The organism is Ensifer aridi, from assembly GCF_002078505.1.
GTDB lineage: Bacteria > Pseudomonadota > Alphaproteobacteria > Rhizobiales > Rhizobiaceae > Sinorhizobium > Sinorhizobium aridi.
Map to the genome: position 1 here is coordinate 1 of NZ_LUAV01000021.1, position 57,671 is coordinate 57,671.

At 57.9% G+C, this 57,671-nt stretch carries 42 protein-coding genes and 4 pseudogenes (1 of these 46 running past the window's edge); 24 read left to right on the forward strand and 22 right to left on the reverse strand.

Annotation, left to right across the window (positions count from 1 at the left end; all coding sequences use genetic code 11):
- The first annotated feature begins 1,305 nt into the window (after positions 1 to 1,305).
- Positions 1,306 to 2,532, forward strand: coding sequence for an ATP-grasp domain-containing protein (locus AYK65_RS18430; RefSeq protein ID WP_081159382.1), 1,227 nt, complete (start codon positions 1,306 to 1,308; stop codon positions 2,530 to 2,532).
- On the opposite strand, the pseudogene AYK65_RS33880 reads toward AYK65_RS18430, so the two are convergent.
- Positions 2,522 to 2,829, reverse strand: a pseudogene (locus tag AYK65_RS33880) (ISNCY family transposase); the annotation flags it as partial. The gene AYK65_RS18430 and the pseudogene AYK65_RS33880 overlap by 11 nt on opposite strands.
- Between AYK65_RS33880 and AYK65_RS33065 the strand changes: the two are divergent.
- Positions 2,808 to 3,105 (forward strand): annotated as a pseudogene (locus AYK65_RS33065) (IS5/IS1182 family transposase); the annotation flags it as partial. The pseudogenes AYK65_RS33880 and AYK65_RS33065 sit on opposite strands and share 22 nt — an antisense overlap.
- A 1,418-nt stretch (positions 3,106 to 4,523) precedes the next feature.
- Entirely contained in the window at positions 4,524 to 6,041 is a 1,518-nt protein-coding gene (locus AYK65_RS18435; protein ID WP_081159383.1) for a bifunctional aminoglycoside phosphotransferase/ATP-binding protein, read from the forward strand.
- Between the two features lie 197 nt (positions 6,042 to 6,238).
- Here the strand turns inward: AYK65_RS18435 and AYK65_RS18440 are convergent.
- Positions 6,239 to 7,676 (reverse strand): annotated as a pseudogene (locus AYK65_RS18440) (IS1182 family transposase).
- Between the two features lie 192 nt (positions 7,677 to 7,868).
- Between AYK65_RS18440 and AYK65_RS18445 the strand changes: the two are divergent.
- Positions 7,869 to 8,893: pseudogene (locus tag AYK65_RS18445) on the forward strand (IS110 family RNA-guided transposase).
- Positions 8,894 to 11,076: 2,183 nt separating this feature from the next.
- Positions 11,077 to 12,216, forward strand: coding sequence for an MFS transporter (locus tag AYK65_RS18450; RefSeq protein WP_081159385.1), 1,140 nt, complete (start codon positions 11,077 to 11,079; stop codon positions 12,214 to 12,216).
- Positions 12,217 to 12,808: 592 nt separating this feature from the next.
- Here the strand turns inward: AYK65_RS18450 and AYK65_RS18455 are convergent.
- Together AYK65_RS18455 and AYK65_RS18460 are read right to left on the reverse strand one after the other, a co-directional pair.
- Positions 12,809 to 13,603 (reverse strand): calcium-binding protein, encoded by a 795-nt coding sequence (locus tag AYK65_RS18455; RefSeq protein ID WP_081159386.1) that lies wholly within the window; start codon positions 13,601 to 13,603, stop codon positions 12,809 to 12,811.
- Between the two features lie 732 nt (positions 13,604 to 14,335).
- Positions 14,336 to 14,626, reverse strand: a complete 291-nt coding sequence (locus AYK65_RS18460; protein WP_081159388.1) for a hypothetical protein — start codon at positions 14,624 to 14,626, stop codon at positions 14,336 to 14,338.
- 708 nt (positions 14,627 to 15,334) lie between these two features.
- On the opposite strand from AYK65_RS18460, the gene AYK65_RS31840 reads away from it, so the two are divergent.
- Entirely contained in the window at positions 15,335 to 15,619 is a 285-nt protein-coding gene (locus AYK65_RS31840) for a hypothetical protein (RefSeq protein ID WP_139793231.1), read from the forward strand.
- A gap of 19 nt (positions 15,620 to 15,638) precedes the next feature.
- Positions 15,639 to 16,829, forward strand: coding sequence for a Gfo/Idh/MocA family protein (locus AYK65_RS18465; RefSeq protein ID WP_081159389.1), 1,191 nt, complete (start codon positions 15,639 to 15,641; stop codon positions 16,827 to 16,829).
- 238 nt (positions 16,830 to 17,067) lie between these two features.
- On the opposite strand, the gene AYK65_RS18470 is transcribed toward AYK65_RS18465, so the two are convergent.
- Entirely contained in the window at positions 17,068 to 17,517 is a 450-nt protein-coding gene (locus AYK65_RS18470; protein WP_081159535.1) for a DUF3846 domain-containing protein, read from the reverse strand.
- Positions 17,518 to 17,985: 468 nt separating this feature from the next.
- Between AYK65_RS18470 and AYK65_RS18475 the strand changes: the two genes are divergently transcribed.
- Positions 17,986 to 18,459 (forward strand): DUF2867 domain-containing protein, encoded by a 474-nt coding sequence (locus AYK65_RS18475; protein ID WP_081159391.1) that lies wholly within the window; start codon positions 17,986 to 17,988, stop codon positions 18,457 to 18,459.
- An 80-nt stretch (positions 18,460 to 18,539) separates the two neighbouring features.
- Here AYK65_RS18475 and AYK65_RS31845 read toward each other — a convergent pair whose 3' ends face one another.
- Entirely contained in the window at positions 18,540 to 18,725 is a 186-nt protein-coding gene (locus tag AYK65_RS31845; protein WP_139793232.1) for a hypothetical protein, read from the reverse strand.
- A gap of 433 nt (positions 18,726 to 19,158) precedes the next feature.
- On the opposite strand from AYK65_RS31845, the gene hisC reads away from it, so the two are divergent.
- From hisC to AYK65_RS18490, 3 genes are all read left to right on the forward strand, one after another.
- Positions 19,159 to 20,265, forward strand: a complete 1,107-nt coding sequence (gene hisC / locus AYK65_RS18480) for a histidinol-phosphate transaminase (protein ID WP_081159392.1) — start codon at positions 19,159 to 19,161, stop codon at positions 20,263 to 20,265.
- A 425-nt stretch (positions 20,266 to 20,690) separates the two neighbouring features.
- A complete protein-coding gene (locus tag AYK65_RS18485; protein WP_081159394.1) occupies positions 20,691 to 21,713 on the forward strand; it encodes an LLM class flavin-dependent oxidoreductase in 1,023 nt (340 codons plus the stop codon).
- A gap of 397 nt (positions 21,714 to 22,110) precedes the next feature.
- A complete protein-coding gene (locus AYK65_RS18490; protein ID WP_081159395.1) occupies positions 22,111 to 22,575 on the forward strand; it encodes a Ros/MucR family transcriptional regulator in 465 nt (154 codons plus the stop codon).
- Between the two features lie 38 nt (positions 22,576 to 22,613).
- Here the strand turns inward: AYK65_RS18490 and AYK65_RS18495 are convergent, their stop codons facing one another.
- The 14 genes from AYK65_RS18495 to AYK65_RS18560 all read right to left on the reverse strand — a co-directional run bounded on the left by AYK65_RS18495 (position 22,614) and on the right by AYK65_RS18560 (position 34,574).
- Positions 22,614 to 23,663: an AbrB family transcriptional regulator gene (locus tag AYK65_RS18495; protein ID WP_081159397.1), complete on the reverse strand. Its 1,050-nt coding sequence runs from the start codon at positions 23,661 to 23,663 to the stop codon at positions 22,614 to 22,616.
- On the reverse strand, positions 23,653 to 23,988 hold the full coding sequence (locus AYK65_RS18500) for a hypothetical protein (protein WP_081159398.1): 336 nt from the start codon (positions 23,986 to 23,988) through the stop codon (positions 23,653 to 23,655). The genes AYK65_RS18495 and AYK65_RS18500 overlap by 11 nt, the downstream gene beginning before the upstream one ends.
- A gap of 290 nt (positions 23,989 to 24,278) precedes the next feature.
- Positions 24,279 to 24,509, reverse strand: a complete 231-nt coding sequence (gene nifT, locus AYK65_RS18505; protein WP_081159400.1) for a putative nitrogen fixation protein NifT — start codon at positions 24,507 to 24,509, stop codon at positions 24,279 to 24,281.
- Entirely contained in the window at positions 24,506 to 24,832 is a 327-nt protein-coding gene (locus AYK65_RS18510; protein WP_081159401.1) for a nitrogen fixation protein NifZ, read from the reverse strand. The genes nifT and AYK65_RS18510 overlap by 4 nt, the downstream gene beginning before the upstream one ends.
- 76 nt (positions 24,833 to 24,908) lie before the next feature.
- Positions 24,909 to 25,103, reverse strand: coding sequence for a 4Fe-4S binding protein (locus AYK65_RS18515; RefSeq protein WP_028002421.1), 195 nt, complete (start codon positions 25,101 to 25,103; stop codon positions 24,909 to 24,911).
- 34 nt (positions 25,104 to 25,137) lie between these two features.
- The gene (gene nifB / locus AYK65_RS18520; protein WP_081159403.1) at positions 25,138 to 26,619 is read right to left on the reverse strand and encodes a nitrogenase cofactor biosynthesis protein NifB; all 1,482 of its coding nucleotides are present in this window, start codon (positions 26,617 to 26,619) and stop codon (positions 25,138 to 25,140) included.
- Positions 26,620 to 26,843: 224 nt separating this feature from the next.
- Entirely contained in the window at positions 26,844 to 28,481 is a 1,638-nt protein-coding gene (gene nifA, locus AYK65_RS18525) for a nif-specific transcriptional activator NifA (RefSeq protein WP_172402017.1), read from the reverse strand.
- A 185-nt stretch (positions 28,482 to 28,666) separates the two neighbouring features.
- Complete coding sequence (locus AYK65_RS18530; RefSeq protein ID WP_071020096.1) at positions 28,667 to 28,960, reverse strand: ferredoxin family protein; 294 nt, start codon at positions 28,958 to 28,960, stop codon at positions 28,667 to 28,669.
- 13 nt (positions 28,961 to 28,973) lie between these two features.
- Positions 28,974 to 30,281 carry an FAD-binding protein gene (locus tag AYK65_RS18535; protein ID WP_028002417.1) on the reverse strand — a complete coding sequence of 436 codons (1,308 nt, stop codon included), beginning with the start codon at positions 30,279 to 30,281 and terminating at the stop codon, positions 28,974 to 28,976.
- A gap of 9 nt (positions 30,282 to 30,290) precedes the next feature.
- Positions 30,291 to 31,400 (reverse strand): electron transfer flavoprotein subunit alpha/FixB family protein, encoded by a 1,110-nt coding sequence (locus AYK65_RS18540; RefSeq protein ID WP_081159406.1) that lies wholly within the window; start codon positions 31,398 to 31,400, stop codon positions 30,291 to 30,293.
- A gap of 17 nt (positions 31,401 to 31,417) precedes the next feature.
- The gene (locus AYK65_RS18545) at positions 31,418 to 32,269 is read right to left on the reverse strand and encodes an electron transfer flavoprotein subunit beta/FixA family protein (protein WP_081159537.1); all 852 of its coding nucleotides are present in this window, start codon (positions 32,267 to 32,269) and stop codon (positions 31,418 to 31,420) included.
- Between the two features lie 182 nt (positions 32,270 to 32,451).
- Complete coding sequence (nifW, locus tag AYK65_RS18550; RefSeq protein ID WP_081159407.1) at positions 32,452 to 32,835, reverse strand: nitrogenase stabilizing/protective protein NifW; 384 nt, start codon at positions 32,833 to 32,835, stop codon at positions 32,452 to 32,454.
- 126 nt (positions 32,836 to 32,961) lie between these two features.
- Complete coding sequence (gene nifS / locus AYK65_RS18555; RefSeq protein WP_081159409.1) at positions 32,962 to 34,137, reverse strand: cysteine desulfurase NifS; 1,176 nt, start codon at positions 34,135 to 34,137, stop codon at positions 32,962 to 32,964.
- A 116-nt stretch (positions 34,138 to 34,253) separates the two neighbouring features.
- Complete coding sequence (locus AYK65_RS18560; protein ID WP_071020083.1) at positions 34,254 to 34,574, reverse strand: iron-sulfur cluster assembly accessory protein; 321 nt, start codon at positions 34,572 to 34,574, stop codon at positions 34,254 to 34,256.
- Between the two features lie 771 nt (positions 34,575 to 35,345).
- Here AYK65_RS18560 and AYK65_RS18565 point away from each other — a divergent pair.
- From AYK65_RS18565 to AYK65_RS31850, 3 genes are all read left to right on the forward strand, one after another.
- Positions 35,346 to 36,284 carry a DMT family transporter gene (locus tag AYK65_RS18565; RefSeq protein WP_081159410.1) on the forward strand — a complete coding sequence of 313 codons (939 nt, stop codon included), beginning with the start codon at positions 35,346 to 35,348 and terminating at the stop codon, positions 36,282 to 36,284.
- Positions 36,284 to 38,080, forward strand: coding sequence for an IlvD/Edd family dehydratase (locus tag AYK65_RS18570; protein ID WP_081159412.1), 1,797 nt, complete (start codon positions 36,284 to 36,286; stop codon positions 38,078 to 38,080). Before AYK65_RS18565 ends, AYK65_RS18570 begins: the two co-directional genes overlap by 1 nt.
- Before the next feature lie 102 nt (positions 38,081 to 38,182).
- Positions 38,183 to 39,556 (forward strand): glutathionylspermidine synthase family protein, encoded by a 1,374-nt coding sequence (locus tag AYK65_RS31850; RefSeq protein WP_139793233.1) that lies wholly within the window; start codon positions 38,183 to 38,185, stop codon positions 39,554 to 39,556.
- 970 nt (positions 39,557 to 40,526) lie between these two features.
- Here AYK65_RS31850 and AYK65_RS18585 read toward each other — a convergent pair.
- Both AYK65_RS18585 and AYK65_RS18590 read right to left on the reverse strand, forming a co-directional pair.
- Positions 40,527 to 42,869, reverse strand: a complete 2,343-nt coding sequence (locus tag AYK65_RS18585) for a S9 family peptidase (protein ID WP_081159416.1) — start codon at positions 42,867 to 42,869, stop codon at positions 40,527 to 40,529.
- 305 nt (positions 42,870 to 43,174) lie between these two features.
- Positions 43,175 to 43,756, reverse strand: a complete 582-nt coding sequence (locus tag AYK65_RS18590; protein ID WP_081159539.1) for a peroxiredoxin — start codon at positions 43,754 to 43,756, stop codon at positions 43,175 to 43,177.
- Positions 43,757 to 44,372: 616 nt separating this feature from the next.
- Between AYK65_RS18590 and AYK65_RS18595 the strand changes: the two genes are divergently transcribed.
- From AYK65_RS18595 to nifE, 10 genes are all read left to right on the forward strand, one after another.
- Positions 44,373 to 45,050, forward strand: a complete 678-nt coding sequence (locus AYK65_RS18595; protein ID WP_081159418.1) for a nitrogen fixation protein NifQ — start codon at positions 44,373 to 44,375, stop codon at positions 45,048 to 45,050.
- 109 nt (positions 45,051 to 45,159) lie between these two features.
- Positions 45,160 to 46,488, forward strand: coding sequence for a dicarboxylate/amino acid:cation symporter (locus AYK65_RS18600; RefSeq protein ID WP_172402018.1), 1,329 nt, complete (start codon positions 45,160 to 45,162; stop codon positions 46,486 to 46,488).
- Between the two features lie 251 nt (positions 46,489 to 46,739).
- Positions 46,740 to 47,957 carry a cytochrome P450 gene (locus tag AYK65_RS18605; RefSeq protein WP_172402019.1) on the forward strand — a complete coding sequence of 406 codons (1,218 nt, stop codon included), beginning with the start codon at positions 46,740 to 46,742 and terminating at the stop codon, positions 47,955 to 47,957.
- Positions 47,958 to 48,442: 485 nt separating this feature from the next.
- On the forward strand, positions 48,443 to 49,021 hold the full coding sequence (locus AYK65_RS18610) for a nuclear transport factor 2 family protein (protein WP_081159544.1): 579 nt from the start codon (positions 48,443 to 48,445) through the stop codon (positions 49,019 to 49,021).
- Positions 49,018 to 50,730: an SDR family oxidoreductase gene (locus AYK65_RS18615; RefSeq protein WP_081159420.1), complete on the forward strand. Its 1,713-nt coding sequence runs from the start codon at positions 49,018 to 49,020 to the stop codon at positions 50,728 to 50,730. The genes AYK65_RS18610 and AYK65_RS18615 overlap by 4 nt, the downstream gene beginning before the upstream one ends.
- A 174-nt stretch (positions 50,731 to 50,904) precedes the next feature.
- Positions 50,905 to 51,960, forward strand: a complete 1,056-nt coding sequence (locus AYK65_RS18620; RefSeq protein WP_081159421.1) for an LLM class flavin-dependent oxidoreductase — start codon at positions 50,905 to 50,907, stop codon at positions 51,958 to 51,960.
- Between the two features lie 591 nt (positions 51,961 to 52,551).
- Positions 52,552 to 53,445: a nitrogenase iron protein gene (nifH, locus tag AYK65_RS18625; RefSeq protein ID WP_028002403.1), complete on the forward strand. Its 894-nt coding sequence runs from the start codon at positions 52,552 to 52,554 to the stop codon at positions 53,443 to 53,445.
- 101 nt (positions 53,446 to 53,546) lie between these two features.
- Positions 53,547 to 55,046: a nitrogenase molybdenum-iron protein alpha chain gene (gene nifD / locus AYK65_RS18630; RefSeq protein ID WP_081159423.1), complete on the forward strand. Its 1,500-nt coding sequence runs from the start codon at positions 53,547 to 53,549 to the stop codon at positions 55,044 to 55,046.
- Positions 55,047 to 55,146: 100 nt separating this feature from the next.
- Positions 55,147 to 56,688, forward strand: coding sequence for a nitrogenase molybdenum-iron protein subunit beta (gene nifK, locus AYK65_RS18635; RefSeq protein WP_081159425.1), 1,542 nt, complete (start codon positions 55,147 to 55,149; stop codon positions 56,686 to 56,688).
- A gap of 52 nt (positions 56,689 to 56,740) precedes the next feature.
- A protein-coding gene (nifE, locus tag AYK65_RS18640; protein WP_081159546.1) for a nitrogenase iron-molybdenum cofactor biosynthesis protein NifE crosses the window boundary here: on the forward strand, positions 56,741 to 57,671 show its 5' portion. It continues 563 nt past the right edge of the window; 931 of the gene's 1,494 nt are visible here — the first part of the coding sequence; the start codon lies at positions 56,741 to 56,743; the stop codon falls past the right edge of the window.

Consider the following 57,671-nt stretch of genomic DNA (forward strand, 5'->3'; position numbering starts at 1 on the left):
CGGTGACAACCGGTCGGTTACGATGTTTCAGCCATTGGATGCTATGAGGCCGCGCCGTGGTTTTGGCGGCCTTCGCCAATTCACAAGCCTTCGGCCTTCGCTGATGTGGTGGCAGCGTGCTGATGCGGTGGCGATCAGGTGAAGACGAACCGTCGGGACGACGCCATGTTTGCCCGGCGGTGTCTCGAAGCGAACCTCAAAGCCTTGCTTGCTCGGTGGCCTAATGTTGCGCAGGAAGTCGTCAGCGCCGCGTAGCTGCCGGAATGGTTGAGATCCTTGATCTCTCGGAAAAGCCGCCCGTCAGCGGTCGTCAACCTCGCCCTCGCACGCAGGACGGCGGGCTTCATTTGGTCGATCGCCTGCACCGTTCAATCCGAGCCGCTATTTGACAGCAGCTAGCAGAAGAGCCAACACCCAAGATAAGTCTCAGCGCGAGACGCGGCATCGGAGCCGGAACAATGCCGGGGAGCCCCCGTCCACCACTGCAACCCTTGACGCTCGCCACTAGACCGAGGCAGCCCAAACGAAACAAGATCAAGGGGGCCCCGCCCCGCGGATGAGGGATTGTTGACCGATGTTCAAGTCCCGCCTCTCGACCTCACATCCGTCGGTCAAACGCCTCAACCGCTGATCGGATCCAGCGGGCTGCATCTTATCCCAATGGCAATGGTCGGCAATCATCAGAGTGGGGGCTCGAATGCCTTTTGCTTTCAGCGTGTCTGCCGTTGGGCTTCGCTGTTGACGAATCACCATCTACCGAAAGTACCTGTCGCGGTCGGCAGGGGCTGAACCCGCCAGTTTCGAGGTCTGGACGCTCGATCCAAACAGTCGCTCCAACGACGTTTACGTCAACCGCGGCCACGGTTTCGGGCGCAGACAACTCCGATGGTCGAAATTTGCCGACCCGGACCTGTTGGATTCGCCGGCAAAATGCGGAAGGCGAGAGCTGAGTGTGGCCGGACGTGTTCGCTTCCCAAAGAGTTGGTCTGGTGCTGGCCGCCCACCACCCGCTCGACATAGCGATGGACAGGACGATGATGCTGGCTTACGCCCAGGAACTAGATTCCGCGGCCGGCGAAGCGGAATTCACGCGTAAACCGCGTCCGCGGTGTCCATGTCTGACAATGTCGGGGATGCGACATAGCGGTATCAGCGCCGTAGCGTTGTTTCGACACGACTTTCACCGTTGGCACGGCGCATGCAGGCAACGTATCACGGACCGAGAACCGAGTCGGAGCTCAGAAAACACCTGACGCCGATTTAAGCCTCGGACCGCCGCACAGCACGCAACGGAGGTCAACGCCAATGACAAAAAGGGCTCTCATCCTGCTTGAAGGCCACAGGGGTATTGGTTCGCTATACGTGAAAGCGGCCCAGCGTCTTGGTCTGCATCCAGTTACCCTGTCGGCTGATCCAACTCAGTACGACTATCTTGTGGCCGAAAACCTTGAGGCGATCCGTGTAGATACGAGTAATGTGGATGCGCTAATCCGCGAATGTTGCCGGCTGCAGCGGACCTATAGCATAGCTGGAATTACCGGATTTTCAGGCCTCGGGGATTCGTTCTATGCGACCGTCGGCAAGCTCTGCCGGCATTTTAAGCTCCGGGGGCCGGACCCCTCATCGATTGAACGATGCCGCGATAAGTTCACCCAACGTCAACTCCTCGCGCAGACCGGCGTACCACAACCTGCTTATCGCCTGGCAACGAAGGCTACGGACGTACAACGAGCTGCGGCGGAAATCGGCCTGCCGGTGATTGTCAAACCAGCCGTAGGCAGCGGCAGCAGAGGGGTCAGGTTGTGTCGCAACGTCGAGGAGTTAGCCGAACATACGGGCTATCTGTTGGACGGGGAACATATATGCCGGTCTTCGCCGAGGATACTGGTCGAAGAGTTTGCAGAAGGTCGCTACTGTTGTGCTGACATAATGGGAAATGATGTCATTGGGATTTCCGCCGCTGACTTCGGTCCGTCCCCGCACTTCGTCTTTCGTGAGTGGACCTATCCGGCCCTGCTGACTGATGATGAGCATAGGCGTATCGCCGATGTTTCGCTGAGCTGTTTGCGAGCTCTCGGACTTGGTTGGGGGCCAACATGCATTGAATTCCGGTGGTCCAAGCGCGGCCCCGTCGTCATTGAAGTCAATCCGCGTCTTGGTGGGGCGCCCACACCTCAACTGGTTCAGCTGGCTTACGGTATAGATCTCATCACCGAGCACATTAAGCTTGTGATCGGCGACGAATGGAATTTGCGCAGAAAGCATTCACATGTTGCGGCGGCACGAATGCTGGTTGCTGATCGCGATGGCACGCTCGATTGGATCAATGGCGAAAGTCAAGCGGCTGCTGTACCTGGTGTCTCCGAGGTCAAATTGTATGTTGGACCCAAGGCGTCGATCATCAGGAAAGGCGACATCCGAGACTGGATGGGATACGTCGCCGCCGCCTCACCCAGCCTCGCTGAGACCGAGACTATACTTGAGCGTGCGGTGGAGTTCATCGGTTGGTCGATTACACCGGATACACGGTAGCTCGGTCACCTTTAACGATGATTTCGGCATGCGGTTCGAACAGGCGTACCAATCTCTCGCGGCTGGCACCGGCTCGCCGACCAACAACCGCAGCTCGCTCTGTCTGGCGACACGTTCGACCACGGCCAATAGTGAGCTGCCGCCGCGCGATGACGAGTGCTCGCCACGGCCAATCGTTTGGTGCTTGCTTCAGAGGGCGCCAGGGTTGTGCAGGCAATTGCGATCAGTTCTCAGTTGGAAGCGGTTGGGCCGACCGCGCGTGAACTGGATGTTGCGGGCGCGCTTTTTGGCTGCGCGCGTGCGCCGGTTGCGATCTTGCCTCCCTGTCTCTTTCCCATGGGGTGTCAACAAGGCCGTTGTTGTGGGGGGCACTGCTGAGAGGGCGCAGGCGTCGAGAGCGATGGTCGGCGAAGGACCAATGTCTCTATCATCGCCATGGGTGGCGCTCGGAAAGCTGCCATGGCGAGGCGAAGAAATGGCCTGGCCTCGCCGGAGCAATCCGGCGGGGCCTCGGTAACATGAAAATCAGGCCTATCTCACAGCGGCGTAAACCTGAAGCGGCTGGCGGCCGCTTGGTCTACCCCACTATTCGAAGTGCTAGTACCGAAACGGCCTCTGTGGCTCCTTGAGGTATTCTGACGGGCCTGTCAAGCGAAGCGAAGAATTGACCCCCTGGGCGAATTGAAGAACTGACCCCCTCATTCCTCGGTTCACTTGACGTCTGCAGCAGGGCGAGTCAACTCGGACTCGGCGGTGTCGACCTTAGTAAATGTCGACTTCCGCCTGTGCCGCGGCGCTCAAGCCGGCCCATTGATGCATGGCCACGCAATGAGATCCCGATTGCTTGGCTTGCAAGCTTCCATGCGGCGACAACTACCACTGCCGGCTGATTTGTGGGGATCCGCGACTTGCCCCGCTTCCTGCTGTACTCCATGAAAGCGATTTGAATAACGCGTAACAGCTAGCTTGGGCCACACGGCAATAGAGTTGTAACAGCTGGCTGCGCTTAAAGAAAGCTCTTGCATCAGTCACCGGCCATTTCTCGCTAGCAATGCTCACCTGCATGCAGCAGGGGACTGTCATGCACCGGATCTTGACGTGTGGACTTGTTGGTTCCACAAGCTGACTTGAACTCAGTATCCTTAAGTCAACTACCTGACCTGACAGTGGATCGGGTCTGCAATACCAGTTAGTTTGATGTTGTTTTCGCTCGGGGCCATCAGAAATCCGCGGAGTTCAGAGCTCGGCTCTCGTTGTGACCAAACCCACGAAAGATGATTGAGAGCCAAAACGCTGCCCATCGTCCTTGGGCTTGCTTGACAGCACATTAGTGCGGGGTCGTTTGTTAGATCAACTGGCGCATGTCCGCGTGGAAAGGACGGTTATCTTTGCTCTAAAGAGTGTGGGGGAACTCACCATGGGATGGAGCTATGCCGCGGCTTCCTTGTCACGCCGACGCGAGCCGGCACATTGATGCAGTAGCGTAAAGGAAATTGACAACCGGTTCGCGAACGTTCTTGTATTCACGGAGAATCTAGCCATGGTGTCCTCGGCTATCAGCCGCCTGTTGCAGCCTCAGACGGCAATGCCGTCGTAGGCGACGAAGCTGAAGGTCCTGCGTCGCTGCACACATTAAAGAACAAAACCTTGCGCCTTACAGCAACGGGTACCAAGGACTCTGCCGCCGGGAAAAACACTTCTGCGGCTTTGAGCCTTGTGGGGCTTATAAGTTCCAACCTTCCCTTCGTCGAAGCATTGCTCGAAACCGACCGCATCGAACGGATGATGAGGTTTTCGAAACGTCAGTCGGCTATGCGCTTTCCGAGTAGGCGAGTTTTACGGGCGGCAGCCGCTGGGGAGAGGGGGGCCCTATCCGATCTCATCGTCTGCCACAGCAACGCTGCCCTGAGGCATGAAAGGTCGATAGAGCGCGACCGCAACGACGGGCGACAATCGGAGTTGCCCCGCCGGAAACGACAAGGCGATAAATCATGGTTGCCGAAGATCAATCGAACGTTATCTCGTTTCTGCAGGAGCTTGGCGGCACCAACGGAATCAAGAAGATCGAAACGCACATCTCCTATGTTTTCCTGATCGGCAATGGTGCCTTCAAGGTCAAGCGCGCGGTAAAACTACCTTATGTTGATTTCTCGACGCCGGAGCTGAGGCTCAAAGCCTGCTGGAAGGAGCTCGTGCTGAACGTAGTCACTGCACCCGGGCTGTATCTCGGAGTGCGGAAAATCATGCGCGGCCAAGATGGCCGCCTCCAATTCGATGAGGGAGACGAGCTTGTTGATGCCGTTGTGGAAATGGTTCGTTTAGACCCCGAGGCATTGTTTGACCGTATGGCTGTCACCGGTCGGCTTACTGCCGAACTCATGACTCGAACAGCCCGCATGATCGCCCGTTTTCATCGTGGTGCGCGTCCGATTCATCAGAGCTCTGGTTCCGCGAATATCGCGGGCGTACTTCAAACTAATGCCGCCGGCTTCGCAACCAGCGGGGTCTTCGCAGCCGACGAACTTGAGACTTTCGAACGGGAGTTCGAGGAGAAGCTCTCGGTTCATGCCGCTCTGCTCGATGCGCGTGAGGCAGCTGGCAAGGTCATGCGATGCCACGGCGATCTGCATTTGCGCAACATTTGTGTCATGAACGGTGAACCGCGACTATTCGACTGCATCGAGTTCAACGATCAGATCGCCACCGTCGATAAGCTGTATGACGTTGCCTTTCTGCTCATGGACCTATGGCATCGCGGTTTCCCCGAGTTCGCAAACCTCGTTGCAAACCGGTACCTTGATGAAGTGGATGACGAGGATGGCTTCGTGTTGTTGCCATACTTCATGGCGATCCGCGCGGCGGTAAGGGCGCACGTTGTCGCGACGCAAATTGCGGACAGCAGCGCCGAACTTACGGGCAAACTTGCCACCGAGGCACGCTCCTATTTCGACCTCGCTCGTTCTCTGATTGTGATGCAGCCTCCGCGTTTGATTGCGATCGGCGGCCTCAGCGGCGCAGGCAAAACGACGATTGCGGAGGTCTTGGCCCCGCAATTTGGCGCCCCACCGGGGGCTCGGATCGTCGAAAGCGATCGTATCCGAAAGGCGATGCACGGCGTTGAGGCCGAGGAAAGGCTTGGGCCGGCGGCCTACCGTCCCGAAGTGTCGGACAAGGTCTATGGTGAGATGGCTCGCCGCACCCTCACGATAGTGCGCGCTGGCGGATCGGCCGTCGCCGCGGCTGTGTTCGACAGGGCGCCCAACCGATCGCGCATAGAGGCCGTGGCGCGCGAAGCTGGGGTACCATGTACGGCCGTTTGGCTCGACGCGAAGACGTCATCGCTGCGCCGGCGCGTGACCTCAAGGACTGCCAGTCCGTCTGATGCAGACGTGGAGGTACTCGCACGTCAGCTTGTCGCAGGCACGAGTGGGGTTACATGGGAACGGGTCGATGCCGAACGGGACGCGAACGACATCGCGCGGATGATACTCGATCTTCAGTATGTTTGATGGAGTGCAGCGTTCAGCGCCTTCAGGGAAGATTGGCGGTTTGTCTGGTTTGGGAAATGTCGACTGATTTGAAGGTGGGAGCGTTAGGGCGAAGATGGCAAAGAATGACCGAGGACGTGTGAAAAGCGGGTGCGTGACTGTCGATGACTGCTACTTTTTGCGCGTGCGTGCCGGCGCGCGCTGTCGGCCGCGCGTGGTCAGGCGGCGATCGCCTCCATCAGCGGCTTGACGCCGAAGATATTGATCATCCGCTTCATATTGTAGGCGAGCACCTGCAGGCTCATCTCGGTTTTGACCTGGTTGAGGGTTCTGGTCAGGAAATGGGTACTGCCCATCCATGCCTTGAGCGTCGCGAAGGGATGCTCGACAGTCTGCCGACGGATGGTCATCGCCTGCAGCATGCGGTCGAGCCTGGCCTGCATCTTGTCGAGGACACCCTCGTGTTGCCAACGCTTCAGGCGCTTGATCTTGTCGGGCGTGCATCGGGACTTGAGGGTGCAGGTTAGGCAGGCGGTGAGGTTGCGATATTGATCGATGTTGTCCCGGCGGTCCGAGCGCACCTTTCCCCGCGTCAGGTGTTCGCCCGCCGGGCAGGTGTAGCGGTCGTTCTCGGCGTCATCAATGAAGTCGGCCACGGTGAAGAGGCCGCGCTTGGCGTTGCCGGAGGTCCGCGTCTTAGGGATTATCGGCAGAATGCCGGTGCCTTCGCAGGCCAGCACCTCGTCACCGTTGTAATAACCCCGGTCTGCCAGCGCCGTGACCTCCTCGCATCCGGTCGCATCGCGGGCCTTGTCGGCCATCGCGCTCAGTTGCGCCCGATCGCTACCGAGATTGGTCACCTCATGCGCAACGATCAGGTGGTGGTCGGCGTCGACGGCGATCTGGACATTGTAGCCGACTATGCCGGTGCCTTTGCCGCTGGTTGCCATCGATCGGGCATCGGGATCGGTCAGAGAGACTTGTTTGTCCGGTGCGGCCTCGACTTGCTTGCCGATCTCCTTAAGCGACTGCATCTGCCGGCGCAGGCCTTCGATCTTCGCCTTGAGGCGCACCGCCTTGGCCCCGGCGACATCGCCGTCCTCCCGGTCGGCTCGGTCCAAGTCCGTCAGATAGCGCGCGATGCTGGCCTCCACCTGCTCGATGCGCTTGGCGACCTTGGCGACAGTGAAGTTCTTGTCGCGGTTGTTGACCGCCTTGAACTTGCTGCCGTCGATGGCGACGACGGCTCGGGTGAACAGGTTGAGTTGGCGGCACAGCACCACAAACCGCGCGCAGGCGGCGCGGATCGCTGCCCCGTTGTCGCGTCGGAAGTCGGCAATCGTCTTGAAGTCCGGCATCAAGCGGCCGGTCAGCCACATCAGTCCGATGTTGCGCTGGGTCTCCCGTTCGAGCCGCCGGCTCGACTGGATGCGGTTGAGAGCCGTAGAGATAAATCTTCAGCAGCGTTGCGGGGTGGTAGGAGGGCCGCCCCGTCGCTTCTGGCACAGCGCCGGCAAAGCCCAATACCTCCAGATCCAGCTCGTCAATAAAGACATCGATGACGCGAACCGGGTTGTCCTGCGTGACATAGTCTTCCAACGTGTCGGGGAGCAGTGTCGCTTGCCGCCGATCATCCCCCTCAATGAAAAGCTTCATCCCGACCCCCCCGCTCAACGGGAATCACCCTGTCATATCAACATGTTTCCACACATGGGGTAATCGCGGGAGCGAATCGCCCTGAGGGCCAGAAGTGGTCACGCTGTTGAGAGCAGGTGGTTGTTCCCCGATAGGATGGAAGTACGGGCTCACGACTGGACGCCGGGCCCAAGCATCGAAGGGAGAACAACCATGAGCGAATATATCGGTCTCGACGTATCGTTGAAAGAGACGGCGATTTCTGTGCGGCGTGACGGCAAGCGGATCAGGCGCGGCAAATGTCCCTCTGATCCGAGCCTGGTCGCGGAAGTCGTCCGCAAGCGGGCGCCGGCGGCCAAGCGGGTGGTGTTCGAGACCGGTCCTTTGTCGGTGTGGTTCTATCATGCCTTGCACGCGGAAGGGCTTCCGGCGATCTGCATCGACGCCCGCCATGCCAAGGCCGCGCTCGACATGGCGCCGAACAAAACGGACGCCAACGATGCGACGGCTTGGCGCATCTGGCCGAGGTCGGCTTTTACCGCGAGGTGCGGGTAAAGGGCTATGACAGCATGCTGATCCGCACGCTGGTGGCCGCGCGCACCAGGCTGGTCAGGATCACGACCGAACTGTCCAACCAGATCCGCGGACTCATGAAGACGTTCGGCCTGGTCGTTCCGCGCAGCAAAGGCGGCACGTTCGAAGCCGAGGTCCAGCGCCTGCTGGCCGGTCAGGAAGCGCTTGCCCGGATCATCCTGCCGGTTCTTGAAGCCTGGCGCAGCGTGCGCGCCCGCGCCGCGGAGCTTGGGCGGCAGCTTATCGCCAGCGCACGGCAGAGCGAGGCCTGCCAGCTGCTCATGTCCATCCCCGGGGTTGGTGCGGTCACCGCAACCGCATTCACGACCGCCATCGAGGACCCGGCGAACTTCAGGAAGTCGCGGTCGGTCGGTGCATGGTTGGGACTGACCACACGTCGCTACCAGTAAGGCGAGGTCGATTATGACGGCCATATCTCCCGGCGTAGTGACGCTCATTTGCGCGGTCTGCTCTATGAAGCGGCGACCGTGATCCTGACGCGCGCTTATGCCCAAAGCGATCTGCGCGCCTGGGGACTGAAGCTGCGAGAGAGGATCGGCTTCAAGCGCGCTGCTGTCGCCGTTGCACGCAAGCTCGCCGTCATCATGCACTCGATGCTGAAATCCGGTGAACTGTTCAACCGGGCGACCAGCATCATGGCCTGACACAGCAAAGCTGAAATGCGCCTGCTCTGAGGCGCGTCGAGGCGTCCCTGCCGGGACGTGGACGAACCATTCCGACTAGGCTGTTGCACCTCCGTGCCAAAATGCCCGTCGCGTGCGTTCCACACATTGGGAGGTTCACCCGCGAAGCCCCATCATGCGGCGACTTTATATCGACCGGGAAGACGATACTGCTCCCGGCAAACGACAGCCTCGACGTTCAAAAAGGGCTTGCATTTTACCGCGCGATTAGACGACAGGCTCGACCCACAACGCCGGAGGATGTTCCGGGCGTTTTGACCCTCGCCCGGGTCGATAAGGGCCCTAATCACCGGCTACTAGCCACCCTCCCAATTGACCCGACGGAGCACGATTAAAGTGTCGATGTCTTCGCGGCTTACCTCACTGATGAGAAGGGGCCCGCCGCTTTGACGATGCAAAGCCACGAACTGCTGCCACATAGATTTCTGCGGAGCAGACGGTTTTCAGCACTCACGCCGGAGATCGTCATCGCTTATGTCGAGCGACATGCGCTCGATGGCTTCGCCGAACGCGGCAAGGGCGATGTGCGGGGTGTACGCGCCTTCCTGCGCTCTTGCACCGGAAGGGCTTCAATGGTCCAGGCAGTTGCATCGCGACCGTCCGCCGCTGGCGACTTGCAGGCTTGCCAACGTTCCCGGCGACCGAGGAGGCCTAGCCGCTTCTCAATGCTTCTCGAATCGAGCTTGGCATAGATCCCTGTGCTGTGGATGCTCCATGCCGGGCCTGCGCGAACTGAGCCTGACCTAGCCGGGAGGTGTTCCAACGAGCCCGGCTTCGCACCGCGCTCGCGGGCTTCGCGAAGAGCTGAATACAAGTAGCACGGCTCTGGGCGACGATTATCGGCATTCGTCACCTTCATGGAGGCTCGCTCGCCGAGACCATCACGACTGATCTGGCAATTGAGTGCGTGACTTTGATTGGCCGACGTCTATCCGACTGGCCGGTGTGCGCTGTTTTGCTCAGCACCTAATTTTTTCGACCCTTGACGAAGCGCCACCGTGCGAATCCGTGCGGCCGGCGCGGCGGGCAAAGCCCTACATCTACAGCGACCTAGATTAAGTAGACCATCTTGCAAGGCGCGGGACTGAGATTGACCTCGTTGGAAGAGATTGCGACCAAGCCGCGGACGGCGCAGAAGTCTATATTCCGCTATCTGGGCTCATGGCCCGGCTTTGCGACACGGGCTCTCGCCTCAAAGCGCTTCTCGCGGCGCGTGGGTCGCCTCGCGCGCGAGAAGCGCTTCGAGCCATTCGCCATGATCGTGGCACCGTCCGGATGCAGCAGGGGAGGCGGGTTCGCCGTCGTTTCGAGTTCTTGTCACAGTTCCTTCGACCGATCCATCTCGGCCGCCATAGTTGCGTTGATCTCGTCGGCGATTCCACTCCTTGGTATGCTTCCAGACTGTCGCGTATGTGGAGTCGACCCCTGATCCGGTCGAACGCCACTCCACATACGTGGTACGGACCTGCCGCACTCCTCCACATCACTCTCCCGACCCGGGCTCAGCGGGTCTGTCCATGATCTGAATCAATTCATCTGTATGTCGCTTTTGCTAGCTTGCATGCAACTTTAGCCACACCACTGCAATTGGAATTGGGAGGGAGTGATGGTCGCTGGCTCAGTGCATCGTCTTCACCTTACAGGGCGGCACGACAAGTCGGGACCGAAGCCGGATCTCCGAGTGACTTATTCAAAGAGCTCAGGATGGCAGATCGAAGTCCTTTCACAACATGCCTATAATTGGGCCCAGAGGCATGCCGATTCATTCCTCTTCGACAACGATGGCAATCGTATCAGAACCAACCGGACCGGCGTTAATATCCTCGTTCATGATGCGAGAACCAACGGATTGAAAACCGAATATATAGGACCGCATCGAGTCCTTACATTTTGATAGCACCCCGTGCGGAACGGCAGATGCATATAGCTGGGGGGTAGCGCTTCTGCGCGGAAGTCTCTTCCATGCAAACAGCACTAAGAAGGCCTGTAAAGAATGCGGTTGTAGCCTACTCCGAAACGAGCGAGCGCTGATGATGGACATTAGTAGTTATCCGAGGCGGCTACGCGGGATCTGCACAAGGGAGCCGATACGACCTGACGCTAAAATCAACCGGCGTCAGGAGTCATGGGATGTTGGAGAAGAAATGCGCACATTGCTTACTCCCTGGCGCAGTGTCGCTGCCGGCTTTCTGCTGAACGGGGTCCTGTTGGGGACTTGGGCCTCTCGCGTTCCCGCCGTGATGGCTCACTTTCATTTTGACAAGGCGAGTTTCGGGGGGATGCTGGTGCTTCTAGGGCTCGGCGCATTGTTTTCGTTCCCGATTGCCGGCCGCTTGTCCGATAGCTTGGGTGCCGTGCGGGTCGCCCGAATGATCGCTATCCCGTTCCTGCTTTCGATTGCCTTTTTAGGGCTTGCGCCGACGATACCGCTGCTGACGATCGCGCTTTTTCTCTTTGGCATGTGTCATGGTTCGATGGACGTAGCTATGAACAGCTGGGCGAGCGAGGTGGAGAAACACATGAGGCGGTCTGTGATGTCGTCGTTTCACGCCATGTGGAGTGTGGGGGCTGTTCTGGGCGCAGCAAGCGGTTATGTTGCCACAGCCTTTCAGACCCCAGTATACATTCATTTCCTTGTTAGTGCCGTGGTGACCGGCGGGACCATTGCCCCTTTCCTTCTGCTCAATTGGCAATCAACTAAACGGACGCATGTGATCCGTGCAGCAGGATTGGCGGTTCCTAACAGCGCTCTTTTGCTTGTGGGCCTCATTGCTCTCGCATCGGGATTAGGCGAGGGTACAGCTCTCGACTGGAGCGCGGTATATTTGCATGATGTAGTCGGAACTGCACAGTCGGATGCTACCCTGGGTTACACTGGCTTTTCTGCCGCCATGGTGATCGCGAGACTCAATGCGGATTCTCTGGTCACGCGATTTGGGTCAGCAACTGTTGCACGGCTGAGCGGGTTGTCCGCCGTCTTCGGTATTTTACTAATCGTTGGCGATGACAACTTGCCGTTAGTCGTGGTAGGCTTCGTGCTGATGGGGGTCGGCTACGCAGCCGTCCTACCCTTAGCTTTCAGTCGAGCAGCAGCCGATCCTGTAGTCCCAGCCGGGAAAGGCATCGCGTCCGTCGCAATCTTCGCGTATGGCGCTATGACTTTGGGCCCCGTTGTAATTGGAATTCTCGCCGAAGCAACCACAATGCGCGTCTGCTTCCTTATGGTCGGACTATTCGCGGCGTCGATTGCAGTTTTGGCTCCAGTGCTCGAGCAAAGACCCTAACTGCATGAGGAGCATTCGGCGAAGAAGTAATCGCCCTTCTCTATCGCATGATGATCTCCGCATTTTTTCTTCGCCGGGCGTTGGAGCGGCTATGGCACGCAAATCGGCAGCGCGACCGCTGAAAGAAGGGTTTTATCGGTGCAGCCGGAGACAGTTGGAACGGCTGCACCTTCATCCGATCTTCAAGCGCGTACGCGTTGAAGCTTGATGATCTGGTCACTCCGTGCGGGCCTTCTCTACCAAGCGGCCCGCACGAAGACCGTCGAGGGTGAGTGCCGCCCGATGTCTGTTCTGCGAGCTTCCGAAAACGCTCAGAGGCGCGCCTTCGCGCATACTGTCCCGGCTGTCTGCCGCCGGGTTGCCGCGCGTGGATCCTCATGGCTACAGAAGGGCGGAAGTCCCTAATGTGTACCGAGAGCTATTCGGTCCGATCGTGGCGCATTCTTACCACCCAGCTGTGACAAGATGATGGTTCTGGTCGCAGGCGCTGATCGATGGTGCTCAGCACCGTCCGCTCGTATAACGGCAAGTAGCTGGGAGGAAGCGCCCCGCTGGGAGGCGGCGGGGGCGCTTTCCGTACGGGCTTTGCGGATCAGACGAAGGTGAAGTCCCACCCACTCAGGCCGAGCCCGGCAAGATCGGCCAAACTATGCACATTGCCCAGGCGAGCGAACTCATCCGCATGGTTTTCGGAGGTGACATAGGCCAGAACAGCGCTTTTGGTCAGGTTGTCGTGGTAGACAATGATGTCGCCGGTGGTCTCGCCGGCGATCGCATTCGCGGCGCCATCGCCCGAGAAAAAACTCTTGTCGGTGACAACCACGACGTCCTCGCCGTGCGCATCCGAGGCCGCACCGCTGTGGAAGGTATCCACCGGGTGGCCAGGCCGCGAACTGGCGTGGTTCACAAAGTTCGCGCTGGAACCGTCGCTATAATAGCCCGCCGCATCGAAGGCGAAAGTATCCTGCGTTGGGTCGAAATCCAAAATGACCGTGTAGCCCGGGTCCGGCCAGCCCGCTGGGTCGCGGACGGGGTTGTGGGATTGGAACACAAAGGTGTCTTGGCCGTCGCCGCCGGTCAGCTGATCTCTGCCGTCACTGGCGAAGAGAACGTCGTCGCCGGGACCGCCGTAAAGCTTGTCATTGTCCTGGCCGACCACCGGTGGTCTGTCGCGGCCACTGTCTCCGTAAAGATAGTCGTTGCCCGCTTCGCCGAAGATATGGTCATTGCCTTCGCCGCCAAAGACTCGGTCATTGCCATTGCCGGACGAGATGGAATCGTTACCGCGAGCACCGTCAATCCAGTCATTGCCGGTGGGATCGATAAGCAGATCGTCACCACCGCTGCCGAGGAGGCTGTTGTCGCTCGGACCACCACGGATTAGCATTGCAGATCCTCCTTATGCTTTAACGCCTCAACACCACCTCCTTTACTCCTCATCAGACCATTGGAGTAATCGATTGATTCGATAGGACGCATCCACATTTCGGATGCGTCCGGTGCGCTTGACTTCACAGTTTCGAATTTGTGGACCCGCCCGGCGCCGACACGGGATCATGCATGCGTTGCCGCGAGCCGGCGACAGCCGTGGCGCCGTGGGGCAAGCCAGATCCTCTGGCCATGGAAACCTCCACCATTCGGGAAGAAAACGCACTCGGTAAGCGATGCTCCTTCAACACTGGACCGAAACCATAACGCGCTCTCCCGATCATGGATAGATTGAGGCCGACGCCTACGCATTGCTGGCTGAGCGGTGGTCGCTGGACCCCTGCGTCGCCTTTTATCGCCGTTGGCGACGGCGATTGCTGTTGATATGCCGACCGGTCCCGGGATTGCTGTCTGGCACCATCTCCACAACAGGTTGGGACCGGACCTAAGGGCTCTTTAGGCAGCCGCCGCACGATTCTTCCCTAAGCCGGAGGTTTCGCACGAGTTTCAAGTGTTCTGAGCGAGACTAGAGCTGCCATCACCTGGTCGGCACGACCTTTCAATTCCAGCGATTTTGCCCCCTAAGGGCTCACTTGGCGATCCGCCGACATGACTGATCTTGTTGCCACCTTGAAGCACCGAAATACAGCCGTCACGATCGGCTTCAGGGAGCAACCGACATAAACCCAACTCACTCATTGCGGTCCAGTACAATTTTTAATGATCTGAGGACGTCGGCTGCGTCGATGAGAGCGTCCCTGACTTGTTCCGGAGGCAGATCCCGGGCGCGCTCCGACGATAACCTGAGATCAATAAGAACGTCTCGGGCACTGTGTATTCCTGCGGCGCCAGTCTGCCTGCACATGTCGCGGATGGTATCAATTGAGAGGTCTAACAGGCGGCTTATCTCATAGTGCGTGAGGTTCTCTATCCCGTTTGCTGCCCTGATCAGCTCTGCAATAAAATCCGTCGTTGAGCTCATGGTCCGATCCTGCAGGCTTATTCTTGAACAATGACTGTCTGATAGCAACTTCAGCCCATACACGTCCTAGCGCATCGCGGAAGGCTCGTCCCGCTAAACGCCAGCTGCAGTCTTTTAACATCAAGGACGAGTGGTCAAATTGGCTATCCGCATGTAACGATCCGCGTTTTGCATAAATTATGCCATGTGTTTCAAGCGCGTCGACTCGGCCTTACCGGGAAGGTGTTGAGGTATCGGAATATCCGTCATCCGGCAAATGGGCATGAGTACGTCAGAATGAAGACAACAATGGCGCTGGTCCCCTGCAATGCTCAATCTGCTTTGTCCCTGCAGGGCCTGAGTACAGGTAGGAAAGGAAGTGCCCCACGATCCAGTGCGATACTTCGGCGCCTGTCGCAATTGCAATATGCCTGCGCGAGCATGATAGGGCGCACGACTGCAGCAGACCGGCGCCTTTGAATAGTCAGCGCGGGCGTCACCTGTGACCATACCGGCGGGAGAGGGGCCTACATAGAAGTGCCGGCAACGGCATGTTCCCCGTCCAATTCCATGCCCTTGTTTCGCCACACGCCGCGCGGTGCAATGCCTTCCGAACCTCGTCCCCGAAACCCTTCGATCGTGGCGTCGCCACCAATGACCTTCAGCCGCCCAGCTTGATTGCGTTCGACATGCCCTATGTTGGATCTCCGGCAATGTCAGACATGCGACATGGCCGGAATAGAGCTATCCTATTGTTTCAGAAAGTTCTTCTCCTTTGGCACGGTGCGTGCTTCGAAGTCTGCAAACTCGCAAGCACTTGAGCAGGAGAGATCAAACCGGCCAAACCAAGAAGCGCCCTCCTGGCGCGAACATGACATGAAACGGACCGCCGAGATGATCCACGCGGCACCAGGCCAGCATCAACGAAGCAATCACGGCATTCTTTGGAGGATAGTGATGAGGTCTTTCCGGATGGCGCAGATGCATGCCGCTGCTGATTTCGTAGAAGAATGAACCACTATGGAGAAACTAGATGACCTCTGTCGGGAAATGCGGTTTGCGAAATCCACTCCTCGGTCGGCGACTGCGACTGGGATTCGTCGGGGGCGGAAGAGGCGGACTTGTCGGGCAATGGCATTTCGCTGGGGCGAGGCTGTCGAATCACTGGCAAGTCGTTGCCGGAGCTCTATCATCAGATCCGGATAACGCACACAACTCAGCCGCAGAATGGATGATTGCACCCGATCGCTCGTATCGTGACTGGAAGGAAATGGCAGAAGCAGAAGCCGGCCGCGACGACGGTATAGAAGCAGTTTCAATCGTCACACCAAACTGGACGCACCATCGGATCGCGGCGGCATTCCTCAAGGCTGGTATCGACGTAATACTGGACAAGCCCATGACCACGACGGTTTCCGATGCTCGAGAACTCGTGGAGCTTCAAAGAGCTACGGGTCGAGTGCTGGTCATGACCTACCCATATGCGCATCACGCGATGGTTCGTCAGGCTAAGCACATGATCCGAAACGGGGCCGTTGGATCCATCCGGCAGGCACACGTGGAGTATGTTCAGGAGTGGGCAACAAGTCCAGTTCCCGATCGTGGCAAGGGTGCGATTTGGCGACACGATCCCGAGAAGGTCGGCCGCACGTCAACGATTGGGGACATCGGTACGCATGCCTATCATCTCCTGCATACAATTACCGGGCAGGGTATAGCGAGCGTCAGGGCTGAGTTCCACAACTGTGGAGCTCCAAAGCGGATGGAAGACACAGCCTATGTCAATTTCCGTCTGGAGAATGGTGCGCCTGGCATTCTTTGGGTGACGCAGGCAGCGCCGGGCCAATATTGCGGGCTCCGCATTCGTGTGTGGGGCGACATGGGTGGGCTAGATTGGGATCAGGAAAAGCCCGAGGTGTTGCGTTATGTGCCCTTAGGGGAGCAGGAGCAGATTTTCCTCCGTGGCCATGGCAATGGAATCCTGCCTGAGGCGGAACGGCTGATACATCTTCCGCGGGGGCACGGCGAAGCGGCCGTGGATGCATGGGCAAACCTCTATGCGGAAGCTGGCCTTGCAATCGCCGCCCGCCGCGCAGGATACGCTCTCCCGAAGGATTGCGTGGAGCTTTCCGGAGTGGAAGATGGGCTTAAAGGCATGCTGTTCATCGACGCTTGTGCCGACAGCCACGAATCCGGTGGGTCTTGGGTTTCGATGAAGCAGTGAATTCGTTTGCAGTCCATGTCATCCGCGGGCTCGCTGTGCCGGGCACTGCGGATGATACTAAAGTAAAGCGCAGTGTCGATCCTGCTCCTGCACGCCGCGGGAACTCAAAAAGAGGTGGAGCTTGTCGCCTCTAAGATGAATCGTTTCCTGGAAATTCAAACCTGATCGTTTCGACCCATACTTCTGGGCGAACGTCTCTGGGATGATGCTGGAGTGCTATTTTCCGGGATCGCGTAACTCAGGCGCTTCCATGTACGGGCATAGGGGGGCGCCTCTCAATTCGTACTTTTAAATCCTCCAAGGCGCCTGCAGGGATAAGGCCCTTCGACTGCACATTATCATCTGTGACAAAAACCGGATCGATGACCGGTCGGCAGCACTGGAAATGTGCAGCAGCGTCGCCAATATCTATCGATGGAGAATGATATGACTCGCTTCCGTCAGTTCCGGCAAGAGCGATTTTCCCACCAAGAGGCTGTGGGTATCGGCCAAACATGGTGAAGGCTGTTAGCCCTTCCCGCAGTCCTTCCGCATCTACAAATAGCCAATGCGACTCATCAAAGCGGACCATTTGAGTGAGCTTGCAACCGAGCAAGTCACTGATCGGCTTAACGCTGATGGCGCCGACAAGCTCAACAGCTCGAAAGAGCGCCGTTTCCGGATCCAATAGGTAAACTACATTCTCCATCTTACTCCGTCCCGCGGTGGAAGCGCTCTCACGCGGGTCAACCCGATCGAGCTGCGATTGGTGCAAGTCAGGTGCTTGGCTATCCCATTCCGCTGGATAAGCAAAATTGATTGTTTTAATGGCACGCATTCGCGCTATGGATGCGCCACGAGTTCCTCGCGGCTCAACAAAAGCGGACTTGAGCCTGGTGCCCCAGATAGGTGCCCGCTCGTCATGTCTGCGTTGTCCGCAGCCGCTCCTAAGCCTGCGTACCGCTTTTCACGGCAAAGCACGTTGAAACCGCGGCCGGACGTACAGACGCGATTGCTGTCGCTGTTTCCGTCCGCATCAGATCTGTGCGACAAATGGCCCTGAACTGCGGCGAGCGGTCCGCTATCTCGCACCGGTTTCCTGCGCAATCATGTGGTGGTCAAACGCACAGCAGCGGCCCTGATCGGCGGAACCGATAAGGGCGAAAGGTGAGCGCTCATGAGACCACGAAGGACCGCCGTAAGACTGCCGAATTCTTGGCTCCCAGGAGCAGATTGGGCTGATCGCTACGAAGTCCTAGTCTTGGCTGAACGGATAACAGCGGCTGAGGCGGCGTGGCGAGTACTTGGAAGTGCACCCCGCTGGGTGCGAAGACTTCTGAGTTTTCGAAACCGCCTCGTGCCTTTGTTCGGTCTGAGCGCAACCGCGGATACCAGGCATTCCGACCTGATCGCCAGCCTCCCGCTAATGCACAGCGACGACCGCCAGACGGTATTCGGCTATGATGACCGCCACCTGCTTTTTCGCCTGGTCGTGGAGGTCGGTGAAGGGCCAGCTGATGGCCAGGTTGTCGGCATGACCACCCTGGTGCGCTGCAGGAGTTTCATGGGCTGGCTCTATCTTGCCGCTGCCATTCCTTTCCATAAGGCGATTATCCCGTCCTTGCTGACGGCGGTTGAACGACCCGGCTAAAACACTTCACGGAGAAGTGGATACCCGACGCCGGACGAACACCGCCCAGCCGGAAAGCGACGCGCGATTAGAAGCAGGCCTCAGAAACTTCCGCCTTGCTCAGCCAGCCGAAGCGCCTCCATCCGCTGTCCTTCTTGCCAGTCTAAACGCAGAAACGTATCGGCCGGCCGCTGTACCAGCGCATCATGAAAACAACCTTGATCGTTCTGGTTCGTGGAAAAGCTCAATAAGATCCAAAAAGCCGAAACATGATTCAGTTCGTCCACGCGGCTTTCGCGATTTTGTGATCACAAGCCACCGCAAAGCGGGCGTAGCGACCGCAAGACAATGGCGAACGTCGGGGGGCACGCGCCACGTCGCCGCAGGGGGCCAGAAGCACTACCATGAGATCGTTTCCCCGTGGGTGCACTACAAGTCAGCCTCTAAGTCACGCCACCCAAAGCCTCGCTGTCGGCGTTTGAGACCATAAGTCCCAGACCAGGGCGCTCGGCCCAGGCGCGCTCAAGAAGAGCCACGGCCGGTTTCGCGCTCAACATATGAGTAATCGACGTCCTAGTCGTTCATCTTTGTATCCATGACATCAATAGCTGCGATGAAAACAAACGATTTTGCTAAGCGATAGGACTGTAATAGAGGAAACTCCATCAGGTTAAGGCCAGTAAAAGCACGACTGCCCTCTGCGACTGAAAGGGAGAAAATATGTCTGATGCAAAATTGCAAAGCGTACTTTCGTCTCTTTCGACAGTGCACAGACAGCTGAATTCGCTTCCCTCCAGCGCGGCACCAGATGCCGGATGTGTCAAGCTAAACACAAATGAGAACCCATTTGCGTTACCGGCAGCGGTAATGCAGAGCGCTCTTGCTGCTCTCGAGCGACAGTATCTGTATCCAGAGGATGACAACACCAGCTTGAGGGAAGCAGCTGCGGCGTCATATAATCTTTCCACGGATCAGGTGATCGCCGGTAATGGATCGTCCGAACTTCTTTCGCTCATATACAAAGCATTCCTTGACCCGGGTGACAGCGTCGCGATGTTGTCCCCTGGCTTTGCATACAACCGCAAGCTCGCTCTGCTGCAAGGCGCTCGATTGATTGAGATCAAATGGGGCGATTCTTGCTTGTTGCCGATAAACAAATTGCTTTTCGGTCCTGTAAAGGAGGCCAAGTTCATTCTGCTGGCTAATCCGAACAACCCCACCGGAACATTTGTCCCCGTTGCGGATATTGAAAGCCTCGTCGCACAATCTGACCGGTTGATCGTACTGGATGAAGCCTATGTGGACTTTGCGCCCGACAGCGCTCTGCGTCTGATTAACCGCTATTCGAACCTTCTAGTTTTAAGAACGCTTTCGAAGAGCTATGCGGCAGCCGGCATTCGCGTTGGCTTTGGCTTCGGTCATCCTGAGGTTATAGGGAGGCTGCGCAATATGCAGAACCTGTTCAACATGAATGTGATCGGCCATGCGGTCGGCGTCAGTATCCTTGCCAACCGCGCTGCCTACGATGAGAACCACAGACATATCAAGTATGAGCGAGAGCGCGTGCGCCTCACGCTGTCGCAGCTTGGGTTCTCTGTAACTCCCTCTCATGCGAACTTCTTGCTGGCGCGTGTGCCAGCAGGACGAGACGGCACTTGGTGGCAGACTTGCCTGGAACGCAAAAAGATACTCGTCGCCGTCCTTCCTGACAAAGGTCTGGAAAATTGCATTCGCGTTAGCATCGGGACAAAATCACAAATGGATGCGTTCCTTGCGGCGGTCGATGATATTTTGGGAGCTGAGACGTCTCGAAGATCGGCCGTATAGCAGCTTCAGGGTTTGCTCTTTTGCGCGTGCGAAAAGACGGCGGCAACAGGACAGAGAGCAACGACTACAAGAATAATCTCCTCACAGCATTGACCAACCTACCCACTCCCTCGGGGAGCAAGCCAAAGCTGCATAACCGGCCGCTTGCACGAATCCAGGTCAAGGCGTCCCTCCATTCAGACTGCAAAACCTGAACAAGACCGCTCGAGCCAGGAGGTGTTCGTCGGCAGGAGTACTGAAGAGGTGTAGAGCAATAGCCGATCATGCAAGGACGTGTGCCCGTAATGCCGTCAGCTTCAAAGATCTGGTTTCCGACGGCGCCAGCCAAAAGCAGCGGGTCGTGATGTTCGGCCAAGAAAGGCCCCAAGTCTTATTTCGCTTGGATCAAGGTCCGGGGCTCCCAGGACAAAGTCGGAGACGGTAGAATGAGAAAAGCCCTTCCTTCAAAGCTAGCTTTCGGCATATTCGACCATTTGGACGAGGACGGTAGCGCCATTGCACGGCAATACGCAGACCGCCTCAGCCTGGCGGAAGCGTGTGATCGGCTCGGCTTTTATGCTTACCACCTAGCGGAGCACCATTGTTCGCCGCATGGGAGAGGCCCATCGCCGAATCTGTTCCTGTCGAGCGTCGCGCAGCGCACCTGCCAACTTCGTCTTGGTCCCCTTGTCATGCTGCTTAGCCTTTGTCATCCGCTGCGTGCGTTTGAGGAGATCTGCATGCTTGACCATTTGAGCGGCGGTAGGGCCGAGTTGGGCATAGGCCGCGGCTCTCTTCCGGTCGAGCTGGGTTATTTCGGGATTGATGCGGACGCGGTGCAAGGACGTTATCTCGAAGCCAGTGAAATCCTAATGGAGGCGATGAGACGCGGCACTCTTTCCTACAGCGGCCACCATTTTGAGCTAAACGATGTCCCTTTGACCTTAGGCCCTCATCAATGTCCGCACCCGCCGATCTGGGTCGCCACCAGCCGATCCGAGTCCGCGCGCTGGGCCGCCGCAAACGGCGCAAATATCGCGTGTGTGGGGCCCGCTTCGATTGTTCGCAAGATTACTGACGCTTTCCGCTCCGAGGAAGGACACAACAGTGACGCGGACAACCAAGCGTCATTTCTCGGCTTGCTTCGCATGATTGTGGTCGGGCAGTCTGCAAATCATGCCTACTCGCTTGCGGCTCCTGCATATGAACGATGGCTTAAAAGTTTCAAATTCCTGTACGACCTCAACGCGGTTCCAGTTCCACCAAATCTGCCCCCGACCTTCGATGCAGCAATCGAAAGTGAATTGTGTGTGGTTGGAACGGCGGCTTTTGTGCGACGAGCTCTGCTTGATCAGCTGGAAGAGGCGGGCGCCAACTACCTCCTTTGTCAGGTCGCCTTCGGGGATTTGCCTTTGGATGCTTCGCTGTACACCGCAATGACCATTCAATCGGAATTAATGGTTGGCTGAGTGCCATGGTGCCCGACGAAATCAAGTATTTCGCTGCCCGCCGCGTGCTGCGGCAGTGAGCTGGATTGGACCAAGGCAACCGCAACTCTCCGATCCTAGGTTGAATGGATGAGATCAAAACTGATCCGCCGGAACGCCGCATTTAAAACAGCGAGTTGACGACACGAGGGGTGTCCCAAGGAGAGGCTTATCTGAACGAAAACAGCGCGGATGCGATAAGAGACTGTACCGTTAGCGGGAGCGAAATCCAGGTAAGGGAACGGATTGCCGGACCTGAACGCCTCAGCCTCACTCCTCTCCGTCGCATTGTTTGCGTTATCCATGAACGTGCTAATCCGAGTTCCCTGGCGCTGGTGCGTTACCTTCGGCCGGGCACCAATTTGACGGGAGAAGAGCAATGACGAGACCGCGCTCGGACGCCGATGAGCGAAATCTCGAGCTTACCGGCCGCATTGTCGCGGCTTATCTGATCCGCAATGTCGTTTCGATTGGCGAGCTACCATGTGTGATCGAGCAGACCTATGCGGCGCTGAGGCGTGCCTCTCTAACATTGCAAGCCACGCAGCAGCCTGTCGTCCAAGAACGGCGGCGCCCCGCAGTGCCGGTCAGGAAGTCGGTTACGGAGGATTTCATCATCTGCCTGGAAGACGGCAAACAGTTCAAGTTGTTGCGACGGCACCTGATGACGAAATCCGGTCCGACGCCCGAACAATATCGCCGGAAATGGAGGCTTCCGGCCGATTACCCGATGGCCGCCCCGAGCTATGCCCGTGAGCGCTCCAAGTCTGCTCGCGCGTCAGGATTGGGGAGGACGCGGGCGAAGGTATCACCCATCCACCATCCGCACGGCCCGCCCATTTGAGATAGGCTACATAGCGACAGCAGGCAATGCCGAAATCTTTAGCGCTTTATCCAACGAAACACGGCCGCCGCTCCTCCTATTACAAGAAAGAGACGGACGATCTGATGGACTACGACGAACGGGATCTCGACCCCGAGCGACAAAGCAATGAGGCTCATTTCTGCGACACTTCCCGGCGAGTAGGCGAGTATGAGAGCGGTGAACCGGTCTCCTGTGAGAAAGGAGAGAAAGCCCGCGAAGGCCAGCGTCACCGACAGAAGCAGGATTGTGGAACCGAACGACAGGCCGATGACTGCCATGATCTTTCTCGGCGACGCCATTGCGAAACGGCAGCCGATGGTCGCTCCAATGAGGATCTGCGCCGCGGCGCGTGCGGCAGTCGGCAGCTCGAAATGCGCCAAGCCCGTAACATGCATGATGGCACTTGCCGACATGGGACCAAGCAGATAGCGCGCTGGCAGGCGTAGCAATATTCCGGCAGCCACGCCAAACAAAACAGCCACGGAGAACCACAGAACGTCATTAGTGTGGACGCTTGAGAGCGGAGTGAAAGCGGCCCCCCCGGAAAGATCCGGCGCAACTCCGGTGACGCTCCGAATCAGGAACGGCAAGGCAAGTGTCACCAAGATGATGCGGGCGGCCTGGGCGAGCGCGATCATCTTCTCGTCGCCGCCACGTTCCAGGCCGAGTGTCGCCATGCCGACGAGACCTCCGGGCATTGCCGAGAAGTAGGCCGTGGGGTGGTCGAATCCGGCGATGCGCCGGAAGTAGATGTAGACCAGTGCGCCCTCGGCCGCGATGAACACCGCCAGACCACCGAGCGACAACAGCCATGAACCGGCATGCTCGAACATCGCAGGCGAAAACGACGTTCCGAGCATGGCACCGATCGCAGCGGTCACTGGCGCTCGAGCGAAGGGTGGAATCGCCACCGGCAACCTGAACAGCGCACCCAAGCCTGTCGCGATGATCGCGCCGTTGAGCCAGGCGAGCGGCATATCGAAATGCCACATCAACCAGCCGCCAAGCCCGCCCAGCGCGAGTGTCCCGGCAAATTTGGCAACTGGCGCACCCTTCTTAAGCATCATCGGCCATAGTCGTCACGGCCTCGGATCGTTTGTCGTTTGGTGCGCGACCAAAACGCATCAATTGCATTGCCGAGCGGCTTGATGACCAGTGAGGCCGCCGCATCGTTTGGAACAAGCCAGAAGGCCCGGATGTTTGCGATCGCTTGGCGTCGGCAACCATCACGTTATCTTCGCAATTACCCTTGTGCAGGTCGATTGGAGCGCCAAAGCCGAAAACGGTGATGCCCTTGATCATGCTGGTCGAACCTTCGCGTGTGCCAATCGGCGCGCCGATCGCAGACTTCAGTTCCCCAGTGCGCAGGATACCTGCCTTTGCAGCAGTCATGGTGGGCTCCTTCCTTGGCGGGCTCGGGCGCCGCGCAACTCCCGCGGGGCCGATTGCGCCGAGGTGATGTTGGGCTTCGACCGGCAGACGCGCTGCGGCGGGTCGTTATCATTGCGAATGGCGCACCGGCGGCGAGGGGGAACGGATGCTCCAAGGCAAGATGGCAACAAGGCGCCAAGGAGATCGGAGGCAACAGTGCTGTCGGGCATTCGAGGGCACAGTTCGTCCACGCCGGGTCAAGTCACGTTCGGCCGGCTGTTCCAAACGATTACACGTCGCCACTGTTGTATTCATGAGGTTTCCTCTTGCGCGGCATCATTCACGATCTTCCTTGCCTCCACGGTTACGGGTAGGCGGGTGTCTTCCGGAAGGTCGGGCAGTAAGAGCCGCCAGCCATTTCTGAGCACCACAAAGCCGGCCCAGAGGCCCTCATTCTCAATCTTGACGATTGGCTCCTCGAGATCTTTCTTGGGAACATACGCTGACAAGCCGCTGCCGCTTCTGCGGATCGTTACTTTCATCTGCCTTTTCCTTCGTTGACGCCAGTGGCGCATTCGGTCGTTTTCCAGGTTGAGGCCTCATCGAGGCTCCTCAGTTCACGCTCACGCATTCCAACGACGACGCCACGATCAATCCATTCGACGGCATAGATGTAGAACTGCTGGAGAAAGGTGCCTACATCGCGCACAAAGCCCGCGTCGCCTTTCCTGACGAGGCGTTCTCCGATTTCCCTCCCAGGATAGGTGCCGTCATTTTTTATGTGGCGTGTGGCATAAACTCTCTCACCCGGCATAAATCGTGGAGGATTGTGGATTTCGATCTCCTCTTCGCGTCCAGCACCCATCCGCCATTCCTTCCACTGTTATTGTTACCAGGGAAAACCAATGCCGGCCGCGCATGCGGCCGGTTTCGAACCGGACTCAAGCCGGTACGCAGGTCTTCGGCATCGGACATACAGAGGCGCATTGCTGTAACTCGTAAACTCCCTCGCATTCGGTGCACTTGTCAGGGTTGATCACGTAGTTCTCGCCCTTGAACTCGATGGCGCCGGAAGGGCATTCGAACTCGCAGGCGCCGCATTGGGTGCATTGAGATGCGATGATTTTGAAGGCCATTAATTAACTCCTGATTGGGGCTGGATAGGCGAGCTCAAGCCGTTGCCTGCGATAGGTCGTCGCCATACTCAGTGGCGTAAAGAGCGCTGATCGCGGTTTCGATGTAATCATAGCCAAAGGCCTCCGTTGCCCGGATCCCGGAGCCCATGAGCTTATTCTTGGGGCAATCTCCGATCCTGGCGCACAGCACGATGTCTATGCCTTCGAGTGCAGCGATGATGCCAACGAGGTTCGCATCCTCGCCCCAGCCGCCATGGCAATACGGCTCGACTTTGCGGTGTCCCACGAACTTAATCCCTGTTTGCGATGCCTCATAAATCTGGAACTCCTTCGCATGACCGAAGTGTTCGTTGATGCGTCCGCCACCCTTGGTCGCAACAGCCACTTGAAGCGTCCCGCGCGCACTCAATGACCCAAGAGTTGTGATCGCCTGGTTCTTGGCCGCTACATGGTCATCGCGTATGCGTGCGACCACCTCCCGATAGGCATGACGCTTGCCACCGTTGTAGGCAATTTCGAGCGGGATCTGGTCGAGCGTGAACTCCTGGCCACGATCAGTGCCGAGCAGGCCGACTGCATCTGCGCGGCACTGTCGACAGTGACGCATCAGCTTAGCCCCGCCTTCGAGACGATCCTGAAGCTCCTTCAGTTCGAACGCGTTTGGGCCGCGCTGTCCGGTCAGGCCAAACCAGGTTCCGTGTGCTGAGTCTGAAATCAGCGGCATGACGTTGTGCAGAAACGCGCCGCGCTCGGTGACCCATTTGTTGACTTCGATCAGGTGCTGGTCATTAACGCCCGGAATCATCACCGAATTGATCTTCGTGAGGATGCCGCGTTCGGTCAGCATCTCAAGTCCCAACATCTGCTGCTCATGCAGGATTTTCGCAGCATCCACGCCGGTGTAGCGGCGATGACCATAAAAGATCCACGGATAGATCTTCTCGCCGACTGCGGGGTCGACCATGTTGATGGTGATTGTCACGTGGCTGACGTTCATTTCCGCCAACTCGTCGACATGCTCCGGCAGGGCAAGTCCATTGGTGGAAATGCAAAGCTTGATGTCGGGAATCTCCCGAGCGACACGTTCGAAAGTCGCCCTTGTCTTGTTCCAGTCGTAACAAGCATCGCCCGGACCTGCGATGCCGAGAACGGAAAGCTGCGGCACTTCGTTGGCGACCGCAATCACCTTGCGTAGCGCCTGGTCCGGTGTCAGCTTTTCCGACACGACGCCAGGCCGACTTTCGTTGGCACAGTCATATTTGCGATTGCAGTAATTGCATTGGATGTTACACGCTGGCGCTACTGCGACGTGCATACGCGCGAAATAGTGGTGCGCTTCCTCTGAAAAGCAAGGGTGATCCTTGATCTTCTCCCGGGTGGCCGAGTCCATGTCGGCTGGTCTTGAAGACGAGCCGCAGGAGGAGGATGCGCAGCCACCGGATTTCGCGGTTGTCAGCAACTGCCCAGAGGATGTCGTGTTGGTCAGGCTTTCAAGCGAAATTATCGGTGCATTCATCGAACAGCTCCACTGGTGAGTAAGGTCGTTGTCGGAAGTGCAAGCGCTGTGCCAACTCAATAAAATGCGGAATTTCAAGGGGTTGGCGTTGTGTGTTCGATTTAGGCCAATGCTCCGACGCAGTTTTGTCGAAGTCGCGACAGGAAGCGGCCAAATTGGACAATAGACCCGCGTGCCCTGAGGAAGAGGGTTCGCCACGCCCACGTTAAGTGGGCTCACCGACCTTAGATTTTCTTCACCGGTATACGATGCCGGCGCAAAGCATAGCCGACTTGCCGCGGTGTGAGGCCGAGGATCCGAGCTGCCTTTGCCTGAACCCAGCCGGCCTTCTCCATCGCACTGATTAGCAGCTCGCGGTCCGTTATGTGTGGTGTCGCCGCTAAGCCGTCAGGACCGTTGGAGTAACCGAGGCTGACCGGCGATTCGACCGACAAACTTCTACTCATAGCCAGCCCATTGAACGTATGCCCGTCATGCGGACGGTTGGCGCCCGTCCAGAGCATTGAAGATACGCACTGACCATTCTGGCAGGAGAAATCTGATGGCACGATTGTCCTCGAGCGCGCGAGAGTGGCAGTCCTGCGGACGCAGTTTTCGAGCTCTCGGACGTTCCCGGGAAAGTAGCACTTTGACAAAAGATCGAATGCAGCCGGCGAGAAAGTGAGATCGCGATTGTTTTCCTTGTTGAATTGCTCGAGGAAAACCCTAGCAAGGCGTGGAATATCTCCCTTTCGCTCCCGGAGAGGCGGCAAAAATATGGGCACCACATTGATTCGGTAATAAAGGTCGGCCCTGAATTCCCCATCCGCGACTGCCGTCTCCAGGTTTTTGTTGGTGGCGCATATGAGTCGAACATCCACTTTGAGTGTTTTTGTGCCGCCGACCCGCTCGAGCTCACCTTCCTGCAAGACGCGCAACAGTTTCGCTTGAAAGGCCGGCGAAATCTCGCCGATCTCATCGAGCAGCAACGTTCCGCCATCCGCCAGTTCGAAACGGCCTGCGCGCTGAGAGATGGCTCCTGTAAAGGACCCCTTTTCATGTCCAAACAGTTCCGATTCCAGGACGCTTCCAGACAGTGCAGCGCAGTTCAACTTCACGAAGGGCTTCTTTCTGCGAGGTGAAAGCTCATGGATGGCTCTTGCAAAGAATTCCTTGCCAGTGCCGCTTTCGCCCCTGAGAAGCACCGCAGAATTGGTTCTTGCAACGACTTCGACAATTTCAACTACCTCCTTTAGCGCAGGGCTTTCCCCGACAATCCAATCGATTTTTGCTGGCCGCTGTCGCGCAGGTTCGGGAAGTTCCCTGTCGCCTGAATTCTTCTTGCGTGCTCCTTCCTCGTCCATGATGGGCTGATCATCGCGGCTCTGGTGGCGATCCAGTTGAATCGCCTGCGCGACAAGGTTGGCGACCAGGGACAGGAACCGCACCTCTTTCTCAAGAGTCCCGCCATCGTTGGCGCGGTCGATCCATAACGTTCCGAGCGTTTCTTGATTAACCTTCATCGGGACACCAATGAAGGTGACTTGGCCAGTGCCGCTCAACAAGCTTTGAAGCTCATCCTGGAACAGGTCCGACTTGCAAGCGTCCGGGAAGGCTAGCGGCGCGCCTTTTGCGACGATTCTGTCTATTGCAGCCTTCGCCGGAAGGTAGCGAGCCCCTGATGATGCATGCTCAAACCCAAACGTTGCAGCTGTCTCGAGCTCTCCATCAGCGTTCAGAGCGACAATTGCTCCGCGCCGCATTGGCAGAAGTGCGGGGAGGGTGTTCATCACATTGGCAAGCTTGATCTCAAGGCTGGCTGAAGTGATCAAGGCCTTCGAGATCCGGTAGAGACCGCTGGTCCCCAAATCCCGTTTGTCCATGGTTGTAGCGGATGGTTCAGGCATAACTCATCGAGCCCATTCTTGCGGGGAAACACCCTAAGCGTCATACGGGACGGCTTATGGTTCCCAACGAGAAAATGCCGCCATGCTAATATGATAAAGTGCTTACGTTTGCACTTGAGAACTCCATGAACCTACCCGTCTTGTTAGACAGAAGATGGCATTCACCCAAATTTGAAGAGCACACCAAATCCACCTCGCGGATAGCTCCAATCAATGTCACCGCTCTCTTCGCACAGGACTCTACATGTACCGCACTCCATGCATCCGTCCGCAGTAATCTCTACCTGGCCGTCTTCATTCACCTCATAGCAATTCGCTGGGCAGACAAGGGTCAGCGCGAGCAGGTTTGAGCTCGGAGACTGATGCTGCCGCACCTTGATGTGCGGACGCCCTGCGTCCACCAGGTAGCGGTTCTGGTAAAGCTTGTCCTCGATGCGAACGAGTGAAGTTGTCATAACACTTCTCCCTTTAGCGCCAAGCCAGTGCCAAGCGGACCGCGTCGCTGACTAGTCCCCATCGCGAACGCGCCTTCACAAAAGCGGCCGTGGTCGCTCTTTCCTTCTCGATCTTGGGTGTACCGTCGACGCGAACGAAATTTTGCGCCGCCTGCGACAGCAGCTGAGGGTAGGTCATGAAAAAATTCCGTGAATTCGTATGGATTAGGGCGGGCATGTCCTTGTATTTTCTAAGGTCTTTCACAACGAAGGATTTGTCAAGCATGGCCTTGTAAAGGGAGAGGTTCTCGCTGGTCATCGGGCGCCCTCGGCTTTTGACCATGGCGATCGCTTCGCCGGCGATGCGACCCGACGTCATCGCGAGGTTCGAGCCCTCTCGATGCACGGCGTTGTTGAGCTGCGCCGCGTCGCCGACCACAACCCAGCCGTTCCCAAAGAGCTGCGGAATTGCCTTGAATCCACCCTCCGGAATGAGGTGCGCCGCATATTCCTTAATCTCCGAGCCTGCAAGTAGCGGCCTGATTGAGGGATGGCCCTTGAAGGCCTCAAGAAGAGCGTATGGTCTTTCCATGGTCGCTGCGAAATCGGATACAAGACAGCCGATCCCGAGCGAGATAGATTCCTTGTTGGTATAGAGGAATCCCAATCCGGCCATTCCGCGCGAGATTGTCCCCGCCGCTTCAATAACGCAGCCTTGATCGCCGCTAAGGCCGAAGCGCTCAGCGATGACCTCTTCCGGCAGGAAATGCATTTCCTTGACAGCGAGTGCCACGGCTTCGGGTTTCGGTACCTTACGAAATCCTGCTCTCGTGCCGAGCAGGCCGTTTACTCCTTCGGCGAGAACAACCACTTCCGCATGGATGATACCGCCCTCTCGATCGGTGTGGACGCCTATCACCTTGCCGTCAGCATCGAGAGCCAGCTCCGTCGCCGTCGTCTCGCACAAAACTATCGCGCCAGCCGCGCGCACTTTCCGTGAAAACCACTTGTCGAACTGGGCTCGGATAATCGTGTAACGGTTTGGCGCCGGCTCATTGAAGTCGTCAGACCGATAGTGCATTCCGGTGTGTGACGTGTCGTCCATTACCCAAAATCGCTGCTCGACCAGGTGCCGCTCAAGAGGTGCGTCATCGCGGAAATCTGGGATGATTGTCTCCAGCATATTGGCGTAGAGGATGGCGCCTTGGACGTTCTTGGAGCCAGGGTACTCTCCGCGCTCCAACTGCAACACCTTTAGGCCGCGGCTTGCCATCGTGTAAGCGGCTGCGTTTCCAGACATACCGGCACCGACGACAATGGCGTCGAACTTTTCCACAGTCATAGCCTTACCTCAGTTCACGAGTCTCATAGGATTGCGCGGTGCCAACCGTTTGATGAAAACGTCCGTCAACGCTGGCAGAAAACTGATCGCATCGGCGACAACACCGACATTGGCGAAGTCGAAGATTGGCGCGTTCGGATCGGTGTTGATGGCGACTATGAGATCAGCTCCCTCGACGCCAACGCGATGCTGCACTGCACCTGATATTCCAGCCGCTATATAGAGCCGCGGCCTGATCGTCTTGCCGGTTTGGCCGATCTGCCGATCGGCCGCCAGCCATCCTTTTTGCACTAGCGGTCGAGAACAGCCATAGTCACCGCCGATCGTTTGCGCGAGATTCTTCAGCAGCTGCAGGTTCTCAAGAGCGCCGAGTCCAAGTCCCCCTGCAACTACCACATCCGCATAGGCGAGGTTGGCGTTCTCCGACTGGCCATCGGAAAGGAAGCCGACCACTTTCGTGACGATCTCATCCTCCAACATCCGCAAGTCATGCCGGATTACCCGTCCGATCGGCTTGTTTGACCGCTGCGGCATGCGCATGACCCTTGGACGCACGGTTGCCATCTGGGGACGGCAGTTGAGCGTATATATCGTGCAGAGCAACGAGCCGCCGAATGTGGGGCGGGTGGCTGCGAGCGAACCGTCCGCATCCACATCAAGTCCGGTGCAGTCGGCTGTGAGCCCCGTCAGCAGTGTCGTCGCGACGGAACCGGCGAGGTCTCTTCCCAGTGTCGTCGCGCCGAGAAGCAGAATCTCGGGTTTATATTTATTGACGAGATCTGTCAGTGCTTTGGTAAAAGGCTCGTTCCTATAGTCGGCAAGCAGCGGCTTCTCGACGAGATAGACCAGGTCCGCATCATAGGCGAAGGCCTCAGAAACGGCATGCTGGGTAGAGTCTCCCGGCGGCCCGAGAATAACGCCTGCGAGTTGAACGCCCAGTTGGTCAGCTAGTCTGCGGCCTTCGCCAAGAAGCTCGAATGACACGGGATGGACCTGACCGCGCTCTAGCTCCATAAAAACCCAGACGTGCCGGTAGTCCCGGAAATGCTCCGGCAGCTTCTTCTTCGTATCGGCGCGGCCGCCGGCGGCAGGCGATGCTATACTTTTTCGAGTTCCCATAATCTGCTCCTATCTGCTCACGCGCTACCACTAGAGGAGAGCTCGTGTTCCAGCGCCGGCTGGTGGGTGAAAATGGAAGTGACCAGTTCATCAGCTACGTCGCGCACCGTCTTTTCGGTGGTGTCGATTTGCGTCGCCTTTTCCGCTCGCGGAGTAGGGGCGAAGACCCGCTTAACCACTGTCGGTGAACCACGCAGCCCGCATTTGGTGATGTCTTCGATACCGGCTTCCGCCGCATTCCACTTGACGATCTCGCTGCGCGCGGCGCGCAAGGCGTCTTCAAGTGAGCCGCGGCGGATGGCAGCGGTGCCTTCTAGCATCGTGATGAGGCAAGGCAACTCGCTCTTCAGGACCTGCGTGCCGCCTTCCGAGCGACGCTCGACCGTGATTGTGCGCGCGCTGAGATCAATGGAAGCGATTTTTGCGACATAGGTTAACTGCACCAAGTTCAGGCGCTTGGCTATTCCAGGGCCGACCTGGGCTGTGTCGCCGTCGATCGTCTGCTTGCCCGTGAAGACGATATCGGGCGTGCCAAAGCTGTTGCCGATCTGCGCTATTGCCTGCGAAAGAGCGAACGAAGTCGCCAAAGTGTCGGAGCCGGCAAAGTGACGGTCAGTCAGGAGTACCGCTCGGTCTGCGCCATAAGTGAGTGCCTTGCGCAGTGCGTCCTCTGCCATTGGCGGACCCATAGTGAGTACCGTGACGTCACCGCCATGGTAGTCACGCACTTTGAGAGCCTCTTCGAGAGCAAACAGGTCGTAAGGGTTGATAATGGTCGGCACGCCTTGGCGCATGATCGTGTTCGTCACCGGATGGACGCGTATCTGCGCTGAGTCCGGTACCTGCTTAATACAAACTACGATGTGCATGAGTCTCTTTAGCTCCGATCGCATGTTGTGCATGGCGCGGTTTTGTGTCTTCAAAGCACCAACCATGCCAACCACATGATTTTTGATAACCACTGGATTTCTAAGGGTTGTTCGTTTTCCGAACAATCGGACCTCTGGCAGCTTTGCGGAAAGGGGACATAATGGTGCGTCGTAAACCAGACTCATTTGTCGCTTCCGACTGACTTCAGGACAGATTCCAACGGTACAAAGGTCTGGCCTGGCGCGGCAGTTCTAGTGGGGTCGTGTTGCTGAAGGACCCTGAATACCCGACGTGAAAGCGGCGAAGAGGTCGCAAAATCGGCGTAGGCGCGCTCGAGCGCATCGCGCGCACGGGCGACGGCCGCACGGGCGCTATGATCGGAAATGCCCTCCTCCGCCAGATACTGTCCCATGCGCTTCATGATGTGGAGCCTTGAGACATCGAGCACCTTCGGCTCATAGGAAACGCCAAGGGTCTCGAAGAAATCCTCGGCAGCCGACAAGCTCTTTAGCCGTGCGACAATGTCGGTGACATCACCGGAGAGGGCCTCGCGATCACAAATCATTGCATTCTCCTATAATTCCAAACTACGAGTTGGCCCCGGCTTTTGCTGGACCGTGAACCCGCCGGCAGGCCTTCGCCATTTGTGTCCATGAAAAGATAGACGGACGGGCTCGCTGATTGTTCATCCTCAGCTTTTCGCCCACCAGACAGGAGCCGGATACGAACCCTGCAATTTCTTCACGATTCCGGGTATAACCTGGAGTACTTGATCAACATCCTCCTCGCAGTTGAATCGTGAAAAGGAGAAGCGCACTGCTCCGAGTGCTGCAGTGAGAGGTATGTTCATGGCCTCTAGAACATGGCTCTGCATCTGGAAACCGGAGTTGCAGGCGGAACCGGAGGAGCAAGCTACGCCGATGCGGTTGAGCAGCAACTGTATAGCTTCGCCGACAGTCCCACCGAAGGTGACGCTTGTGGTATTTGGTAACCGCGCCAGCGGATCGCCATTGACGGAGGTCTTGGGGATACGCTTGAGAAGTCCTTTCTCCAATCGGTCGCGAAGCGATTTTATCCGTGTGTTTTCTTCATCCATACACTCCAAAGCAAGTTCGGCCGCCTTGCCTAAACCTACTATCCCGGGAGTGTTCTCTGTGCCCGCCCGTCGGTCGCGCTCCTGGTGTCCCCCCTTGAGGAGTGCGTCAAAAGGTACGCCGCTTTTTATGTAGAGGGCACCGACACCCTTGGGTCCATGAAGCTTGTGGCCGGAGACCGACAGCATGTCGATCGCAGTCGATTTCAGGTCCATCGGTAGCTTGCCGACCGCCTGCACTGCGTCGGTGTGGAAAATTGCGCCCACTTTCTTGGCCCCCTCAGCAAGGTGAGCCACAGGGAAGATCGTTCCCGTCTCGTTGTTCGCCCACATAATTGAGACGATTGCCACACGCTGGGTGAGGGCCATCCGATAGGCGTCAAGGTCAAGCCGGCCATGTTGATCCACCGGAATCCTGTGCACCTTGATTCCACTTGTTTTCTCAAGGTGCGCGCAGAGCGTCAGCACCGCCGGATGTTCGACCGCTGACGTGATGATCTCTGTTCGCCCAGGCATCACGCCCAGAGCCGAAAGAATCGCCGTATTGTTGCTTTCGGTCCCTCCCGACGTGAAGATGATCTCATAGTCGAACTTTGCACCGATCAGAGCTTGCAGTTGCTGGCGGGCTGTCTTCATCGCTGCGCTAGCAACGTCGCCAAGGTCGTGCATCGACGAAGGGTTGCCGAAGTGATCAGTAAAGAACGGCAGCATCGCCTGGAGGACTTCGGAATCGACGCGTGTCGTTGCGTTGTTGTCGAGATAGACGCGCTTCAAGGATGCCGCCCTCCGCCTAAGAAATGACGCAGCAACCCCGGTGAGACCTGAGCATTGCAGCGTCTTGCTTGATTCTTCTCATGATGACCGCGCATTCTGGTTCCCTCTGTCGGCGATCAACCGAAAGACTTCCCGCAGGCGCAGTTCTCACGTGCGTTGGGATTGTCGAAGATGAATCCGGGGGAATTGACAGCCGTGGTGAAATCCACAGTCATGCCGCCGACATGAGGTTGAGAGTCTGGGTCCAGGAATACTTTAACCCCACCCGCCTCAATGACGGCATCGCCGTCGCGTGATTCGCTTTCCAAACCTAGATGGTATTTGAAGCCCGAGCAGCCGCCCGCTTGCACTTTGATGCGCAACCCATTCACCGGCTCGGAAGCCTGGGAAAGCGCAAACTTTACTGCGGCAATGGCACTGTCGGTGAGCGTTATCATAGGTTCGTTTCTCCTGGTTCCGAGTTGCTTGCGGACGATGCACCTAGTGTGCCAAGGAGAAAATCGCGCCGTATCAATGACTTGCTCAAAACGGCTATGTCGTATGTACGACACAGTCGCAGTTGCGACATTGGCAAGTTGATCTAGCCGAGTTCGTTTGAGGCTCTCCGAATGCGCGCGCATCGAGGTCTATTCCCGGTCTTCGCTTAAACAGCGACGCGGTACCAGTCGGCTCTGCTCCATCCCTAGTGGAACAACTCCTGCGCTTCTCCATGCTCTCGGGGCAGATCGCACTGTCGTCGAGGTAAGGTGCACCTCGGCACCGATAGGAAGAGAACAGCCGAACCTGCGGGCGACCAGATATAATGCGATCATGTCACCTAGTAGTCACGGCCAAAATCAGCCGGCCGTGCGTTCTCTCCGGCAGCAAATCAGGCGCGCGATCGTCAAGGGCAGGTGGGTCCGTCCATGGTCGGCACCATCGATGCCATCCGACACTCATGTCGGCTTTGCCGATTTGGTGACACAGCGCTACTTCACCCAATTTTTTTATGTTTATGCCTAAGTAGCTGAAAATCCGCGCGAATTGAATTGCTGCTGCCGCCACTGAAAGTGGCATGAACTTTGAAACTTCCGTTGGACGCAGTGCCGCCAGTCCATCGATGCTTCTGGGTCGCGCAGATCGCGGCAGGCAGGACATCGACCGTGGCCGTTGTCCCTTCGAAGTGACAGGTTCGGGTGTCGACGGGTTGCCCACGAGTGAGTCCAATCATGCAAGACAAAAGGCCAGGCTACCTTTATGTCCTTTTGGCGGTGATACTATTTGCCGGTCAGGACGGCTTTTCCAGGCTGCTCGTTGAGAAGTATCCGGCAATTATAGTGACAATGATCCGCTTTTGGGCGTTTGCGGCGTTTGTGACGGTTCTTGCTGCATTCTCTCCGGGGGGCCTGCGAGGCGCCTTATTCACGCCGCGACCAATTCTGCAGTTGCTCCGCGGTGTTCTTCTAGCAAGCAACATCGTTGTCATCGTCTACGCTTACACGATTGCTGGGCTAGCGATGAGCCAGGCGATATACCAAGCGACACCACTGATAGTCACCGTTCTGTCGGTGCCGTTACTCGGGGAAAAAGTCGGTTGGCGTCGCGGTGTCGCTGTCGTTGTCGGCTTGGCTGGAGTTCTGGTGCTTCTAAACCCGGTGAACACTCATTTCGGTACCCAGTTCATGCTTCCCCTGGCTGCTAGTCTTTTGTACGCGCTCTATGGGATCGCCACGCGTGCGGTCAGTCACTATGACTCCGCCGTGACAAGTGTCTTATATGCCGGTATCGGAGGAGCTCTGGCGGCAACATCTGTGGGACTGTTCTATTGGACGCCTATACATATGGCGGACTGGCCTGCAATGACGGCATTGAGCGTTTACGGTGCTCTCAGCCACTTTTTTCTCATCAGGGCTTACGGGCTTCTCAACGCAGGCGAGGTCCAGCCCCTCACGTACCTCCAACTCGTCTTGAGCGTGATTGTGGCGTCCGTCTTTTTTGGTGAAACTGTGTCGTGGAACATGGCGGCCGGCGCAGCCATCGTAGTCGGAGCTGGTCTGTTTACAGTTTGGCGAGAATACCGTTTGGCAGTGCGAAGAAGCCATTTGGCAACGATGCCAAATCGTGAGGCTGAGCCACGACAAGAACCAAGACCTGAAAGGTTCACCTGATGGCCGACGCGCTCAACGGCCTAAAGCAAGGACTGACACATTACGGTGATGCCGGCTTCTCGCTGTTCCTGCGAAAAGCTTTCATCAAGGCGATGGGCTATTCGGATAAAGCGCTTGAGCGGCCGGTCATTGGCATCACCGACACATTTTCCGGATATAACGCGTGCAACCGCTCTGTGCCCGCCATCATAGAGGCGGTCAAACGTGGCGTGATGCTGGCGGGCGGATTGCCGATCGAATTTCCCGTTGTTTCGGTGCATGAGGCCTTCCCGCATCCCACCAGTATGTATCTCCGCAACCTCATGGCGATGGATGTTGAAGAATTGGTGCGCGCTCAACCGATGGACGCAGTCGTTCTGATCGGCGGGTGCGACAAGACAGTTCCCGCCTTGCTCATGGGGGCAGCCAGCGTGGACCTGCCCGCGATCCTTACCGTGGCGGGGCCAATGATCACGGGAAGCCATAAGGGCGAGCGCCTCGGCGCCTGCACGGATTGTCGGCGCTTCTGGGGCGAACATCGTGCCGGTGTTTTCGACGAGATGGAAATAGAGGAGATCGGAAACAAACTTGCTCCTGGGCCTGGCACGTGCATGGTCATGGGGACCGCAAGCACGATGGCCCTTGTCAGCGAGGCCATGGGCATGATGTTGCCCGGTGGTGCGGCCATTCCCGCGGTCCATGCCGATCGTCTTCGCCATGCCGAGGCAACGGGAGAACGTGCCGTCATGCTGGCATCGGCAAAACTGCGGCCGTCTCAGATCATGACGAAAAACTCCCTTGGAAACGCTCTACGGGTTTTGCAGGCGGTCGGCGGATCGACGAATGGCGTCATCCATCTCGCGGCTATTGCGGGACGTCTTGGTTTCGATCTCAATCTCGAAGAACTCGATCAAATCGGAGTAGAAACGCCGGTATTGGTGGACCTGAAACCTTCAGGTCAGCACTACATGGAGGATCTGTTTAAGGCGGGCGGCCTGACCGCCGTACTGCGCGAAATCAACCACTTCATCGATAAGGAATGCATAACCGTTACCGGGAAAACGCTCGGAGAAAACATGGCAATGCAGCCTGCCTCGTGGCCGAACGATGTTGCGCGCCCGATTGAAGACCCGGTTCACCGCGGAGGCGGAATCCGTGTTCTGCGCGGCAATCTCGCCCCCAAAGGAGCGATCATCAAGCAGGCAGCAGCCACTCCAGGCTTGTTGAAGCACACCGGCCGCGCGGTTGTTTTCACGTCCCTTGGCGACATGGCGGAGCGCATTGATGCACCCGACCTCGATGTGAACGCTGACGACATTCTCGTTTTGCAAAATGCAGGTCCAAAGGGCGGGCCCGGCATGCCTGAGGCCGGCTGTATGCCGATTCCTCGAAAACTTGTCGTCGCCGGCGTCAAGGACATGGTGCGAATTTCGGACGGTCGCATGAGCGGTACAGCTTTTGGAACAGTTGTTCTTCACGTGTCTCCGGAAGCTGCCGTGGGTGGACCCTTATCGCTTGTTCGCAATGGTGACCTGATCCGTCTTGATGTAGAGGAGGGGCTGCTGGAACTGTTGATCGATGAAAGCGAACTCGTGCGACGCCGCTGCGAATGGACGCCTCCTTCGCACACCCATGTCGAGCGTGGATACGCTAAGCTGTATTTCGATGAAGTGCTTCAAGCTGAAGACGGCTGCGATTTCAATTTTCTGCGTGCAGAGCCAAGGGAAGTCCTGTCAGCGACCAACGGCAGAAACTGCCGCGACCAGCGGCGCTCTACGAAGATGGATTCGTCAGCGGTCGGCGGCCGCTCGCTTTAGTGGCTGACGTCATAGCTAGCAGAGCTGAACTCGCGCTGGCCCAACAACCTGTCTGGTCGTGCAAACTCAAATACCGATCGGACCACCACATAGGAGCTGATCATGACAATTGCGACCCTGCCCTCAATCAGCGAGGCGGATGCACAAATAGAGCGCCGAGTTTGCGAACTCGCAACTTCGGATCCAGGCTCGATCTGGTGGGGTCAGGACGAATTTTCCGACGCTATTGCAGAGGCGGGCATCCACCTTGAGGGCCGAGCGTATCCCGTATGTCTCCGGCCGCTTGCGATAGCCTCCGGTCTGGCAAATCACCTCGGCGCTACCGCTGAAGCCTTGGTCAAGCTTCTCGACGTCGCCGCTGAGCTCTATTGCCGTGATGAAGACATTCAAGATCTATTCCCAGCCTACAGACATTTGCGGCAATGGAGTACTCGTCTCCCGGAATATCGGCCCATTGTAACAATATGCCGACTTGATGGCCTGTTCGGCAGCGACGGCTACTATAAAATACTTGAAACGAATGCAACGACGCCTGGCGGCGTTATTCAGAACGGCCTGGCCGCAAAAATCTGGAGCCGTATACCCAATCCATTGACACGTGGTCTGTCGCTGGACGTGAGCAAGCAGCCCTTCGCTAAGGATCCGAACTGCTTTGTCCAGGAGTTGGTGTCTGCCTATCGAGCCGTGACCGGCACCGAACTCAGAACTGCCGCCGTAGTCAACTATCGCGGGCGATATGCAAATGAAGTGGATTGGATTGTGAGAGGCCTAAGACACGCCGGCGCCAGAGCGGCGTTGGTGGATGTTAGCGCGATCAAGCGAACACCTCGTGGGCTTGTCGGGCCAGACGGCGAATTGATTGAGCTTATATACAGTAAACTCGATGCCAGGGACTTCATTGAAGCCAGGGAACATGACGATTACCTACACGCCTGCGCGGCTCAAGATGTGGTTTCGATAAACCCGTGGATCTCCCAGTGGGTGTTAGCTGACAAGGCGATCCTCGCTGTGCTCAGCGACGATCGTTATAGTTCGAACTTTACGGCCGAGCAGATCGAACTGATTGCACGACACGTTCCATGGACCCGTGTTGTTAGACCGGGACCAACAACTGACCCAGAACGGCGTAGGGTCGAGCTCATCGGCTACATCCGGCAGAACAAGGCTAATCTTGTTCTAAAGCCCTCTAACGCGAGCCGTGGCGAGCATGTCTTGGTTGGCCGTTTCACATCTTCCGATGTATGGGACGAACACATTGACCGGGCCGCCCGCAACCCGTACGTTGTTCAAGAGTACATCAGACCGGGGGAGGTTACGGCTTTGCACGTGCCAAGCCGGTCGATCGAGAAAATGGCGTATGGAATTGACTGCTATGTATTCGGTGGCCGTCTAGCCGGTTTTCAGTCGCGCGCAAGCTTCGATCCCGTGATGAACGTTGGGAGAAGCGGGATGCTACTACCGGTCGCTATCGACTAAATTGTCCCACCTCAATACGCCCCAAGACAAGCCCTGCGTAAAGCTATTCAGTCCAGTGCTAAAACCGACAGTATACGAGCGACCGCGAAAATTTGGATGGCCGACAATTGAGGACGGCGTGGCCACGCGCCGGAATTTGGGCGGCCGGTATCGTCCTGGACCGGATGGCCGGTCTTGAGTGCCTGATCGCCGCCCCTTCCAGGACATGGATCTGGGGCTTCACAATATGATCCAAGGGACTTCCTTCACTGGTCGACCTGTGACCCGATAGAGTAGGGGAAGCACTGAGGGTGATGCCGACGCATGGAACCGCAGATTGAGAATGCATTGTGCGCGGGCTCTTCCACAACCGCGTTCTCAGCATTGGCCCTACCTTTCGGATCATCGCCTGATCGTCGATTGTCGGGCTCAAAAGGGCCTTCGACATACGACGCTGACACTGATTTTAGGCATGGCATCAAGACCAATGATGCGATCCAACGGTTCAGGATATTCACCCGTCCAGGGCCGACGTCGTGATCATGGTTGCGAGACGTCGGTCCGCGCAGTTGCCCGCACAGGCATGATCTGTCCACCAGGCGAGTTATTGCGGTTCATCGAGCACAGGATTGCATACTTTTTGCGCTTGATACCGAGTGGTCGATCGCTTGCGGCACCGGAGATCATGGGCATGGCGGCGTTTCATCAGGCGGTGACGTATTGCCTTAGCGTCGCCGGCATGCGGAAGGCGATTATCACGGATTGTGAGGCGCGGATTTGTTCGGGTCACCGCGCAGATGTGTGTGAACCGGGGAAGGCGCACGTTTCCGCGCGGAGTGCGCCCGGTGCGCACGGATGGTGACGCTGGCGTGGCCTACGAGACGTTCGCGCTGTCCAGCGGCACCCTCTAAGACGCTTCATGGCGATTTTTGCTTCAGCATGAGTAGAAGCCCCATGCTCTGCCGATCATTCAGCTCAGAAGCTGTCGCTGTCAGCGTCGCCACGATTCGTTCTTCGGCAGTTCGAGCGGTATAGCGTTCCAGTTGGGTGGGTTCTGCCCGAGAATGTTGCGAACGAAGAAGTCCAGGAGTTTTCGCTTGCTGTAGGCGCCAGGAGCATCGTGGTCGGCACCTGGCACATAGACCATTTCGAAATCTTTCCCCGCTTTGATGAGTCGATCGGCAAGCTGAAAGGTGGAGGATGGATCGACATTATGGTCCATTTCGCCGACGGCAAGCATCAGCTTGCCTTGAAGTCTGTAGGCGTTGTCGACGTCGGAGGATTGCTGATATTCAATCCCGACCGGCCAGCCCATCCACAGTTCGTTCCACCACATTTGATTCATCCGGTTGTCGTAGCAACCGCTGTTGGCGACCGCGACCTTGTAGAAATCGGGGTGGAAAAGCAGCGCGCCAACTGCATTTTGACCCCCGGCGGACGCGCCGAAAATTCCGACATTGGAGATGTCGTACCACGGAAACTTCGCGGCCGCCGCCTTGTGCCAAAGAATGCGATCGGGAAAGCCCGCATCCTTCAGGTTTTTCCAGGTGACATCGTGGAAGGCGCGCGAGCGGTTGTTGGTGCCCATTCCATCGATCTCAACGACTATGAAGCCCAATTGCGTGAGTGGCTCCACCGACGTGGAGAAGGATTTGGGGACGGAGGAGCCGGTCGGCCCCGCATAGATGTGCTCCACCACCGGGTACCTCTTCTTCGGATCGAAGTTGGCCGGCAGGTGAATGGCGCCCCAGATGTCGGTTTTGCCGTCCCGGCCCTTGGAATGGAAACTGACCGGTGGATGCCAGCCAGCGGCGACGAGCTCGGAAATATCGGCGGTCTCTACCTGCATCAGTTTGGCATTGTCGCTGGCGCGGTACAGCACCATGTGCGGAGGCACATCGGTGCGTGACCAGAGATCGACATAATAGCGGCCGTCGGGAGACATCTCGATGTGGTGGTTGCCGCGCTCAGGTGTCACCTCGGTCAACCCCTTGCCGTCGAAACCGATACGGTAGGCGTGGACGAAATAGGGGTCCTCCCCCGGGTTCATCCCGCTCGCCTCGAACCAGATCTCGCGCTTGACCGGATCGACATTGTCGACTGTTCGGACCACCCAATCACCGCGGGTGATCTGATGCTCGAGCGCGCCCGTCCGGCCGTTGAACAGGTATAGATGTTCGTGACCGTCGCGCTCGGACGCCCAGATGATCTCCTTCCCGTCACCGATATCGTAACGAAAAGTTTTTCCGGTATCCTGCTCGTTCCTCACCAGCGGCCGGTAGTCGACGAAGGTCTTGCTGACTTCATCGATCAGGGAGCGCGCGCGGCCGGTGGCGCCGTCGACCTCGACCAGACGATAGAGCTGATGGCCCCGCTGGTTATATTCGAAGGTGAAGCCGCGGCTGTCCTCCCACCACCGGAGAATGGAAAGTTCGAAAGGGTTCGGAAATAGCGCATTGTCGATCGTGATCTGACGTCGGCTGGCAATGTCGAACAGTACCGGCTGGGGAAGCGGCAGGACATCACCCGCCTTGGGATAGACTGTCCACGAATACTCGGGTTGGAGTTGGTTCGTCGTAGACGAATTGACATAGCCGACCTTCCGTTTGTAGCCCGGGCGAACGCGGTAAGCCGCGATGTGGCGAGAGTCCGGAGACCAGCTCAGCGTCGAAAAGACGTAGTAATCGCCCTCCGACCCGTCCCAGCTAAGCGGGACATCCTGCGTTCCGTCCTTGCTGCGCAGGAAGACATTGTAGTTCTTGATATAGGCGATCCATTTGCCGTCGGGCGACGGGCTCCTCTCCTCGGGATTATTCTGTGCCGGTGGCGTGTAGTCGTACTTGAGCTGCCGAAAGTCCGAAGCGGCTGGATCCAAGCTGGTGTACGTGCAGGCATAACTCGCAAGGCTGCAGCTCCAACGGCCATGGTTAATCAGGAAGTCGAGCCTGCGACCATCGTCCGTCAGGTCGAAACGGTCGAACGGGAGGTCGTCGGGCTCATAGCTCTGGTGGCTCGCCTTGGTCAGCGCCGCCGCGAGCCGGACATGATCAAAGGCCGGCCGCTTCTCGCCCGTGTCAGGGTTCACTAATATGAATTCGTGGCGGCCTTGGGTGGTTCGGCGGTAAACGAACGCTTTCCCTTCGTTTACCCATTGAGGCACATCAGGAACATTGACAGTGAGCCGGCCGTAGCGATCGCCGATCGTGAGCGCCCGCTCGAAATCGGCCGGCTCTAGCGGAGAATTCACCGCGCCAGATTCGCTCACCGGTGCCTGGGCGAGTGCCGCTCCCCCTTGAATGCATAGCGCAAGCGTTAAAGCGGCGATCTTGTACATGGTTGTTGACCTCTTCTTTTGTTTATCGACTACCGTAGTCTGGGTATGGTCTCTCAAATGACGGCGTGCGGGAGCATTGAGGGTCTCCCGCCCCCGCGAGGCAGGGCAGCTCCACACGATGACGGCGTGCCGTTGCAGATATCCAGGAGCGGCGAACCGGGACGGGTTGCAGATGCCCTAGAACTCCGATTTCCCGCGATGCGGGGATCGGTGAGAGTGCGATGGACAAGGGCCGCTTAGTGACGATCTGGCAGCCGCGGGGCTCAAACTCAGCGCCCGGGCTCCAGAGCGTTGGGCTGGAAAGCTCACACCGAAGTCTCAAAATCCTGTCGAGGACCGCTTGAGGCGGATGCGGTATTGCGAGTCCTCAGAGTTTCAAGAATGTTCTGCGGAGAAGAGACTGCATAGGGATCAGACTCGCAGTTGTCCGAGAAGCCCTCCTCCTCGAACCATTGCTCCACCACGCCATCATTGACCACGGCAGCGTAGCGCCAAGAGCGCATCCCGAAGCCAAGATTGTCCTTTGCGACCAGCATGCCCATCTTGCGCGTGAATTCGCCGGAACCATCTGGAATAAGCTTGACCTTCTCTACGCCCAACGCCTTGCCCCACGCATTCATCGCGAAGGCATCATTGACTGACAGGCAGTAGACCGACTCGATCCCGGCCTTCCGAAATTCGTCATAAAGCTTCTCAAAATCGGGCAATTGCTGAGTTGAGCAGGTCGGGGTGAACGCACCGGGAAGCGAAAACAGAACGACGCGCTTGCCACTGAAGTAATCATCGGTTGTTTTGACTTCCCATCGGTATGGATTTGGCCCCTCCACAGTCTCGTCGCGAACGCGCGTGCGAAAGGCAACGAAGGGGATTCTTTTTTTCACGTGCATCAGCATTGCTCCTTCTTCCATGGGCATCAGCATTGCTCCTCACACAAGAATGGTGCATTCGCCGGCTCTGGATCCTCTTGCGAAACACCGCTACTTGATTGGCAGCTTGTGGGGTGCCAACGAGCGGACAGCAAGCGCCGTGCCACTTGACATCCAAGCTGCAACAGGACTGCTTTGTCGCGCGCCATGTTGGTGTGCGCGTATCGGCCATTGGCATTAGCTCCCAGCATACGCACCTTCTAGGGCGTCAAGCCGCCGCGCCATCGCCTCGCGGCTGTTCGCGTCTCCCAACGCTACCGCCTGCAAAGCCGAAATTTCCGGAGACTGCCGATCGACGGTTCAGGATGTCCGGTTAACGAGTCCGGCCGCTGCTTTTGGCAGGGAACCGACATCTCATATCGTCCTTGTCGTCTTTCCGACACGGCCGCATTCAACTGCGCCTCCTGGCAGACCTTCATTTAGTCCTTGAATGGCAACCACAAAGTTACTCTTTGCCTCAACAGACTCGATTGGCACGAGTTTTGAAACTTCCCCGGCACGACGCGGCAAGAATTGTCGTGCGGCAAGTAGCTCGCGGGCGCTCCGGTGTGTGGAACGAAAAGGGAAGGAACGGAACATGTCAAATCTAGCTGAAGTCCGCACTTTGCCGAAAGGCAGAGCAACACTCGGAGTCAGAATGTCCGACCGGCCCGGTTGGCGACAATTATCTGAACTTCTTGGCCTCGGGCCTTGGCCGCCTGTAGACCTCGAAATGGATTTCGATCAGTACGTGCTTGCGTGTGTCCTCTCGCGCGCACTCGAGGAAATCGATGCCGGCGAGGCAACTGCCACAGAGGCAACAGGCCTCACGCAAGCCGAGCTGCGGGACATTCTGAACGGCAGTTTCCCCGCCCCAACTGGTCACGCTTTTCGCTTGGAAGAGGTAAGCGATGTGGAGCCCGGCCTGGAGGAGGAACTTCTGCGGGATCTGTTGCTTGCACATGCTCGGGCGGGCGATTCGGCAAGCGTACGTTTCGCCAAGATCATAGCCCGCCGTGCCCTGCGGCACGACCATCTCTGGAGGGAGCTTGGTCTTTTCGATCGGGTCGAACTCACCCGACTGCTCGCCACTCATTTCCCAACGCTTGCAGCCGGCAATACCAACAACATGCGATGGAAGCGATACCTTTACCGCAAGCTCTGCGAGGCTGAGGGCTTTTCGCTGTGCACGGCGCCCACTTGCCGGGAATGCAAGGACTTGGAGAGCTGCTTTTGCCCCGAGGAAGGCGAAAGTGTTCGCGTGGAGGCCAAGTAGGAGCCGACCTAGAGTTAGGCGCCGCCTACGCCTGTAACTGCTGCGAGGCCTTTTCGCCAATTCATCATGCTCGGTTGACGACACACGCATTCACCATGTGGAGGATATCATGTTGATCGCAGAACATTCCGCGGAGGTCAGCGCCAAGACACCTTTTTATCGCCATCTCTATGTCCAGGTCCTGGCCGCAATCGCCGCGGGCATCCTGCTCGGGCATTTCTATCCCGAGCTCGGCACCCAATTGAAGCCGTTCGGCGACGCCTTCATCAAGCTCGTCAAGATGATCATCGCGCCGGTCATCTTCCTGACGGTGGCGACCGGCATTGCCGGCATGACCGATCTCGCCAAGGTTGGGCGGGTCGCCGGCAAGACGATGCTGTACTTCCTGACCTTCTCGACACTGGCGCTCGTCGTCGGCCTCGTCGTCGCAAATGTGGTGCAGCCGGGCGCCGGCATGCATATCGACCCGGCCTCGCTCGACGCGAAGGCGGTCGCCACCTACACGGCGGAGGCCCATGAGCAGTCGGTTGCGGGCTTCTTGATAAACGTTATTCCCACAACGCTGGCCGGTGCTTTCGCCGAAGGCGACATCCTGCAGGTGCTGTTCATCTCGGTGCTCTTCGGCATTTCGCTCGCTACGGCCGGCAAGAAGGCCGAGCCCGTCGTCGATTTCCTGCAGGCGCTGACGCTGCCGATCTTCCGGCTGGTCGCCATCCTCATGAAAGCCGCCCCGATTGGCGCCTTCGGTGCCATGGCTTTCACCATCGGCAAGTACGGCATCGCCTCGATCGCCAACCTCGCCATGCTGATCGGTACCTTCTACCTGACCTCGTTCCTGTTCGTCTTCGTCGTGCTCGGCGCGGTGGCGCGCTACAATGGCTTCTCGATCATCTCGCTCATCCGCTACATCAAGGAGGAGTTGCTGCTCGTGCTCGGCACGTCCTCCTCCGAAGCCGCGCTGCCGGGTCTCATGAACAAGATGGAGAAGGCGGGCTGCAAGCGCTCGGTGGTCGGCCTCGTTATCCCGACCGGCTATTCCTTCAACCTCGACGGCACCAACATCTACATGACGCTTGCGGCGCTCTTCATCGCTCAGGCGACCGACACGCCGCTCTCTTACGGCGACCAGATCCTGCTCCTGCTGGTCGCGATGCTGAGCTCGAAGGGTGCCGCCGGCATCACCGGCGCCGGCTTCATCACGCTCGCCGCGACGCTTTCCGTCGTTCCATCCGTACCGGTCGCCGGCATGGCGCTGATCCTCGGCATCGACCGCTTCATGTCGGAATGCCGGGCGCTCACCAACTTAATCGGTAATGCGGTTGCAACGGTTGTGGTGGCCAAATGGGAAAACGAGCTGGATCAGGCGCAGCTTGCAACTGCCCTTGCAGGCAAGGCGACGATCCAGACCGTGCCGGCCTCCGTCAAGCCAGCGGAGTAATGCACTTGAACCCCGATAACAAGTCCTGTCTTCCCGCGGTCCATTTCGCAAGATCGCGCCCACTTTCTTGCGGCGCGACTATGGGCTGCCTGTCTGTGCCGCGGATATTTTCCCAGTGTTCCGCCTCCGCGCGTCGTTGATGGTCGCCCAGGTGGCAAGGGCGGATGTCGGATGGAATTCTCCCGATCGACTCCGCTCAGATCTTCGACGGCCCGCGCAGTTGATGAGTGTTTGACAGAAGGAGAAAGCGAGTGAAGACCAATCCCATTCCAGATCATGTTCCGCCCGGACTGGTGCGGGACTTCAGTCTTTTCACCTCGCCAGGCATGGCGCCGACGCTTAACGGGGATCCGCATGCTGCCGTGGCTTGCGCTCATGACGGCCCACCTATCTTTTACTCTCCTGACAACACGCGCGACGGACGAGGCACCTGGGTCATCACACGCGCGAGAGACCAGCGCCGGGTGCTGCGGGATACAGGGACCTTTTCCAGCCATCGCAGCATCTTCGCCTCCGCACTGGGCGAACACTGGCCGGTCATCCCGCTCGAACTGGATCCACCGGCCCATGGCGTGTTTCGTGCACTGCTAGAACCTCTGTTCTCGTCCAAGCGGGTGGTGGCACTGGAGCCGACTATCCGCGACAGAGCAGGCGCGCTGATCGATGGCATAGCGACAGAGAAAACCAGCTGTGACGTCATGAAGGATTTTGCCGTGCCCTTCACGGTCAGCGTCTTCCTTAGCTTTCTGGGGCTCTCGCAGAGGCGCTCCGAAGTCTTTGTCGGCTGGGTAAGCGATTTGCTGCACGGTAACGCGGACAAGCGAACGGCAGCAGCCCGGTCGATCGTGGCCTTCATTGACGAAGTTGCAGCAAGGCGCCGCAAGGCACCAGCTGTCGATTTCATGACCTTCGTCGTGCAGGCGGAAATTGAGGGCCGCTCCTTAACAGAAGAGGAAGTCCGTGGCATCGGTGTGCTTTTCCTGGTCGCGGGACTTGACACGGTCGCAGCCGCCATAGGCTTTGACTTGGCCTATCTTGCACGCAATCCAAAGGACCAGGAGTTATTGCGGAATGAACCGGATCGGGTCGCGCTCGCCGCTGAAGAGTTGCTGCGCGCCTATTCAACCGTTCAGATGATCCGCGTGGCCACGAAGGATGTCGAGTTCGAAGGCGTGCCGATCCGTAAGGGTGATTATGTTTCCTGCGCCACGATGATTGCCAATCGCGATCCCTCTGAAATCGAGTGCCCCAACACCATCGATCTGGCCCGACAAGATAACCACCACACCGCCTTTGGCTATGGTCCACACCTTTGCCTCGGAGCGCACCTTGCACGGCGAGAAATTGCCATCGGCCTAAGTGAATGGTTGGCGCGCATCCCAGCTTTCCGCATCAAAGAAGGCACGGCGCCGATTACCAATGGCGGTCACGTATTCGGGATTAAGGATTTCGTTCTGACTTGGGACTGATCGGGGCCTGGCCAGTACGCAGAAGTGCATGGCTCAAACCGCCTCATTGTCTCGGTGACTTCCTCAACAATCAGCGGGCTTGAAGGGCCTTAGGACTGTCGCCTTTGTCGGTCGTACGGCACAGGCTTGTTTTGACCCTTGAGCTAAGTAGCTGAACAGGAACTGTAAAATTCAGTTTTGGCCTATCGGGCAAATTGGCACGAACTTTGAACCAGCCCCATTGGGCGGCGGCGGCAGCGCTGCCAGTGAGCACACGCCTGCAGCCTTGAGCGTTCGAGTGCCACTTCAAAGTGGACTGTCGCAAACGAAAGGAAAAACAAGGTGACAAAGACCGTAGAAGAGCCCTTTTGGGGAAATCTCGAAAACTCCGTTTTCCGATCCTGGCGGGCCGAGGGCGAGCATGGCGCGGCGGACGCGCGAATCCTTGCCGATAAAGCGTGCTCCCTGGACACGCTTCATAGATGTTCAGAACCTCTATAGAGCCCATGAATCAAACAAGCATAACTCAACTCTTCGACCGAGAAGCAATCCGCGACTGTCTCTATCGTTACTGTCGAGGAATCGACCGGGCAGATGAGACTGCTTTGCGCAGCTGCTATTGGCCCGATGCCTGTGACAATCACGGGAGTTACTCCGGCTCTGCCGGTGGGTTCATTCAGTTTGCGCTTAGCCACTTCAAGACCCAGCCGCGCAACATCCACCAGCTTGCAAACATGATGATCGAGTTCTTGGGCCCGGCAGAGGCCGTCGCCGAGAGCTACTTCACCGCGCTGCAGCGCGGTCCCCACGAGTCAGGCGAGATGAAGCAGGTGCTCCTGTGCGGACGCTACTGTGATCTGTTTCAGAAACGGGAAGGGGAGTGGCGCATCGCCGAACGCACTGTGGTCTATGATTGGATCGAAGAACAGAGGCCTCCGACGTCCCCGGAAACAGAGCGGTTCGGTCTTCGCCAGCCGATTGGGGCACCGTATCCGAATGATCCCGTCTACGAACTTTTGAAGCGGCGTACTCCCCCGAAAAATCATCCAAAGAACCCGATTGCCAGTGGAGAAGAAGAACTATGATACGACGCTACGCTCCGTTTCCTGCCGCCAACGCCTGGGCGGTGAGGACGCGCCTTGACGATTGCTCGGTTCAGTCAGGACGGGTCATCATCGTCACAGGTGCCGCAGGGGGTATCGGCCGTGCACTGGTCGAAACTTTCGCTACGAATGGAGACACTGTCGTCGCGGTGGACCTCCCAGGCAGCGGCGTCATTGAACTAGGCCGTGATCTCGGTCAGCCCCACCTCGGCCTTGAGCTAGACGTGTCGCGAGAGGACGATGTCGTCGCATTCCATACCTTTCTCGCAGAACGCTTCTCCCACATTGGAGTGCTTGTCAATAATGCAGGGATAGGGCCTACCATGGCTGCGACCGTCGATACTCCTGTCGAAGATTTTCAACGCGCCCTAGCAGTAAACCTCATCGGGCCGTATTCGGTGGCGTGCGAAGCCGCGAAGCTGATGAAACCTGGCGCCGCCATCGTCAATGTCGCTTCGATGGCTGGCCTCCTTGGCAACCCGAAGCGCAATGGCTACGCCGCTTCGAAAGCAGCTCTGATCTCTATCACGAAAACGCTGGCGTGCGCATGGGCTTCGCGCGGCATCCGCGTGACAGCGGTAGCGCCAGGTTATGTTCGCACGCCAATGGTCGCGGAACTAGAGCGAGCTGGCAAGGTCGACGTCGGCGCTATAAGGCGCCGCGTACCAATCGGCCGACTGGCTCGTCCCGACGAGATCGCGCGGGCTGTGCGTTTTCTGGCCAGCGAACAGGCAGGTTACATCACCGGATCGACGCTTGTGGTTGATGGTGGCTGGATGTCATTCAACCAGCCGGGTGGTGCGTACCCGGTGCGGGGTGGGGCGCCCGGAGCAGAACTCTCACGCCCGATCGAAGGCACCGATGCGCGAACGGTAGTCGTCATGGGCGGCGCTAAAGGCATAGGCGCGGCCATCGCTCGCCGCTTTGCCGCGAACGGCGACACGGTCGTGATCGCTGATGGAGACGGTGGTGCAGCGGTAAAGCTCGCTGACTTGCTCGGTGACAAGCACCTGTCAAAATGCGTGGACAGGACGGTCGAGAGCGAGGTCGTCGCGCTCTTCGAAGAATTGCGGGAGCGCTTCGGCCACATCGACGTCTTCGTCAACGGTGCTGGCATGAATGACACACTCGTCTCCAATATTGATGAGGCGCCGGCAGGCCTCAAAGACATTCTGGATGTCAATCTTACTGGTGCCTTCACCTGCGTGCGCGAGGCTGCGGTATCGATGCGGCCTGGCAGTGTAATCCTGAATCTCGGGTCAAGTTGCAGCCCCTTACCTCTCGCGACGAGTCATGCCCGCGGCGCATACAATGCTGGCATCGACATGCTTACCCGGTGCATGGCGGCCGAATTCGGGCCTCTCGGGATCCGGACAGCCACGGTCGCTCCAGGTCACATCCGCGCGTCTGACGGCATCCAGTCGGAAACGACGACCGGTATGGACCAGACATCGCTCGGACAGGGGATCCCTTTGGGCAGGGTTGGGGACCCGGAAGAAGTCGCCGAAGCTGCCTACTTTCTGGCCTCGTCTGATGCCTCCTACATCAGCGGCTCGATCCTGCACGTGGACGGAGGCTGGACCGCGTCCAGAGACGCGGGATGCCCCAGCGAACTCGATGGGACGATTTCCGCCGAGAATAAGTGGCGTCGGCGAGCGGCGAGGCGACGGCGTTTGGCTCCTCGAAACTGAGGATTTCCACGTTTCAGCTGTGGCGCTCTGGGCGCAATCAAGCCCAGCTACCAGTCGTTTCATCGATGATGGGAGCATGCTCGTGAATCGAGGCCGTTCCAAGCACTAGATGCGCGGACTGACCGCCCGGCCAATCACGAGCTGCACGTCCCTAGCCGCAAACAAGGAGACACCATGGAGTTCGCAACCTTTATTCTGGCCGCCCAGCGCGGCTATCACCAATCTCCCGATAGCGTCATCCGCAACTCAATAGAGCAGACCACTCTTTCGGAGCAGGCTGGTTTCAACACAGCTTGGTTCGCCGAGCACCACTTCAACAACTACAGCCTCGTCCCGTCGCCCTTGCTGATGGTAGCCCACTGTGCCGGATTGACGAGTTCCATTCGCCTCGGCACCGCAGTCTGCGTGCTGCCGCTCTATCAACCGCAGCGCCTGCTAGCAGAAATCGGCTTTGCAGACGTCGTTGCCAATGGCCGACTGGAACTCGGCGTTGGTTCGGGATATCAGCAGTTCGAATTCGACCGCTTCGGCGTCGATGTAGATGAGGCGCCGGCCGTCTTTTCAGAATACCTCGACATCTTGCTCAAGGGTCTAAAGCAAAAGATATTCTCCCACAGCGGTCACTACATGCAGATACCCCCAACGGCGATTTCGGTGCGCACCCTGCAAAAGCCGACGCCGCCGATCTGGATTGCTACCGCGTCCCCTAAAACTGCCGCCCGAGCCTATCGTGAGGGACACAACCTTTTCGTCACAGCCTTCCATGACGGCTTGGAAACTCTGGGCATGCTGCGCGGCATTATCCAGACCGCTGCCGCATCCGAGGGCAAGAAGGTCCGCGACGCCAAGATATCGCTGCTGCGCTGCTGCTATGCCAGCGATGATAGCGCGGAAATCAACAGCTACCTCGATAACGCCCGCTTCCAGCGCCGGCTGTCCGAGGCACTGCATCAGCGTCGGCAACAGAGTCAGGACGGCTACCTGTTGGAGGAGACGCCGACGCATCAGGATCTGTCGTTCGATTCCATGCGCAAGAACCTGCCGATCGGCAGCATAAATCGCGTGATTGATCGCCTTCTGGAGGAGATCGAAGTCTTGAAGCCGGACCAGATTGCAATTCAGACGCAGTTGGGGGATTTGAACCAAAAGACGATGCTGCGCCAGATAGAGCTCTGGGGAGACAGGATCATCCCAGCAGTCCAGAAGTCTCTTGGGCAGGCGGAGGCTTGAAGTTGTATAGTGCCTGACTTTTGAGGTCAGCTCACTTCCCTCTGGCGCCGAGTGCCGGCAAGTGCAAGCCAGCGGCGCAGATGTCGGCACACATTACAGCTGAACTCTTGGTGAAGCGCTGGCTCGTGGATCGTCACAGCTCGCACAAACATTCACACGACGGACAAGCAGGCCTTCAGCCGGCAGTACTCATGTGAGCTCCGATGCCGCCCAGATCAGTCGCGATATTGATCTGGTGCGGGGGAAAAGCCGTCTGAACCAAATTTGTCGGACGCCTGGCACTTCGAGCTGACAATGCCTCCGAGAAGAGCCTTCGGCAGGATCATCTTGTCGGATTCTCAACATGTGAGAGGCAACGCTTATACGACAATTTGGCTACAATTGTAGGTTCCGCGACAAGACCTGCTTTGTGATGAGGGTTGATCTCGTTTCGATCTAAGCGGCTGAGAACTAAGGAAAATCAGCCCCTGGTCTGTCCACTGCGCCGAGTTGGCACGGGTTTTGTAACCATTCTTCCGCAGGCGGCGGAAGCTGCCGGCGGCATCACGTTGCGGGCAACCGCGATGGTTCGAACCAGCGAAGGAAAGCAACATGGCAGGTCTGCGTCAAATCGCATTTTACGGGAAGGGTGGTATCGGTAAGTCCACCACCTCACAAAATACGCTCGCCGCTCTTGTCGACCTCGGGCAGAAGATCCTCATCGTGGGCTGCGACCCCAAGGCCGACTCCACCCGCCTCATCCTGAACTCGAAGGCGCAGGACACGGTACTGCATCTCGCGGCAAAGGAGGGTTCGGTGGAAGACCTCGAGGTCGAGGACGTGCTGAAGGTCGGTTACAAAGGCATCAAATGCGTGGAGTCCGGTGGCCCCGAGCCGGGCGTCGGTTGCGCCGGACGCGGCGTGATCACGTCGATCAACTTCCTGGAAGAAAACGGCGCCTACGACGATGTCGACTACGTCTCCTATGACGTGCTCGGCGACGTGGTGTGCGGCGGCTTCGCAATGCCGATCCGCGAGAATAAGGCCCAGGAAATCTACATCGTAATGTCCGGCGAGATGATGGCACTGTATGCCGCCAACAACATCGCCAAGGGGATCCTGAAATATGCCCACTCGGGCGGCGTGCGGCTCGGCGGGCTGATTTGCAATGAGCGCCAGACGGACCGCGAACTCGATCTCGCCGAGGCACTGGCGGCCAAGCTCAATTCCAAGCTCATCCACTTCGTGCCACGAGACAACATCGTCCAGCATGCCGAGCTCAGGAAGATGACGGTTATCCAGTATGCGCCGGAGTCCAAACAGGCGGCGGAGTATCGCGCGCTAGCTGAGAAAATCCATGCCAATTCGGGTCAGGGCACCATCCCGACCCCGATCACCATGGAGGAATTGGAAGACATGCTGCTCGACTTCGGCATCATGAAAACCGACGAGCAGATGCTCGCAGAACTCCAGGCCAAGGAAGCGGCGGTAGCAGCTGCCCAGTGACTGCAGCCGCAGAAGTGTCCGGAACTGAACCGGCGCAATATTCCACCAACGGTGCCTCTTCCTGGAGGCATCACCCAAATCTCGACAAGGGGGCAGGCCCAATGAGCCTCGATTACGAGAATGACAGTGCTTTCCATGAAGAGCTTATCACGCAAGTGCTGTCGCAGTACCCAAACAAAGCGGCGAAGCGTCGCCAGAAGCACCTCAGTGTCGCAACGGACAGCGAGGAGGTCGGCGAGGAAGGCCAGATCTCCGAATGCGATGTAAAGTCGAACATCAAGTCCATTCCAGGCGTGATGACAATCCGCGGCTGCGCCTATGCTGGCTCGAAAGGCGTGGTCTGGGGCCCGGTCAAGGACATGGTCCATGTCTCGCACGGACCGGTCGGTTGCGGTCAATATTCCTGGTCGCAGCGGCGCAACTACTATGTCGGCACGACAGGCATCGATACATTCGTGACGATGCAGTTCACCTCCGACTTTCAGGAGAAGGACATCGTCTTCGGTGGCGACGGTAAGCTGGAAAAGATCATCGATGAGATCGAGGAACTGTTCCCCCTGAGCAAGGGCATCACCGTCCAGTCTGAATGTCCGATCGGCCTCATTGGTGACGACATCGAGGCGGTGTCTCGCAAAAAGGCCAAGGAGCACGAAAAAACAATCGTGCCGGTACGCTGCGAAGGCTTCCGCGGCGTCTCGCAGTCGCTCGGCCACCACATCGCCAATGATGCCATACGTGACTGGGTCTTCGACAAGGGCGAAGTCGAGTTCGAAACTGGCGCTTACGACGTTAACGTCGTCGGGGACTATAACATCGGCGGCGACGCCTGGGCCTCGCGCATCCTGCTCGAGGAGATTGGGCTGCGCGTCGTCGGCAACTGGTCGGGGGATGCCACGCTTGCGGAAATGGAGCGTGCCCCGAAAGCCAAGCTCAACCTCATCCACTGCTACCGATCGATGAACTACATCTGCCGGCACATGGAGGAAAAATACGGCATCCCCTGGATGGAATATAATTTCTTCGGTCCATCCCAGATCGAAGATTCCCTGCGCAAGATAGCCAAGCATTTCGGCCCAACAATTGAAGAAAGGGCCGAGAGGGTCATCGCCAAGTACCAGCCATTGGTCGATGCTGTGGTTGATAAGTATTGGCCGCGCCTCCAAGGCAAGAGAGTGATGCTTTATGTTGGTGGTTTGCGCCCCCGTCACGTCATCACCGCCTATGAAGACCTCGGCATGCAGATCGTGGGCACCGGCTACGAATTCGGCCACAACGACGACTATCAGCGCACCGGCCACTACGCAAAGAAAGGCACCCTGATCTATGACGACGCAACCAGTTACGAACTGGATAAGTTCATCGAGAGGATTCGTCCCGATCTTGTCGGCTCCGGCATCAAGGAGAAGTACCCGGTGCAGAAGATGGGCATACCATTCCGCCAGATGCACTCATGGGATTATTCCGGCCCATACCACGGCTATGACGGCTTCGCCATCTTCGCCCGCGACATGGATCTGGCCATCAACAACCCGGTCTGGGACCTCTACGACGCGCCCTGGAAGAAAACGACAGTGCCTGCGGAACGGCTAGCAGCCGAATAACAGCTTGGTCTTCCGCGGACAGGAACCCGCGGGAGACCCGACGTCTCGAACGTGTTCTGTGCCGCCGTTCGACGAGGCCAGATGAAAAAGGGTGACCAATATGCCGCAATCGGCCGAAAAAATTCTTGACCATGCTCCCCTGTTCCGCGAGCCGGAATACAGGCAGATGCTCGCAGAGAAGAAGCTTAATTTCGAATGCCCCCACGCCGAACAGATCGTCACTGAGCAAGGTGAACACACCAAAACCTGGGAATATCGCGAAAAAAATCTGGCCCGCGAAGCGCTCGTGGTGAACCCCGCCAAAGCCTGCCAGCCGCTCGGCGCCGTATTCGCGGCTGCGGGATTCGAGCGGACCATGTCCTTCGTCCATGGCAGCCAGGGCTGCGTTGCGTATTACCGTTCACACCTATCGCGGCATTTCAAAGAGCCGTCATCGGCCGTTTCGTCCTCAATGACCGAGGATGCGGCAGTGTTCGGCGGTCTGAAGAACATGGTCGACGGGCTCGCCAATACTTACGCGCTTTACGATCCGAAGATGATTGCCGTCTCTACCACCTGCATGGCGGAGGTCATCGGTGACGATCTGCATGGTTTCATTGAGAACGCCAGGACCGAAGGCTCGGTCCCTCCCGAATTTGACGTGCCATTTGCTCACACGCCCGCCTTCGTCGGCAGCCACGTCGACGGCTATGACTCCATGGTCAAAGGCATCCTGGAGCATTTCTGGAAAGGCAAGGAGCGTACGAAAGCGGCTGGCACGATTAACATCATCCCGGGCTTCGATGGCTTCTGCGTCGGGAACAATCGCGAGCTCAAGCGCCTGCTCAACCTTATGGGGGTGTCCTACACCTTCATTCAGGATGCCTCCGACCAGTTCGATACGCCGTCCGACGGCGAATTCCGCATGTACGACGGAGGCACGAAGATCAAAGACGTGAGAGCGGCACTCAACGCGGAGGCGACGCTGTCGCTGCAGCACTACAATACCCGCAAGACGCTCGAGTATTGCCGGGAGTTCGAACAGGCGACCGCCTCCTTCCATTACCCGCTCGGGGTTAAGGCAACCGACGAGTTCCTGATGAAGGTGTCGGAGGTATCCGGCAGAGAAATCCCCGAGACAATCCGCCTGGAACGCGGCCGGCTGATTGACGCCATGGCCGACAGCCAATCCTGGCTGCACGGCAAGAAATACGCGATTTACGGCGATCCTGACTTCGTCTACGCCGTAGCCCGCTTTGTCATGGAAACCGGCGGCGAGCCGATCCACTGCCTCGCCACCAACGGCACGCCGGCCTGGAAAGCGGAGATGAAGGAACTGCTTGCAGCTTCTCCCTTCGGCAAGGATGCCCAAGTCTGGCCTGGAAAGGATCTGTGGGCGATGCGTTCGCTGCTCTTCACCGAGCCGGTGGACCTGCTGATCGGCAATTCCTACGGCAAGTATCTCGAGCGCGATACCGGCACGCCACTCGTCCGGCTGATGTTTCCGATCTTCGACAGACACCATCACCATCGTTTTCCGCTCATGGGCTACCAGGGCGGACTGCGTGTCCTGACAACGATCCTCGACAAGATCTTCGACAAACTCGATCGCGAGTCGATGCAGCTTGGTGTGACGGATTATTCATATGACCTCACGCGTTAAATGCCACTGCCGGCAAAGACCGGCCTGCCTATAGAAGTTGGAGGTCAAGGAAGTGTCCTCGCTCGCTGCCAAAATCCAGGATGCCTTTGACGAACCCGCCTGCGAAAAAAATCGCAGGAAGGACGTCAGTACCCGCAAAAAGGGCTGTTCGAAACCTCCGACGCCAGGTGCGGCAGCCGGCGGCTGCGCTTTCGATGGTGCCAAGGTCGTGCTGCAGCCGATCACCGACGTCGCACATCTGGTTCACGCACCACTCGCCTGCGAAGGCAATTCCTGGGACAACCGAGGTACGGCGTCGTCCGGTCCCATGCTGTGGCGCACCAGCTTCACCACAGATCTCACCGAGCTCGACATCATGATGGGGCAGAGCGAGCGGAGGCTTTTCCACGCCCTCCGCCAGATCAAGGAAGCGTACGCGCCGCCGGCGATCTTTGTCTATGCGACTTGCGTGACCGCGCTCATCGGCGACGACATCCAGGCCGTCTGCAAGCGCGCGGCGGAAAAATTCGGCTTACCGGTGGTGCCGATCAATGCGCCGGGCTTCGTCGGTTCAAAGAACCTCGGCAACAAGCTCGCCGGCGAGGCTTTGCTGGATCATGTCATCGGCACCGTGGAGCCTGATGACGCCGGCCCTTACGACATCAATATCCTTGGAGAGTTCAACCTGTCTGGCGAGTTCTGGTTGGTAAAGCCACTCTTGGACAGGCTTGGTATCCGTGTTCGCGCCTGCATTCCGGGCGACGCCCGCTACCGGGATGTTGCCTCCTCACACCGCGCACGGGCAGCCATGTTGGTGTGCTCGACGGCACTCATCAATCTTGCCCGCAAAATGGAGGAGCGCTGGCAAATCCCCTTTTTCGAAGGGTCCTTCTACGGCATCACCGCCACCTCGGAAGCACTCCGGCGCATTGCTGAGCTGCTCGTAAAGAAAGGTGCCAACACAGAGATCCTCGACCGCACCGATAAACTCATCGCAGAGGAGG

Bases quoted from the DNA above. Each gene is read 5' to 3' on its own strand.
- nifH (WP_028002403.1), top strand. From the start codon at position 52,552: ATGGCAGGTCTGCGTCAAATCGCATTTTACGGGAAGGGTGGTATCGGT.
- nifA (WP_172402017.1), bottom strand. From the start codon at position 28,481: ATGGACAAACGGGATTTGGGGACCAGCGGTCTCTACCGGATCTCGAAG.
- AYK65_RS18435 (WP_081159383.1), top strand. From the start codon at position 4,524: ATGGTTGCCGAAGATCAATCGAACGTTATCTCGTTTCTGCAGGAGCTT.
- nifK (WP_081159425.1), top strand. From the start codon at position 55,147: ATGCCGCAATCGGCCGAAAAAATTCTTGACCATGCTCCCCTGTTCCGC.
- AYK65_RS18610 (WP_081159544.1), top strand. From the start codon at position 48,443: ATGAATCAAACAAGCATAACTCAACTCTTCGACCGAGAAGCAATCCGC.
- AYK65_RS18615 (WP_081159420.1), top strand. From the start codon at position 49,018: ATGATACGACGCTACGCTCCGTTTCCTGCCGCCAACGCCTGGGCGGTG.
- nifW (WP_081159407.1), bottom strand. From the start codon at position 32,835: ATGATTTGTGATCGCGAGGCCCTCTCCGGTGATGTCACCGACATTGTC.
- AYK65_RS18545 (WP_081159537.1), bottom strand. From the start codon at position 32,269: ATGCACATCGTAGTTTGTATTAAGCAGGTACCGGACTCAGCGCAGATA.
- AYK65_RS18565 (WP_081159410.1), top strand. From the start codon at position 35,346: ATGCAAGACAAAAGGCCAGGCTACCTTTATGTCCTTTTGGCGGTGATA.
- hisC (WP_081159392.1), top strand. From the start codon at position 19,159: ATGTCTGATGCAAAATTGCAAAGCGTACTTTCGTCTCTTTCGACAGTG.
- AYK65_RS18590 (WP_081159539.1), bottom strand. From the start codon at position 43,756: ATGCACGTGAAAAAAAGAATCCCCTTCGTTGCCTTTCGCACGCGCGTT.
- AYK65_RS31840 (WP_139793231.1), top strand. From the start codon at position 15,335: ATGGCCGGAATAGAGCTATCCTATTGTTTCAGAAAGTTCTTCTCCTTT.
- AYK65_RS18500 (WP_081159398.1), bottom strand. From the start codon at position 23,988: ATGACTGCTGCAAAGGCAGGTATCCTGCGCACTGGGGAACTGAAGTCT.
- AYK65_RS18475 (WP_081159391.1), top strand. From the start codon at position 17,986: ATGAGACCACGAAGGACCGCCGTAAGACTGCCGAATTCTTGGCTCCCA.
- nifD (WP_081159423.1), top strand. From the start codon at position 53,547: ATGAGCCTCGATTACGAGAATGACAGTGCTTTCCATGAAGAGCTTATC.
- nifT (WP_081159400.1), bottom strand. From the start codon at position 24,509: ATGAAAGTAACGATCCGCAGAAGCGGCAGCGGCTTGTCAGCGTATGTT.
- AYK65_RS18490 (WP_081159395.1), top strand. From the start codon at position 22,111: ATGACGAGACCGCGCTCGGACGCCGATGAGCGAAATCTCGAGCTTACC.
- AYK65_RS18430 (WP_081159382.1), top strand. From the start codon at position 1,306: ATGACAAAAAGGGCTCTCATCCTGCTTGAAGGCCACAGGGGTATTGGT.
- AYK65_RS18600 (WP_172402018.1), top strand. From the start codon at position 45,160: ATGTTGATCGCAGAACATTCCGCGGAGGTCAGCGCCAAGACACCTTTT.
- AYK65_RS18595 (WP_081159418.1), top strand. From the start codon at position 44,373: ATGTCAAATCTAGCTGAAGTCCGCACTTTGCCGAAAGGCAGAGCAACA.
- AYK65_RS18485 (WP_081159394.1), top strand. From the start codon at position 20,691: ATGAGAAAAGCCCTTCCTTCAAAGCTAGCTTTCGGCATATTCGACCAT.
- AYK65_RS31850 (WP_139793233.1), top strand. From the start codon at position 38,183: ATGACAATTGCGACCCTGCCCTCAATCAGCGAGGCGGATGCACAAATA.
- AYK65_RS18540 (WP_081159406.1), bottom strand. From the start codon at position 31,400: ATGGGAACTCGAAAAAGTATAGCATCGCCTGCCGCCGGCGGCCGCGCC.
- AYK65_RS18470 (WP_081159535.1), bottom strand. From the start codon at position 17,517: ATGGAGAATGTAGTTTACCTATTGGATCCGGAAACGGCGCTCTTTCGA.
- AYK65_RS18465 (WP_081159389.1), top strand. From the start codon at position 15,639: ATGACCTCTGTCGGGAAATGCGGTTTGCGAAATCCACTCCTCGGTCGG.
- AYK65_RS18570 (WP_081159412.1), top strand. From the start codon at position 36,284: ATGGCCGACGCGCTCAACGGCCTAAAGCAAGGACTGACACATTACGGT.
- AYK65_RS18585 (WP_081159416.1), bottom strand. From the start codon at position 42,869: ATGTACAAGATCGCCGCTTTAACGCTTGCGCTATGCATTCAAGGGGGA.
- AYK65_RS18460 (WP_081159388.1), bottom strand. From the start codon at position 14,626: ATGAGCTCAACGACGGATTTTATTGCAGAGCTGATCAGGGCAGCAAAC.
- AYK65_RS18455 (WP_081159386.1), bottom strand. From the start codon at position 13,603: ATGCTAATCCGTGGTGGTCCGAGCGACAACAGCCTCCTCGGCAGCGGT.
- AYK65_RS18495 (WP_081159397.1), bottom strand. From the start codon at position 23,663: ATGATGCTTAAGAAGGGTGCGCCAGTTGCCAAATTTGCCGGGACACTC.
- AYK65_RS18530 (WP_071020096.1), bottom strand. From the start codon at position 28,960: ATGACAACTTCACTCGTTCGCATCGAGGACAAGCTTTACCAGAACCGC.
- AYK65_RS18515 (WP_028002421.1), bottom strand. From the start codon at position 25,103: ATGGCCTTCAAAATCATCGCATCTCAATGCACCCAATGCGGCGCCTGC.
- AYK65_RS18510 (WP_081159401.1), bottom strand. From the start codon at position 24,832: ATGGGTGCTGGACGCGAAGAGGAGATCGAAATCCACAATCCTCCACGA.
- AYK65_RS18560 (WP_071020083.1), bottom strand. From the start codon at position 34,574: ATGATAACGCTCACCGACAGTGCCATTGCCGCAGTAAAGTTTGCGCTT.
- nifB (WP_081159403.1), bottom strand. From the start codon at position 26,619: ATGAATGCACCGATAATTTCGCTTGAAAGCCTGACCAACACGACATCC.
- AYK65_RS18620 (WP_081159421.1), top strand. From the start codon at position 50,905: ATGGAGTTCGCAACCTTTATTCTGGCCGCCCAGCGCGGCTATCACCAA.
- AYK65_RS18535 (WP_028002417.1), bottom strand. From the start codon at position 30,281: ATGACTGTGGAAAAGTTCGACGCCATTGTCGTCGGTGCCGGTATGTCT.
- AYK65_RS18450 (WP_081159385.1), top strand. From the start codon at position 11,077: ATGCGCACATTGCTTACTCCCTGGCGCAGTGTCGCTGCCGGCTTTCTG.